At 67.0% G+C, this 42,621-nt stretch carries 39 protein-coding genes and 1 tRNA gene (1 of these 40 running past the window's edge); 17 read left to right on the top strand and 23 right to left on the bottom strand.

Features of this window, described 5'->3' with window-relative positions:
• Window positions 1-279: 279 nt before the first annotated feature.
• A complete protein-coding gene (locus tag ACWEFV_RS10785) occupies window positions 280-1,089 on the top strand; it encodes a serine hydrolase (RefSeq protein WP_450070174.1) in 810 nt (269 codons plus the stop codon).
• An 18-nt stretch (window positions 1,090-1,107) separates the two neighbouring features.
• On the opposite strand, the gene ACWEFV_RS10780 is transcribed toward ACWEFV_RS10785, so the two are convergent.
• From ACWEFV_RS10780 to efeU, 4 genes are read right to left on the bottom strand one after another with little or no spacing between them, the layout of a single operon-like run.
• The gene (locus ACWEFV_RS10780; protein WP_135457806.1) at window positions 1,108-1,761 is read right to left on the bottom strand and encodes a DsbA family protein; all 654 of its coding nucleotides are present in this window, start codon (window positions 1,759-1,761) and stop codon (window positions 1,108-1,110) included.
• A gap of 12 nt (window positions 1,762-1,773) precedes the next feature.
• Window positions 1,774-3,093 carry an iron uptake transporter deferrochelatase/peroxidase subunit gene (efeB, locus tag ACWEFV_RS10775; protein ID WP_450070147.1) on the bottom strand — a complete coding sequence of 440 codons (1,320 nt, stop codon included), beginning with the start codon at window positions 3,091-3,093 and terminating at the stop codon, window positions 1,774-1,776.
• Complete coding sequence (gene efeO / locus ACWEFV_RS10770) at window positions 3,074-4,246, bottom strand: iron uptake system protein EfeO (protein ID WP_135457802.1); 1,173 nt, start codon at window positions 4,244-4,246, stop codon at window positions 3,074-3,076. Before efeO ends, efeB begins: the two co-directional genes overlap by 20 nt.
• Complete coding sequence (gene efeU / locus ACWEFV_RS10765) at window positions 4,243-5,181, bottom strand: iron uptake transporter permease EfeU (protein WP_135457800.1); 939 nt, start codon at window positions 5,179-5,181, stop codon at window positions 4,243-4,245. Before efeU ends, efeO begins: the two co-directional genes overlap by 4 nt.
• A gap of 208 nt (window positions 5,182-5,389) precedes the next feature.
• On the opposite strand from efeU, the gene ACWEFV_RS10760 reads away from it, so the two are divergent.
• From ACWEFV_RS10760 to ACWEFV_RS10740, 5 genes are all read left to right on the top strand, one after another.
• Window positions 5,390-6,121 (top strand): lytic transglycosylase domain-containing protein, encoded by a 732-nt coding sequence (locus ACWEFV_RS10760; protein ID WP_167857964.1) that lies wholly within the window; start codon window positions 5,390-5,392, stop codon window positions 6,119-6,121.
• An 84-nt stretch (window positions 6,122-6,205) separates the two neighbouring features.
• Window positions 6,206-7,489 (top strand): phosphopyruvate hydratase, encoded by a 1,284-nt coding sequence (gene eno, locus ACWEFV_RS10755; protein WP_135457796.1) that lies wholly within the window; start codon window positions 6,206-6,208, stop codon window positions 7,487-7,489.
• A 27-nt stretch (window positions 7,490-7,516) separates the two neighbouring features.
• Window positions 7,517-8,218, top strand: coding sequence for an FtsB family cell division protein (locus ACWEFV_RS10750; RefSeq protein ID WP_135457794.1), 702 nt, complete (start codon window positions 7,517-7,519; stop codon window positions 8,216-8,218).
• The gene (locus tag ACWEFV_RS10745) at window positions 8,211-8,702 is read left to right on the top strand and encodes a DUF501 domain-containing protein (protein WP_450070146.1); all 492 of its coding nucleotides are present in this window, start codon (window positions 8,211-8,213) and stop codon (window positions 8,700-8,702) included. The genes ACWEFV_RS10750 and ACWEFV_RS10745 overlap by 8 nt, the downstream gene beginning before the upstream one ends.
• Window positions 8,699-9,646, top strand: coding sequence for a Ppx/GppA phosphatase family protein (locus ACWEFV_RS10740; protein ID WP_450070145.1), 948 nt, complete (start codon window positions 8,699-8,701; stop codon window positions 9,644-9,646). The genes ACWEFV_RS10745 and ACWEFV_RS10740 overlap by 4 nt, the downstream gene beginning before the upstream one ends.
• A 252-nt stretch (window positions 9,647-9,898) precedes the next feature.
• On the opposite strand, the gene ACWEFV_RS10735 is transcribed toward ACWEFV_RS10740, so the two are convergent.
• From ACWEFV_RS10735 to ACWEFV_RS10705, 7 genes are all read right to left on the bottom strand, one after another.
• Window positions 9,899-10,954: an MPT63 family protein gene (locus tag ACWEFV_RS10735; protein WP_450070144.1), complete on the bottom strand. Its 1,056-nt coding sequence runs from the start codon at window positions 10,952-10,954 to the stop codon at window positions 9,899-9,901.
• A 195-nt stretch (window positions 10,955-11,149) separates the two neighbouring features.
• Window positions 11,150-12,709 carry a radical SAM protein gene (locus ACWEFV_RS10730; protein ID WP_450070173.1) on the bottom strand — a complete coding sequence of 520 codons (1,560 nt, stop codon included), beginning with the start codon at window positions 12,707-12,709 and terminating at the stop codon, window positions 11,150-11,152.
• A gap of 8 nt (window positions 12,710-12,717) precedes the next feature.
• Window positions 12,718-13,245, bottom strand: coding sequence for a hypothetical protein (locus ACWEFV_RS10725; protein ID WP_450070143.1), 528 nt, complete (start codon window positions 13,243-13,245; stop codon window positions 12,718-12,720).
• A complete protein-coding gene (locus ACWEFV_RS10720; protein ID WP_450070142.1) occupies window positions 13,242-14,027 on the bottom strand; it encodes a prolipoprotein diacylglyceryl transferase in 786 nt (261 codons plus the stop codon). The genes ACWEFV_RS10725 and ACWEFV_RS10720 overlap by 4 nt, the downstream gene beginning before the upstream one ends.
• Before the next feature lie 25 nt (window positions 14,028-14,052).
• Complete coding sequence (locus ACWEFV_RS10715) at window positions 14,053-14,757, bottom strand: ZIP family metal transporter (RefSeq protein ID WP_450070141.1); 705 nt, start codon at window positions 14,755-14,757, stop codon at window positions 14,053-14,055.
• 131 nt (window positions 14,758-14,888) lie between these two features.
• Window positions 14,889-15,065, bottom strand: coding sequence for a hypothetical protein (locus tag ACWEFV_RS10710; protein WP_167857647.1), 177 nt, complete (start codon window positions 15,063-15,065; stop codon window positions 14,889-14,891).
• 209 nt (window positions 15,066-15,274) lie between these two features.
• Window positions 15,275-15,628: an ArsR/SmtB family transcription factor gene (locus ACWEFV_RS10705; RefSeq protein ID WP_135457780.1), complete on the bottom strand. Its 354-nt coding sequence runs from the start codon at window positions 15,626-15,628 to the stop codon at window positions 15,275-15,277.
• A gap of 105 nt (window positions 15,629-15,733) precedes the next feature.
• Here ACWEFV_RS10705 and ACWEFV_RS10700 point away from each other — a divergent pair, with 105 nt between their 5' ends.
• Window positions 15,734-17,680, top strand: coding sequence for a heavy metal translocating P-type ATPase (locus tag ACWEFV_RS10700; RefSeq protein WP_450070140.1), 1,947 nt, complete (start codon window positions 15,734-15,736; stop codon window positions 17,678-17,680).
• A gap of 69 nt (window positions 17,681-17,749) precedes the next feature.
• On the opposite strand, the gene ACWEFV_RS10695 is transcribed toward ACWEFV_RS10700, so the two are convergent.
• Entirely contained in the window at window positions 17,750-19,630 is a 1,881-nt protein-coding gene (locus ACWEFV_RS10695) for a propionyl-CoA synthetase (RefSeq protein WP_450070139.1), read from the bottom strand.
• A 180-nt stretch (window positions 19,631-19,810) separates the two neighbouring features.
• Here ACWEFV_RS10695 and ACWEFV_RS10690 point away from each other — a divergent pair, with 180 nt between their 5' ends.
• Window positions 19,811-21,001 (top strand): cytochrome P450, encoded by a 1,191-nt coding sequence (locus ACWEFV_RS10690; protein ID WP_450070138.1) that lies wholly within the window; start codon window positions 19,811-19,813, stop codon window positions 20,999-21,001.
• Window positions 21,002-21,071: 70 nt separating this feature from the next.
• On the opposite strand, the gene ACWEFV_RS10685 is transcribed toward ACWEFV_RS10690, so the two are convergent.
• From ACWEFV_RS10685 to ACWEFV_RS10660, 6 genes are read right to left on the bottom strand one after another with little or no spacing between them, the layout of a single operon-like run.
• Window positions 21,072-21,773 (bottom strand): response regulator, encoded by a 702-nt coding sequence (locus ACWEFV_RS10685; RefSeq protein ID WP_135457772.1) that lies wholly within the window; start codon window positions 21,771-21,773, stop codon window positions 21,072-21,074.
• Complete coding sequence (locus ACWEFV_RS10680) at window positions 21,770-24,307, bottom strand: ATP-binding protein (RefSeq protein ID WP_450070137.1); 2,538 nt, start codon at window positions 24,305-24,307, stop codon at window positions 21,770-21,772. The genes ACWEFV_RS10685 and ACWEFV_RS10680 overlap by 4 nt, the downstream gene beginning before the upstream one ends.
• Before the next feature lie 19 nt (window positions 24,308-24,326).
• Window positions 24,327-25,187 (bottom strand): potassium-transporting ATPase subunit C, encoded by an 861-nt coding sequence (locus ACWEFV_RS10675; RefSeq protein WP_450070136.1) that lies wholly within the window; start codon window positions 25,185-25,187, stop codon window positions 24,327-24,329.
• A 1-nt stretch (window position 25,188) separates the two neighbouring features.
• Window positions 25,189-27,336, bottom strand: a complete 2,148-nt coding sequence (gene kdpB / locus ACWEFV_RS10670) for a potassium-transporting ATPase subunit KdpB (protein WP_450070135.1) — start codon at window positions 27,334-27,336, stop codon at window positions 25,189-25,191.
• Window positions 27,336-29,006 carry a potassium-transporting ATPase subunit KdpA gene (gene kdpA, locus ACWEFV_RS10665; protein ID WP_450070134.1) on the bottom strand — a complete coding sequence of 557 codons (1,671 nt, stop codon included), beginning with the start codon at window positions 29,004-29,006 and terminating at the stop codon, window positions 27,336-27,338. The genes kdpB and kdpA (ACWEFV_RS10665) overlap by 1 nt, the downstream gene beginning before the upstream one ends.
• Entirely contained in the window at window positions 29,006-29,095 is a 90-nt protein-coding gene (locus tag ACWEFV_RS10660) for a potassium-transporting ATPase subunit F (RefSeq protein WP_019347277.1), read from the bottom strand. Before ACWEFV_RS10660 ends, kdpA (ACWEFV_RS10665) begins: the two co-directional genes overlap by 1 nt.
• A gap of 359 nt (window positions 29,096-29,454) precedes the next feature.
• On the opposite strand from ACWEFV_RS10660, the gene kdpA (ACWEFV_RS10655) reads away from it, so the two are divergent.
• From kdpA (ACWEFV_RS10655) to ACWEFV_RS10625, 7 genes are all read left to right on the top strand, one after another.
• The gene (kdpA, locus tag ACWEFV_RS10655) at window positions 29,455-31,128 is read left to right on the top strand and encodes a potassium-transporting ATPase subunit KdpA (RefSeq protein ID WP_450070172.1); all 1,674 of its coding nucleotides are present in this window, start codon (window positions 29,455-29,457) and stop codon (window positions 31,126-31,128) included.
• 139 nt (window positions 31,129-31,267) lie between these two features.
• Entirely contained in the window at window positions 31,268-32,125 is an 858-nt protein-coding gene (locus tag ACWEFV_RS10650; protein WP_450070133.1) for a LysA protein, read from the top strand.
• Window positions 32,122-32,850: a hypothetical protein gene (locus ACWEFV_RS10645; protein WP_450070132.1), complete on the top strand. Its 729-nt coding sequence runs from the start codon at window positions 32,122-32,124 to the stop codon at window positions 32,848-32,850. Before ACWEFV_RS10650 ends, ACWEFV_RS10645 begins: the two co-directional genes overlap by 4 nt.
• Before the next feature lie 119 nt (window positions 32,851-32,969).
• On the top strand, window positions 32,970-33,704 hold the full coding sequence (locus ACWEFV_RS10640; protein ID WP_450070131.1) for a LysA protein: 735 nt from the start codon (window positions 32,970-32,972) through the stop codon (window positions 33,702-33,704).
• A 116-nt stretch (window positions 33,705-33,820) separates the two neighbouring features.
• Window positions 33,821-35,011, top strand: a complete 1,191-nt coding sequence (locus ACWEFV_RS10635) for an FAD-dependent oxidoreductase (protein ID WP_450070171.1) — start codon at window positions 33,821-33,823, stop codon at window positions 35,009-35,011.
• 10 nt (window positions 35,012-35,021) lie between these two features.
• Window positions 35,022-35,594, top strand: coding sequence for a DUF4389 domain-containing protein (locus tag ACWEFV_RS10630; protein WP_450070170.1), 573 nt, complete (start codon window positions 35,022-35,024; stop codon window positions 35,592-35,594).
• Window positions 35,591-36,214, top strand: a complete 624-nt coding sequence (locus tag ACWEFV_RS10625; RefSeq protein ID WP_450070130.1) for a class I SAM-dependent methyltransferase — start codon at window positions 35,591-35,593, stop codon at window positions 36,212-36,214. Before ACWEFV_RS10630 ends, ACWEFV_RS10625 begins: the two co-directional genes overlap by 4 nt.
• On the opposite strand, the gene ACWEFV_RS10620 is transcribed toward ACWEFV_RS10625, so the two are convergent.
• The 4 genes from ACWEFV_RS10620 to ACWEFV_RS10605 form a co-directional block, all read right to left on the bottom strand.
• Window positions 36,201-38,600: an ABC transporter permease gene (locus ACWEFV_RS10620; RefSeq protein WP_450070169.1), complete on the bottom strand. Its 2,400-nt coding sequence runs from the start codon at window positions 38,598-38,600 to the stop codon at window positions 36,201-36,203. The genes ACWEFV_RS10625 and ACWEFV_RS10620 overlap by 14 nt on opposite strands.
• 128 nt (window positions 38,601-38,728) lie before the next feature.
• Entirely contained in the window at window positions 38,729-39,436 is a 708-nt protein-coding gene (locus ACWEFV_RS10615) for an ABC transporter ATP-binding protein (RefSeq protein ID WP_450070129.1), read from the bottom strand.
• Window positions 39,437-39,602: 166 nt separating this feature from the next.
• Window positions 39,603-40,016, bottom strand: coding sequence for a nitroreductase family deazaflavin-dependent oxidoreductase (locus tag ACWEFV_RS10610; protein WP_450070128.1), 414 nt, complete (start codon window positions 40,014-40,016; stop codon window positions 39,603-39,605).
• A gap of 113 nt (window positions 40,017-40,129) precedes the next feature.
• The gene (locus ACWEFV_RS10605; RefSeq protein ID WP_450070127.1) at window positions 40,130-40,828 is read right to left on the bottom strand and encodes a hemerythrin domain-containing protein; all 699 of its coding nucleotides are present in this window, start codon (window positions 40,826-40,828) and stop codon (window positions 40,130-40,132) included.
• A gap of 117 nt (window positions 40,829-40,945) precedes the next feature.
• Between ACWEFV_RS10605 and ACWEFV_RS10600 the strand changes: the two genes are divergently transcribed.
• A tRNA-Leu gene (locus ACWEFV_RS10600) sits at window positions 40,946-41,019 on the top strand.
• A gap of 38 nt (window positions 41,020-41,057) precedes the next feature.
• Here the strand turns inward: ACWEFV_RS10600 and ACWEFV_RS10595 are convergent.
• Window positions 41,058-42,029, bottom strand: a complete 972-nt coding sequence (locus ACWEFV_RS10595; protein ID WP_450070126.1) for a zinc-dependent alcohol dehydrogenase family protein — start codon at window positions 42,027-42,029, stop codon at window positions 41,058-41,060.
• A 237-nt stretch (window positions 42,030-42,266) separates the two neighbouring features.
• Here ACWEFV_RS10595 and ACWEFV_RS10590 point away from each other — a divergent pair, with 237 nt between their 5' ends.
• A protein-coding gene (locus ACWEFV_RS10590) for a hypothetical protein (protein WP_450070125.1) crosses the window boundary here: on the top strand, window positions 42,267-42,621 show its 5' portion. Its footprint extends 764 nt past the window's final position; 355 of the gene's 1,119 nt are visible here — the first part of the coding sequence; it begins with the start codon at window positions 42,267-42,269; its stop codon lies beyond the right edge, outside the window.

Below are 42,621 nucleotides of genomic sequence, written 5' to 3'. Positions count from 1 at the left end.
GCCGACCTCCAACGGGTCCAAGACAAACTCAACAGCCGGCCCCGACCCACCCTGGACCTCGACACCCCAGCCCAACGCCTCGCCACCCTCCTCAATCAAGCTGCGTAGCCACGTTGCACTAGCCACTTGACTTTGAGGCCGGTTTTTCCGCCACCACGTTACGAGCGCGGGCCAGGTCTCAGCCCTACCCCGTCACGAACTGACAACGGCACGGTTTCGGCTCGGGATGGCCCCGCTGTGCGGACGCTGGATCGGGCCGGGGCGCTCTACGGTGAGGCGATGCGGGTACTGCGGATCGCTGCCGTCGTCCTGGTTCTCAGTCTGGGAATGGTTGCACCGCAGGCCGTCGCGGAATGTGCAGCCACAGGCTGTGACCTGCGCTCGCGCATCGCGGCAGCGGATGCCTATCTGGCGTCTCGGCCCGGCACTGTCGGCTACGTGCTGCGCGACCGCGCCGGCGGCATGCGGTACGCCAATGCCAACGCGAACACGATGATCTGGACCGCCTCCACCATCAAGCTGGCGATGGTGGTCGACCTGCTGACCCGGGAACGCGCCGGAGCAGTGCGGCTGTCGGGCAACGACCGGCAACTCATGGTGAAGATGCTGCGGAACTCCGACAACGACGCGGCCGATTCACTGTGGACCCGCTATGGCGGAGCCGACCACCAGGCGTTCAACGCCGGCTTCCCCCGCTACGGCATGACGGACACGCGGCCGCAACCGGGTTTCGGTGACATGTTCCCGTACTGGGGTTTTCAGAAATCCACCACCAACGATCTCGACCGGTTGATGAACTACACGCTGACCCAACTGAATCCGGCCGACGCCTCCGCCGTGGTCGCCGAGATGCAGCGGGTCGGCGGGGAACAGCAGTGGGGCGTGTGGGGCGCCGGGCCTTCGATGAGCCCCGGCAACAAGAACGGGTGGTCGCAGGAACAGGGTGGCTGGGTCGTCAACTCGGTCGGCTTCGCCGGGCCCAACCAGCGCTACACGCTGGCAATCATGAACGGGCTCAACGGGCAGGGCGGCTACGACGACGGAGTCGCCACCACCACCCGGCTCAGTCAGATCCTGCTCGGTGGATGACTGCGCCGCGCGGCCGCTCTACTCGGCCAGCGCCTTATCGAAGGCCGTGGCCAGGTCTTCATAGCTGTGTGGCTGGATGCGCTCGCCGTTGAGAAAGAACGTCGGCGTTCCCTGCACGCCCAGGGCGCGGCCGTCGGCCACATCGAGTTGGACTCGGGCGGCGGTGGCGGGGTCGCTGTAAGCCTTGTCGAATGCCGCCATGTCAAGGCCGAGTTCTCCTGCGAAGCCACGGAATACGTCGTCCGCCGGATCCTGCTTTTCGCCCCACTGGTCCTGGGCGTCGTACATCTTCTTGTACATCGCCTCGAGCTTGTCCTGTTGGGCGGCAGCCTCGACGGCGCGTGCCGCTCGTTCGGCGTTGTAGTGCGCGCCGAGCGGGAAGTACCGGATGACGAAGTTCACCCGGTCGCCGTACTCGGACCGCAGTTGCTCGATGGAGGGATACACCGCGCGACAACCTTCGCACTCGAAGTCGAGGAACTCCACGAAGGTCACGTCACTGTCGGGGACGGAGTTCAGCCGATGACTGTTCTCGCGTACCACCTGGCCGGTTTCGACGGATGCCACCGGTGGCGGCCCGGCGCGATGGCGAACGGACTGGTACACGAAAACGCCGATGGCCAGCACCGCGATTGCCAATGCGGTGAGCAGTATTCGAGTATTACGCGTCATCGGATCAGTGCCTCACTCGAACAGAGTCGAACCCCAGTAGCCGTTGGTGTCGTCGTCACGTAGCCCCGGCGGACACGCGAAGACGGCTGTCCCGGTGTGGGTGATGTATTCGTTGAGCGCATCCTTGCGGGCCAGTTCGCGCTGCATCGGGATGAACTGCTTCTCAGGGCTGCGCACGAACGCGATGAAGAACAGGCCCGCATCGAGGTGACCGAATCCGTCGGAGCCGTCGGTGAAGTTGTAACCGCGGCGCAGGATCTCGATACCGCCCAGGTGCTCGGCCGAGGCCAGTCGCACATGTGCGTCCACGTCGATCTTCGGATTGCCCTTGCCGTCGGTGATCTCGAAATTGAGCTCGTCGAATTCCTGCTGCAGTCCGTTGGGCGCACCACTGCCCTTTTGTCGTCCGATCACCCGCTCCTGCTCCAGAAGCGTGGTGCGGTCCCAGCTTTCGATGAGCATCCGGATCCGCCGGGTGATCAGGTAGCTGCCGCCGGTGAGCCAAGCCGGTCCGTCACCCTCGGCCACCCAGACGTTCTTGTCCAGCAGGTCCGTCTCATCGGATTTGAGGTTGTTCGTTCCGTCCTTGAACCCGAACAGGTTTCGCGGGGTGGCCTGGTCCCGGGTGGTCGAGGACGTGCGGCCGAATCCCAGCTGTGAGTACCGCACCGCGACCGTGCCGAACCCGACGCGGGCCAGGTTACGGATCGCATGCACCGCGACCTGCGGATCGTTGGCGCAGGCCTGCACGCAGATGTCGCCCCCGCAACGGGCCGCGTCCATGGTCTCGTTGGGGAACTTCGGCAGATCCTTGAGCTCGGCCGGCTGTTTGTCGGCGATGCCGAAGCGGTCCTTGCCGTCCTTGCGGAAGAACGACGGCCCGAACCCGATCGTCAGCGTCAGCTGTGAGGCAGGCAGATCCAGCGCCTCTCCGGTATCCGACGGCGGCGCATACGGATTGCCGTCCACGGCGCCGCCGGCTTCGGTCTCCTCACCGCGCGTCATCCGCTCGGCCATCTTGGTCCACTGCTTGAGCAGGGCGATGACGTCCTCACGGTTGTCGGTGGTGACGTCGAACGAGCAGAAGTGCATCCGGTCCTGCGCCTCGGTGATGATGCCCGCCTGCCGGTCACCGCGAAACGGGACCGGCCCCTGCAGGGCACCGTGCGGGGCGCTGGCCGCGGAAGCGCGGCCGGCCAGCGCACCCGCGCTGGCCGCACCGACTACCGCGGCGGTGACCCCGGCAGCGCCGAACAACTTCCGCCGGGAGAATCCGGTGGACTGCTCGGCATCCGGGGTGGCTTCGGGCGAATCACTGCTTTGCGATGACACCCTGCACCTGGCTCACCTCGTTGCTCAGCGCATCGATGGCGCGTGACAGTTCCTGGCGTTGCGGTTCGGTCACCTTGTCGTAAGTGATGAATCCGTCGCCCTGGCGATACTTGTCCAGCAGCTTCTCGACATCGGCGAACCGCTGATCGACGCGCTTGCCGAGGTCGGCGTTGCGCTCGTCGAGGATCGGCCGCACCGAGGCCACCGCGGTCTGTGAACCTTCGACGTTGGCGTTGAAGTCCCACAGGTCGGTGTGGCTGAAGATGTCTTCTTCACCGCTGATCTTGCTCTTGGAGATCTCGTCGAGCAGGCCCTGGGCGCCCCCGGCGATCTGGGTGGAGTCGATGGTCCAGTCCGGAGCCTTGACGCCGGCCTGGAGTTCCTTCACGTCGGCGACCAGCTGGTCGCCGAGTGCGTTGGCGTCCGGCTGCAGCCCGGTCACCCACAGTTGCTTTTCCAGTGCGTGGAAGCCGGTCCACTTCTGCCCGGGCTCGAGGTCGGCCTCGCGCAGGTCGACTCGCGGGTCGAGGTCGTTGGGGAAGGACTCGGCGACCGGCTCGATGCGCTCCCAGTAGACGCGCGAGGTCGGGTAGAGCGCCTTGGCTTTGGCGACGTCCTTGGCCTTGACGGCGGCGGCGAACTCCTCGACCGCCGGCACCAGGGCGTCGACCTGGCTGTTCACGTACCGCTTGTAGTTGTCGGCGGCTTCCTTGAACTTGCCCTCGGTGTCGATCTGCACGGCTTCGCCGGTCACCTCGAAATTGCCGCGGATGCCTTCACCGACCATGCCGGGGCGGCATGACGTCTGGTACGTGCCCGGCTGGGTGAGCTGAACGATCAGCTGACGCTTGAGCCCGGGGGAGATGTTCTCCACCTCGCCCATGACCCGCTCGCCCTCGCCGTAGACGTAGAACTCGGTGACCTTGTCGCCGTTGTTGGTGACGACAAACGTGCTGGCGCCCGTCGTCGCGGTGGTCCCGGAGAGCTTGCACTCGGTGTCGGAGGCATCGACGGTGATCTGGGCGCCCTTGGCGCCGTCACCGTTCGCACTGCCGCCGTCGGCCTCTTTGGCCTGGCAGGCGCTCAGCGAGAGGCCGGCCAGCACCGCGGCGGTGGCCGCGATTCCGGTCTTGACGGCGGGGGTCATCTTCACTTGGTCGACCTTTCGGATGCGGTGGAGGTCTCCGGCTCGACGGTCGGCTCGGAGGAAGTCGAGGCACTGGATGCCGCCCCGGCGGAGCGCAACGGCTTCAGGAACAGCGCCAGCACCACGACGATGTAGGCCAGCCATGCGCCGAACTGCAGAACGGTCGGCGTGGGGTCGATGTTGAAGACGCCCTGGATGATCTCGCCGTACCAGGCCGACCAGTCGAACGCACCGCTCATGTCGAAGGCCTTGGCGCCCAGCCCGGGGATCCAGCCGACGGTCTGCAGCGCCTTGATGCCGTAGGCGAGGATTCCGGCCGCCACCACGATGAGGAAGATCCCGGTGTATTTGAAGAACTTGGCGAGGTTGATCCGGACTGCGCCGGCGTACATGCCGTAGGCGATCGCCGCGGCGATGAGCACGCCGATGATGAGGCCGGTCAGCGGCCACAGTGTCTCGGCCTCGGCGTAGCCGACCATGAACAGCGCGGTTTCCACACCTTCGCGGCCCACCGCCAGGAAGGCCAGCAGCGCCACCGCCAGACCACCGGTCTGCAGTGCCTGCGACATCTCGCCGCGCAGTTCGCCGGACATCGACGCGGACGCCCGTTTCATCCACAGCACCATGGTGGTGACGATGACGACGGCGATCAGTGAGGCGATACCTGCGATGGCTTCGGCGCCCAGACCGCTGATGGTGTTCTCGCCGAACTGGATCGCCAGGAAGACGGTGACGGTCACGGCGATTGCGGCACCGACACCCAGCCACACCCATTTGAGGGCGTCCCGGCGTTCGGATTTGACCAGAAACGCGACCAGGATCGACACGACGATGGCGGCTTCGAGGCCTTCCCGCAAACCGATCAGGCCACTGCCGAACACCTGCGACGTGACGTTGGAGGCGGCCAGCGTGCTGGTCGGACCGTCCGAGATGGCAGTCATCAAAGCGTCCTCGTTCGACCGGGGTGAAAACACCGTAAGCAACGTAGCCTTGCCTTGCCATAGCAAGGCGTGGCTCACCTTAGCAGGGGGGTCTGTGGGTCCGGCCGACTTCACCTGCCGTTCTCCCGGCATGGACCCGTCGCTCGTCGCGTTCATAGCCGCGCATGCGACGATGGCGAATCAGATAGAGCGGGGTTGAGGGAGTCCGGTGTCGCCAGTGCGTTGGCTGCGGGCTGTCGCCGTAATTGCTGCGACAGCGCTGCTGTTGGCATCCAGCTGTTCGTGGCATCTGGGGACCCCAATTCCCGAGGGCGTGCCGCCACCGGCCGGGGACCCGGTGCCCGCGATCGACACCTACGCCAAGGGCAGGCCCGCCGATCAGCTGCACGAGTGGGCCGCACAGCGGGCACCCGCGCTGGGCATGCCCGTCAACGCCCTTGAGGCCTACTCCTACGCCGCGCGCGTGGCCCAGGTGGAGAACCCGAACTGCCAGCTGGCCTGGACCACGCTGGCCGGCATCGGCATGGTCGAGAGCCACCACGGCACCTACCGCGGCGCGATGATCGCGCGCAACGGGGACGTGACCCCGCCGATCCGTGGCGTGCAATTGGACGGGACCGCCGGCAACCTGCGCATTCCTGACACCGACCAGGGCAAGCTCGACGGGGATCCGCTGATGGACCGTGCCATGGGGCCGATGCAGTTCATCCCGGAGACGTGGGGGCATTTCGGGGTCGACGCCAACAATGACGGGGTGGTCAGCCCGGACAACTTCGACGACGCGGCGCTCTCGGCGGCCGGCCTGCTGTGCTGGTACGGCAAGGACCTGTCCACCCCGAGAGGCTGGATGAAGGCGCTGAAGGCCTACAACAACTCCGAGCAGTACGCCCGGATGGTCCGGGACTGGGCGACGGCGTACGCGAGCGGCCACGGCTTGTGACACGTGTGACAAGCCCAAACACGCCGTCGGGCGGACCACGATCTAGTCTCATCCCTACACGCAGGACTCAATAAGGAGAAGCCAGTGCCCATCATCGAGCAGGTTGGAGCCCGCGAGATCCTCGACTCCCGTGGCAACCCGACGGTCGAGGTCGAGGTGGCCCTGACTGACGGCACGTTCGCCCGGGCAGCGGTACCGTCGGGCGCATCGACCGGCGAGCACGAAGCGGTGGAGCTGCGCGACGGCGGTTCCCGCTACGGCGGCAAGGGCGTCGAGAAGGCCGTGGAGGCCGTCCTCGACGAGATCGCCCCGGCGATCATCGGCCTGGCCGCCGACGATCAGCGTCTCGTCGACCAGGCGCTGCTGGATCTCGACGGCACTCCGGACAAGTCCCGACTGGGCGCCAACGCGATCCTCGGCGTCTCGCTGGCGGTGGCCAAGGCCGCTGCCGACAGCGCCGCGCTGCCGCTGTTCCGCTACCTCGGTGGCCCGAACGCACACATCCTTCCGGTGCCGATGATGAACATCCTCAACGGTGGCGCCCACGCCGACACCGGGGTGGACGTCCAGGAGTTCATGGTCGCCCCGATCGGCGCACCCTCCTTCAAGGAGTCGCTGCGCTGGGGTACCGAGGTCTACCACTCGCTCAAGTCCGTGCTCAAGAAGCAGGGGCTGTCGACCGGTCTCGGCGATGAGGGCGGCTTCGCCCCCGACGTCGCGGGCACCAAGGCCGCCCTGGACCTGATCGCGACGGCCATCGAGGCCACCGGGTTCAAGCTCGGCAGTGACGTGGCCCTGGCGCTGGACGTCGCCGCCACCGAGTTCTACACGGAGGGTTCGGGTTACGCCTTCGAGAAGGAGACCCGTACGGCCGAGCAGATGGCCGAGTTCTACGCCGGCCTGATCGACGCCTACCCGCTGGTGTCGATCGAGGATCCGCTGTCCGAGGACGACTGGGACGGCTGGGTCGCGCTGACCTCGGCGATCGGAGACCGGATCCAGCTGGTGGGCGACGATCTGTTCGTCACCAACCCGGAGCGGCTGGAGGACGGCATCGAGCGTGGCGCCGCCAACGCGCTGCTGGTGAAGGTCAACCAGATCGGCACGCTCACCGAGACCCTGGATGCCGTTGCGCTGGCGCACAACAGCGGCTACCGCACCATGATGAGCCACCGGTCCGGTGAGACCGAGGACACCACCATCGCCGATCTCGCGGTAGCGGTCGGCAGCGGTCAGATCAAGACCGGTGCCCCGGCCCGCAGCGAGCGGGTGGCCAAGTACAACCAGTTGCTGCGCATCGAAGAGGCGCTCGGCGACGCCGCGCGCTACGCGGGCGATCTCGCATTCCCGCGGTTCGAGGCCAAGTAACGCAGGCGCCTGCGCACCTACACGTCGATGCCCGAAGCGAAGCGGCCTGATCCGAAGCGACGGTCCCCGGCCTCCCGACCCGGTAAGCCGGGCAAGGCCGGGGAGTCGAATCGGCCGCGCGCTTCACAGCCCCGCCGCCGGGCGGGCGAGTCCCGTCCGGCGCAGGGTGAGCCGGTGGCCGATGAAAAGGTCTCCAAAGCCATTGCGGTGCAAGCTCAGGAACAGGCCGAGCTGCAGTCCGAGCAGCGGTTCGGGTCGACCGCCCGCCGGGCGGCCATCCTGGCCGCGGTGGTGTGTGTGCTGACCCTGACCATCGCCGGGCCGGTGCGCACCTACTTCGCCCAGCGCACCGAGATGCAGCAAAACAAGACTCTCGAGAAGCAGTTGCGGGCTCAGATCGCAGATCTGGAACTGCAAAAGGTCAAGCTGGCCGATGAGGCGTACATCAAGGCCGAGGCCAGGAAGCGCCTCGGCTTCGTGATGCCCGGCGAAACCCCGTACCAGGTGCAGTTGCCGCCCGGGGCCATTGCGTCGGGCGAGCCGGGAACGTCTGTGCTGCCCGGGTCGACGGTGCCCGCAGGCCAGCCCTGGTACACCTCGTTGTGGCACACGATTGCCGATGAGCCGCACGGGGTTTCCCCCACGATCGGCGGGCCTCCGCCTGCGCCGGTCGGTCCGCCCGCACCGCCTGTTCCGCCACCTGCCGAGCCCAGAGGTCCCAATGGTTGATCCTGACGACATCGAGGCCGTGACACGGCAATTGGGCCGGGAACCGCGCGGTGTCCTCGAGGTCGCGTACCGCTGCCCCAACGGTGAGCCCGGGGTGGTGAAGACCGCACCCAGACTTCCCGATGGCACGCCGTTCCCGACGCTGTACTACCTGACGCATCCGGCGCTCACGGCGGCCGCCAGTCGGTTGGAATCCTCGGGGCTGATGCGAGAGATGTCCGAGCGGCTGCAGCAGGACGAGGAACTGGCTGCGACCTACCTGCGGGCACATGAGTCGTATCTGGCCGAGCGGGACGCGATCGAGCCGCTGGGTACGACGTTCACCGGGGGTGGCATGCCCGACCGGGTCAAATGTCTGCACGTGGTGATGGCCCACTCGCTGGCGAAGGGCCGCGGGGTCAATCCCTTTGGTGATGAGGCGCTGGCGGTGCTGGCCCTCGAGCCGGCGATGGCCGGGATTCTGGATCGTGAGGTGTGGGTTTGAGGCGAGTCGGCGCGATCGATTGCGGCACCAACTCGATTCGTCTGCTGATCGCCGACGTGATGGACGGCAAGCTGCGTGACGTGCACCGCGAGATGCGGGTGGTACGGCTGGGGCAGGGCGTCGACGCCACGGGTCAGTTCGCACCGGAAGCGTTGGCGCGCACCGAATCCGCACTGGCTGACTATGCGGCCCTGATGAGCGAGCATTCGGTCACCGCGGTGCGGATGGTGGCGACTTCGGCGGCGCGCGATGCCGGAAACCGCGACGAGTTCTTTGCGATGACCGCCCGGCTGCTGGGCAAGGTGGTGCCCGGTTCTCCGGACATTCAGGCCGAGGTGATCACCGGGACCGAGGAGGCCGAGCTGTCGTTCCGCGGTGCGGTCGGTGAACTCGACCCTGCCGCAGGCCCTTTCGTGGTCGTCGACCTGGGTGGCGGCTCGACCGAACTGGTGCTCGGCGACACGGCCGTGCAGGCCAGCTTCTCCGCCGACATCGGGTGTGTGCGGCTGACCGAACGGTGCCTGCACTCCGACCCGCCCACCGCCGCCGAGGTGGCGCAGGCGCGGGCGGCGGCCCGTGACGGCCTGGCCGAGGCGCTGCGGGTGGTGCCGGTCGAAGGGGCGCACACCTGGGTCGGCGTGGCCGGGACGATGACGACCCTCTCGGCGCTGGCGCAGCGCATGACCGAATACGATCCTGAGGCAATTCATTTGTCCCGCATCGGATTTGATGATCTGCTCGCGGTGTGTGAGCAGCTGATCGGGATGACCAAGGCCGAACGCCTGGCGCTCGGGCCTATGCATGCCGGCCGTGCCGATGTGATCGGCGGCGGCGCCATCATCGTCGAGGAGTTGGCGGCCGTACTCACACAGCGCGCCGGCATCGGCGAACTGGTGGTCAGCGAGCACGACATTCTCGACGGCATCGCGCTGTCGATCGCCTGACCGGTGCTCGGAATCGCTTCTGCGCGCGCCGATTTCTACCGTGGGGTCGTGATCCCAGCGTGGTAGCAGCCGAGGTGTAGAAACGGCGCACGTACCTGTGGCAGCGGCTCACCGTTTTCTACCGTGGGGTTGCTAACCCACGCGATCCACAGCCCAGGTGTAGAAAACGGCGCCAGGCGATCGAGAGCTCCACATAAAAACAACGGCCGAACGCGGTTGCCCGCGTCCGGCCGTTGCCGTGAACTACCTAGATCAGGACACGGTCCCGTGGTTGCTCGCCGGGGCGACCGCAGGGGCCGGGGCGGGCGTGGTGACCGCCGGCTGTGTGCCGGCAGGAACCAGCGCCGGCTCGGTGGCCGGAGCGGCAGGAGCAGCCGGAGCGCCCGGTGCCGGAGCGGCCGGGGCAGCCGGAGCGCCCGGAGCGGCGGCGGGGACACCCTCAGCAGGCACACCCTCGGCCGGCGGAACCGCGGTGGCGGCGTTGCCCGCACCTGCGGCGGCCGGTGCCGGGACACCCTCGGCGACCGGCGTGCCGTGAGCGACCGGGGTCCCCTCGGCAGCCGGAGCGCCCGGGGCCGGAGCGGCCGGAACCGTTTCGGTGCCGGCCGGGGTTGCGGCCGGAGCGCCCGGGGCCGGGGTGGCGGCGGGCAGGTCCGTCGCGCGGCTACCTGCGCCGGTGCCGGCCGGAGCGGCCGGAGCGGCGGCGGGGGCGGCCGGGGTCAGAGCGGCCGGTGCGGCCGGGGTGGCGGCAGGAGCGGCGGGAGTCGCAGCCGGGGCCGCGGCGGGAGCCGGACGCTTCGGCGCGCCGGCGGCCGGGGCTGCGGCGGGCGCAGCGGTCTTGTTCCACACCAGGACGTCGTTGCCGCCTGCGTTGTAGACGACGGAGGTCGGCTGGTCACCGGTCACGTCGAAGTAGATCTTGCCGCTGGTCTTCTGCCCCTGGGCGAGGGTGGCGGGGTTGACGCCCTGGGTGCTGGGCACCTGGAAGAGGGCGCGGTAGTTCTGCCCGTCTGCTGCCCGGATGTTGAAGTTGGAGACGATCGGCGTGACCGAGCCCTCGAGAGCCTCGTTGGTCGCCGTGACCTCCCACAGGGTGCCGTGCGGCGCGTAGTTGATGGTGTCGGTGCTGGGCTTGAGGTCGGTCACGGTCCAGACCTGGGTGCCGCCGTCCAGCTTGCCCTGGCCGCCGAGCGAAGCGGTGGTGACGGCACTGGTGTCGGCGTCGGCAAGCGCCATCGGGGCGCCGGCGACGATCGCCGCAGCGGCAATGGCCGCTCCGGCAAAGGCCGTACTGATATTCGTCTTCAAGGCATTCACTCCTGACTGGTCCAAAAGAGTTGGCAGGCCCCCCGGCAGTGGGACACCCACTTCATGGCAAGTTAGCAGCTTAAGAGGACGGTTAGGAACACCAGTTCGCAGTTTCTGCCATCGGCGCCTGGCAGAAAACCCGTTTGACCTGCTCGTCGAGCTCGATGTGCGCCACGACCTGGTTTTTCGCCATCCCTATCGAATCTCGATGAGCGGTAATGCCTGTCCGGCCGACAGGGACAGCCGTTGACGCCCCAGGGCGGGCCAGGCCTGTACGGCACAGAATGGCGCACACTGGTGCTGGGCCGAGTCGAGCTGCCCGGACCGGGTGCCGACATGTACACAGCACTGAATCAGGCGCTCCTCGATCATCGTCGACATGTCCATGAACGGCTTGACGGTCAGTCGCACCACGCGCTCGCCCAGCAGCGTGCGGATCTTGCGGCGACGCCCCGGCAGGGCCGAGGAAGCCAGCGTCAGCAGTGTTCCCATACCCAGGTCGCAGCTTTCACAGATCGCGCGCCACACGTCGCCGATCTGTGGATGCGACAGGGAGGACTGCTCCGAGAGCAGCCCGAGCAGTGATTCCTGCACCGCCAGGCGCAGCTGGCGGGGGATCTCGGTGTCGGCGATCCGATTGGAGACCAGGCCCAGCTTGTCCTTGAGACTCTCGGTGCCGATCAGTGACACCAGTGAGCGCCACTGGTCGCCGTCGTCGCGAACCAGGTAGCCGACCGAACAGCAGTGCGGGTGCGAGCACGGCAGTGCGGTCAGGTCGCGCCACGTGACGGCGCCGCCGGTCTGCGGGCCCAGCCGCTTGAGCACCCCGGTGTGGGTGAGCCGGTTCATCGGGTCGATCTCACCGGAGCGGCCGGAGCCGAACTGCGGCTGAATGGTGAGCCCGCCGACGTACGGGGTGTCCAGGGCCAGCCGGACCATGTCGCCGATCTCGTCGTCGTTGACTCCCAGCGCGCATGTCATCACCAGGGTGGTGAAGATTTCCCGCTCGGAGAGCCGTTGTAGGGCTTGGCTTTTGGTTCTCCTGAGATCGCCGCCGCGGTGGTGGCGGTGCGCCTGCTCAGACAACCCGTCGTACTGCAGGTAGACCTCGACGCGTTCCCGGTGCGTGGTGAGCAGATCGAGCAGCCGGTCGTCGTTGGCGATGCGGACCCCGTTGCTGTTGATCAGGATTCGGGTGATCGGCCGGGCGACCAGCTGCGCGAGTAGCTCGGGCAGGTCGGGGTGCAGGGTAGGTTCGCCCCCGCTGAGCATCAGGACGTCGATACGGCCGTTCTCGCGGGCCAACCGCTGGTCGACGTTGGCCAGCACGTCGGCGGTGGGCACCACATGGCGCAAATCGGGTGAGCTGTCGGTGAAACAGGTCGGGCAGCGCAGGTTGCAGGTCTCGGCGATGTCCGCCAGCAGGATGCAGGTGTGCTGCGTCTGCATCTCGGGCAGGCCACGCAGGTAGGCCGACGGAATCGGATCGAAGTTCCCGGCCACATCGGGGATGTGTGCCTTGGTCGGGGCGGTCCACTCCTCCAGATAGGACAGGATCTCGGGATCCTCGTCATACAGGGTGCGGACCAATCCATGTGTGCGGCAGCCGCGTTCGAGCCAGACGTGTCCGTCGCGTTCGACCAGGATGCCGGCCAGGCGCGTGACGTCGGTCAGCGGGCGCTCGGGCGCCTCGTCGTGGCAGTGCGGGCAGAACGCGGTGACGTAGCGGTGCAGCCGGTCGCCACGCAACCCCATTCCGGTGCTCACAGGGCGTACAACTCGGGGTTGATGCCGGTGCAGAACCCGGCGGTGAACAGCGAGACCAGGGCCCAGCCGACCATCAGTCCGATGCCGAGGCCCTTGGTCGTCGGGTTCTTCGACAACAACATCAACGTGCCGCCGCCGAAGGCGATCAGGGCCAACAGCACCGCGGTGCCGCCCAGGACCAGGTTGGTGTTGCCGCCGCTGCTGTCGGCGGCCCCGGCGCCCATGAAACCGGCGAACCCGATGACCAGGTTGAGCGCGGCGTAGATGACCGGGCCGAGGACCACCATGAGGACCGAGATGCGTCGCTCGGGTTGCGGCGGTGGGCCGTACGGATTGCCCGGCGGGTACTGATAGTCCGGCGGGTACGGATAGGCGGGGTAGCCCGGTGGCGGGGGCGGCGGTGCGGATGGGTCGCCGTGGTAGGCGGGTGGGATCCCCTGTGGCTCAAAGCTTTGTGGGCCGAACTCTGGTGGGTTCTCGTCGGGTGGGGGCGTGTCGTCAGGCGGGCCGGGCGGTGTCGTCATGCGGGCACCTCCTGAGAATGGGTTGGGTTGCGATAGTACCCGCGGCGGTAGCCGTACCACAGCCGAAACCCGACGATCAGTAACGACGGCAGCAGGAACCATTGCGGGCGGGTCAGATCCAGCCACACGGTCTCGTTGGCCCGGACGAACTCGACGAGGAATCGGAACACCGCGTAACCGGCGACGTAGAGCACGAACAGCTCCCCGGGTTTGCCGATGCGGGGGCGCAGCCATAGCAACACGGCGAATGCGGTGAGCTGGAAGGCGATCTCGTAGAGAAACGACGGGTGCATCGCGGCTCCGGCGAGGCAGCCCGGGCATTCGGGGGTGTCGGCCGGCGCGTGGATGCCCCACGGCAGGGTTGTCGGCCGGCCGGGGGCTTCGGTGAGGTGGCAGCCGATCCGGCCGATCGCCATGCCGAGTGCGACTGCGGGGGCGAACAGGTCGCCGGTCTTTCCGCGGTAACCGCCCAGCCGCTTGGCGATGAGCACCCCGAGGTAGGCGCCGAGCAGCCCACCGAGAATGCTGCGCGAGCCGAACTGCCAGGCCTGGGCCAGGCTCGGATTGGCGCTGAAGTCCAGGTGACGTACCAACCCGGTCAACCTCATCCCGATCGCGCCACCGATCAGCGCCCCGGCCGCGGCGACGACCGACTGCTCGTTGACCGCACCGCGCCGGCGGGCCTCGGCGACGAACACCATCAGTGCGGCGGACACCCCGAGGGCGACGAACAGGTTGTGCACCCCGACGCTGATGGGCCCGAGGTGCCACTGAACAGTCACCCGCCGAACCTATCCCGCGGCCGGTTCACCCGGCCAGCGACAATCCCGCGGCGACGGCGAAACCCAGCACGGCCGCCAGGCCGGCGTTCTCCTTGGCTTTCTCGGTGGCCTCCGGGATCATCGAGCCCACCAGCATGACCAGCAGCGCTCCGGCGGCGAATCCGTTGATGCCGCCCCGGAATTCGGCGCCGGCCACGTTCTGCAGCTGATAGCCGCCGACTGTGGCCAGCGCGCACAGTGCGGCGATCACGGCCCAGCTGCCGACAATCCGGCGGGCAGGTTCACCCGCGGATTTCATGTCGCTGGCCGATCCGATCGATTCGGGCAGGTTCGACACGAAGATGGACACCACGAGGGCCAGGCTGACGCCGGCTCCGGCTGCGATGCCGATGCCGAGTGCGGCCTGTTCGGGAATGCCGTCGAGCAGGGCGCCGAGTAGCAGGGGCAGCCCGGCGGTCTGAGTTCCATTGCGGCCCAGTCGATCTACTGCCTTGTCCGCGAGATAGAACACCACGGCCCCGATGGCCAGGCCGAGTGCCACGGCCCAGGCGCCGCTGGCCCGGAAGCCTTCCTCGGCGAGTTCGAAGGAGATGCTGGAGATGAGCGCCCCCGCGCCGAAACCGAGGACGAGGCCGACGAGGCGTTGATTCCAGTCCCGGACCACGCCGGCGACCGCGCCGATGAGCAGCGAGGATGCGGCGACCAGACCCCAGGTCAGCGCAGCGAGCACAGCCGCAGCATAAGGCCGCACAGGCTCAGAACCGGGGAGGCGGGAGCGGCGGGGAGAAAGTAGAAAGAGAAGTGAGACAGCGCAAGATCGCACGACCGATCGGTGCGATCGATGAGGTTATGGCCCGATGGTCAGGCGGCGTAGCGGTTAGGGGTGGTGACCTGTCGCCGGTTGCCCGGGCGACAGGCCACCGACGGCGTCAGCGCCGCGCGTTGCAGTTCGGGGGGTTTCCGCAGTGGTGGCCACCATCGCAGGCATTGCAGCGACAGGTGCAGGATCCCTTGGTTGCGATGCGCATCGTTGTTCAACTCCTCACTGTTCGGGTGCCGCCGGTATGGCCGACAGCAAACTCCCGAGGATGGGCGGATATCAACATATAACGACTTCACAATAGTTCGGGTCACCGCGAAAATAAAGGATTCCGGCAATGGTGCGAGTTTTGCCACGCGGCCTGTTCCGGGTCGGCGTTCTCGGGTGAACAATCCGTGAAACTCTTTGGCTGCAGCGGACTTAAGGGCTAGGCAGAGGTTTCGCGGGCGCCGAGCCGGAGATGTTCGATGTGGTAGATGGCTTCATCGAGCAGTTGCGCGACATGGCTGTCGTACAGCCGGTACACGATATTGCGGCCGGACCTGTCGCCGGTCACCAGGCCCAGTGCCCGCAATAACCGGAGTTGGTTGGAGACTGCGGGCTGCTCCATGCCTACCGCGGCGGACAGTTCGGTGACCGAGCATGGCGATTCCCGCAGCCGGGTCAGGATCAGCAATCGGTTGGGGGAGGCGAGGGCCTGTAGGGTCTCGGCGACTTTGGCCGCTGAGGCCGCGTCGAGGGACGCTGCCGGCGTCGCGCGCCCCTCAACTCCGTGGCCCATGGCATTCATTCAAGCATGCGGGCAAAACATCGGTGATACATTTCAATCTCTACATGTATAAATATCTACGATGTGTGTGTCGACGATGAAGGGGAGGCGCGATCCATGACCGCTGTGTCGATCGACCGGCCGTCAGTGCGTGACGGCGACGCCCGGCCCACCGGTGCGCGCGGTCTCGGCAGGTGGATCTGGTCCCTGGACTCCGTCCGCTGGGCCGTCGCCGCCCTGGTGTTGATGCTCTGCGGCGTGGTTGCGCAGTTGGCCGATGCGCCACAACCGCTGTGGTGGACGTTGTATCTCGCGTGCTACCTCGCCGGCGGTTGGCAATCCGCGGTGTCCGGCGTGCAGGCGCTGCGCGACCGCACGCTCGATGTCGACCTGCTGATGATCGTCGCGGCGATCGGTGCGGCGGCCATCGGGCAGGTGTTCGACGGCGCACTGTTGATCGTCATCTTCGCGACGTCAGGCGCGTTGGAGGATGTGGCCACCGCACGCACCGAACGGTCGGTGCGCGGTCTGCTCGACCTGGCCCCAGCCGATGCGACCCTTCTCGAGGAGGACGGCACCCAGCGCGTCGTCGCCGCAGAGGCGTTGCGACCCGGCGATCGCATCCTCATCCGGCCCGGCGAACGGATCTCGGCGGACGGCACCGTGATCGGTGGGTCGTCGGACGTCGACCAGTCCTCGATCACCGGTGAGCCGTTGCCGGTCGCCAAACACGTGGGCGACGACGTATTCGCCGGAACGCTCAACACCTCTGGCGCGCTGCAGGTCACGGTCACGCAGGACCCCTCGAGCACGGTGATGGCGCGCATCGTCGCAGCCGTCGCCGCGGCCTCGGCGACCAAGGCGACCACGCAGCTGTTCATCGAGAAGGTCGAGCAGCGCTATTCGGTAGTCGTTGTGGTCGCGACCCTGGCGCTGTTCGCGGTACCGCTGGCGCTGGGCGCCGACGTGCGCTCAACTCTGTTGCGCGCCATGACGTTCATGATCGTGGCCTCGCCATGCGCGGTCGTGCTCGCCACGATGCCGCCCCTGCTGTGCGCGATCGCCAACGCCAGCCGTCGCGGCGTCTTGGTGAAATCCGCGATCGGCATGGAGCGGCTGGCCGATACGGACGTCGTCGTACTCGACAAGACCGGAACACTGACCACAGGCGCGCCCCGGGTATCGCAGGTTGTGACGGTCGCCGGTACACCGGCTGATCGGGTGCTCGCAACCGCAGCTGCCGCAGAACAATTCAGCGAACACCCGATCGGGCGGGCCATCGTCGCCGAGGCTGCATCCCGCGCCATCACAGTGCCGGAAGCCGGCGGCTTCATCGCCTGGCCGGGCCGCGGAGTGCGGGTGATCGTCGACGGACTCCCGGTCGAGGTATCCAGCCCCGCAGCGTATTCGGGCCCGGCGATCCCGGCTGTGACCGAGATCGAGGCCACCGGGGCGACCGCCGTCGTCGTGGCCGTCGACGGTCTCGCGATCGGGGTACTGGGGCTGCATGATCAGGCTCGCCCGGGCGCGGCCGCTGCCGTGCGGGCACTGCGTACCGTCACCGGACGCTCGCCGGTGCTGCTCACCGGTGACAACCACGTGGCGGCCGCGCATCTGGCCGGGCAGTTGGGAATCGAGGACGTGCGGGCCGGGCTGCTGCCCGAGGACAAGGCTGCTGCGGTCCGGGAACTGGAATCCGGTGGGCGGCGGGTTCTCATGGTGGGCGACGGGGTCAACGACGCGCCGGCCATGGCGTCCGCCCATACTTCGATGGCGATGGGGCGCAGCGGTGCCGATCTCACGGTCGACACCGCTGACGTCGTCACCGTCGGCGACGATCTGTCGGCGATCGCCTCGGTGGTCGCGTTGTCCGAGCGGGCCCGGCGGCTGGTCATCGCCAACCTGGTCATCGCGGCCACCGTCATCACCGTCCTGGTTACCTGGGACCTGTTCGGGCACTTGCCGTTACCACTGGGCGTGGCCGGTCATGAGGGCTCGACCATTCTGGTCGCCCTCAACGGGCTGCGGCTGTTGCGCAACCGCGCCTGGCCCCGACTTTCCTAGCGCGAGCAGACGCAAAACTGCCCAAAATTAGTGGATTGGGGCAGCTTTACGTCTGCTCGGCGGAAGGCCTCAGGGGCGCAGGACGTCCTTGAGCGCGTCGAGCACCGCGGGATCCTCGATGGTGGAGGGCACCGGCTCGTCCAGGCCGTCGGCGATACCCCGCATGGTCTTGCGCAGGATCTTGCCCGAACGGGTCTTCGGCAGCGCCGCGACCACGTCGACCTTCTTGAAAACCGCCACCGCGCCGATGTTTTCCCGCACCCGGTCGACGAGCTCCTGGGTGATCCCCTCGGTCGAGGCCCCGGTCTTGAGCACCACGAAGCCGCGCGGCACCTGTCCCTTGAGTTCGTCGGCGACACCGATCACCGCGCATTCGGCCACCGAGGGATGGTCGGCCAGCACGGCCTCGATCGATCCGGTCGACAACCGGTGTCCGGCAACGTTGATCACGTCGTCGGTGCGGCCCATCACGAAGAGGTAGCCGTCGGAGTCCACGTAGCCGCCGTCGCCCGTGAGATAGTACCCGGTGAACGCCGACAGATAGGCCGCGACGTAGCGGTGGTCGTCGCCCCACAGCGTGGGTAGTGTGCCCGGTGGCAGGGGCAGCTTGATGCAGATGGCGCCTTCCTCACCGGCCTCGCACCGGGTGCCGTCGGAACGAAGGATCTGCACGTCGTAGCCGGGCATCGGCACCGTGGCCGAGCCGGCCTTGATCGGCAGAGGCTCGACGCCCATCGGATCTGCCGCTATCGCCCAACCGGTTTCGGTCTGCCACCAGTGGTCGACCACTGGGATGCCGAGTTTGTCGGCGGCCCAGTGATAGGTGTCGGGGTCGAGGCGCTCGCCGGCCTGGAACAGGTACTTGAGCCCGGACAGGTCGTAATCGGCCAGACGTGTGGCGTCGGGATCTTCCTTTTTGATCGCGCGGATCGCGGTCGGGGCGGTGAACAGCGCCTTGACGCCATACTCGGCGGCCACTCGCCAGAACGCCCCGGCGTCGGGGGTGCCGATCGGTTTGCCTTCGTAGAGAACGGTTGTCGCGCCCAAAAGCAATGGCGCGTACACGATGTAGGAGTGGCCGACCACCCAGCCGACGTCGGAGGCGGCCCAGAACACATCGCCCGGCGCCACGTCGTAGATGTGGCGCATGCTCCACAGCAGGGCCACCGCGTGCCCGCCGTTGTCGCGGACGATGCCCTTGGGTTTACCGGTGGTGCCCGACGTGTAGAGCACGTACAGCGGGTCGGTCGCGGCCACCGGCACCGGATCGGCCGGTGCGGCGTCGGCCACCAGCTGCCGCCAGTCGTGATCACGCCCGTCGACCAGCTCGCACGGACACTGCTCGCGTTGCAGGATGACGCAGGCCCGGGGCTTGTGCTCGGCGATCTCCAGTGCCGCGTCCAGCATGGGCTTGTACTCGACGATGCGCGTCGGCTCGATGCCGCAGGACGCGCTCACGACGACCACCGGGCGGGCATCGTCGATCCGGGCGGCCAGTTCGTGCGCGGCGAACCCGCCGAACACCACCGAGTGCACCGCGCCGAGCCGGGCGCAGGCCAGCATTGCGATGACGGCCTCGGGCACCATCGGCATGTAGATCACCACCAGATCGCCCTTGTTCACCCCGAGCCCGCGCAAGGCCCCGGCGAACCGGGCGGTGGTGTCGCGCAACTCGCGGTAGGTGTACGTGGCTTTGGTGCCGGTGACGGGGGAGTCGTAGATCAGCGCGGTCTGATCGCCGCGCTCGGCGACGTGCCGGTCCAGGGCATTGGCGCAGGTGTTGAGCTCACCGTCAGGGAACCAGCGGTAGAACGGCGGGTTGGCGTCGTCGAGTATGCGCTGCGGCTCGGACGTCCAGGTCACCGCCTTGGCGGCGTCGGCCCAGAAGGTGGCCGGGTCGTTGAGGCTGGCCTCGAAGAGACCACGATAAAGGGCACGATCACCTGACATACCGGCACCGTAGCGTGTCCGGCCAGTCGAAATCGGTGATTGTCGCTGGTCGGTGGCCTGCCCGCGCCCGGTGGTCGCTCACGCGCGGTCACCGGTCGTTGCGCGGCAATTCGGGTAGCGCGGTACTCACGCCGATGCGGGTGGCCGGGGTCAGGATTGCCGGGACTACGAGGAGCCGGCATGACTGTCGACATCGATTACGACCCGTACAACGTCGAGATCGCGCGCGACCCTTATCCGACCTACCGCCGGTTGCGGGACGAGGCGCCGCTGTATTACAACGCAACGCACGATTTCTTCGCGGTCAGTCGCTACGGGGATGTCGAGCGGGCTCTGATCGACCGCGACACCTTCATCTCCGGGCGGGGCAATGTCCTGGAATTCATCAAGTCCGGTGTCGAGATGCCGCCCGGCATCGTCGTCGCCGAGGATCCGCCCAGCCACACCATCCACCGCACCCTGATGTCGCGGGTGTTCACCCCGCGCAAGGTGGCCGCACTGGAACCGGCGATCCGGGCGTACTGCGCCGAGTACCTCGATCCGCTGATCGGCGCCGGGCGGTTCGATGTGATCAGTGAGTTCGCCGCGCAGATGCCGATGCGGGTGATCAGCATGCTGATGGGCATTCCCGACGCCGACCAGATCGCGATCCGCGAGATGAGCAATGCCAACATGCGCACCAAGGCCGGACGCGGTATGCGGATCAGCGAACAGAACATGGCGCTGGGTGGGGCTTTCGCCGACTACATCGACTGGCGCGTCGAGCATCCGTCGGACGACATCATGACCGACCTGCTCAATGTCGAGTTCGAAGACCAGACCGGCACCCGGCGCCGGCTGACCCGGCGCGAACTGCTGACCTATGTGCACGTCATCGCCGGGGCGGGCAACGAAACCAGTGCCCGGCTGATCGGATGGACGGTCAAGGTGCTCGCCGAGCATCCGGATCAGCGCCGGGAACTGGTGCGCGACCGGTCATTGGTGCCCAACGCAATTGAGGAGATCCTGCGGTTCGAGAACCCGGCGCCGCATGCGGCCCGCTCCCTGGCCGTCGATGCCGAGTGGCACGGGCACACGGTTCCCGCCGGCAGCGCATTGTTGATCGTGATGGCCGCGGCCAACCGCGACGAGCGCCGCTACGCCGAACCGGACCGTTTCGACATCCACCGCGACATCGGTATGCACCTGGCGTTCGGGCACGGAGCGCATTTCTGCCTGGGTGCCGCGCTGGCCCGCATCGAGGCCCGCATCGCGCTCGACGAGATACTCACTCGATTCCCGGACTGGGACGTGAATCTCGACGATGCGGCGTTGTCACCCACGTCGACGGTGCGTGGGTGGGAGCGGTTACCGATGCTGGTCACCACTTAGCGCGAGCAGACGTAAAACTGCCCCTTTTCACGTGAAAAGGGGCAGTTTTACGTCTGCTCGGCGGAAGAAGCTACTCCTGGAAGCGGTACCCCATCCCCGCCTCGGTCAGCAGGTGCACCGGATGCGACGGATCATTCTCGAGCTTGCGACGCAGCTGCGCCAGATAGACCCGCAGATAGTGGGTTTCCTTCGCGTAGGCCGGTCCCCACACTTCACGTAGCAGTTCTTCACGGCCCACCAACTTGCCGCGGTTGCGCACCAGCATCTCCAGCATGCCCCACTCGGTGGGGGTCAGGTGCACCTCGTGGTTGTTCTTGGTCACCTTCTTGGACGCGAGATCGACGGTGAACGAGGAGGTTTCGATGACGGGCTCATCGGTTTCGGACGCCGCCGCGCCGCGGCGCACCGCGGCGCGCAGCCGGGCCAGGAACTCGTCCATACCAAAGGGTTTGGTGACGTAGTCATCGGCGCCGGCATCGAGCGCCTCGACCTTGTCGGACGAGTCGGTGCGGGCCGAGAGCACGATCACCGGTGCCGACAGCCAACCGCGAAGGCCGGCCAGCACCTCGATGCCCGACATGTCGGGCAGGCCGAGATCGAGCACGATCACATCGGGCCGGTGATCGGCGGCGGAGCGCAGGCCCTGCCCGCCGTTGGTGGCGGTGTCGACCTCGTAGCCGCGCACCGACAGGTTGATCCGCAGCGCACGGAGGATCTGCGGTTCGTCGTCGATCACCAGGACGCGGGTCTTGGCGGGATTGGTGGATGTCATGCTGATTCGTCCTTCGGCGGTGCAGCAAGGTCGATTTCGACGGTCAGGCCACCGCCGGGGGTATCGGTCGCAGAGATGGTCCCGCCCATGGCTTCGACGAAGCCGCGGGCAACGGACAGGCCCAGCCCGACGCCGATGCTGGTGTTGTGATCGCCGAGGCGCTGGAACGGCGCGAACAGTTGTTCCTCGGCCCCGCGCGGCATTCCGGGCCCCTCGTCGATCACCGCGATCAGTACCCGGTCGGCCACCTGCCCGGCGCTGACCCGGATCGGCCCGTCAGGGGCGTACCGCAGGGCGTTGTCGATCAGATTGGCCAGCACCCGCTCCAGCAGCCCGGCGTCGGCCATCGCGACGGCATCACCGACCTCGACCTTCACCCGGTCCAGACCCTCACGGGTGAATCCGGTGGCACCCTTGCTGATTCCCAGCAGCGCGCGCTGCGTCGTCTCCTCCAGGTACACCCGGCGCAGCTCGGGGCGGACCACTCCGGCAGACAGCCGCGAGGAGTCCAGCAGGTTGCCGACGAGCGCGGTGAGTGCGTCGACGGATTCCTCGATGGTGGCCAGTAGTTCAGCGGTGTCCTCGTCCGAGAAGTCGATGTCCTCGCTGCGCAGGCTGCTGGCCGCCGCCTTGGCCGCGGCCAGCGGGGTGCGCAGGTCATGGCTGACCGCGGAGAGCAGCGAGCGGCGCAGTTCATCGGCCTGCGCGATGGCCTCGGCCTTGCCGGCCTCCTCGGTGAGCTCGCGCTGTTTGACCAGTCCGGCAGCCTGTTTGGCGACGGCGCTCAGCACGCGGCGATCCCGCGCGGCCAGTTTGCGTCCCGACATCAGCAGCCAGAACTCGTCGTCCCCGACTTCGATCGCGGTGTCGGCGGTGTCCACGTCGGCACACGGCTTGGTGCCGACGCAGGCCACGATCTCTGCGGTCCCATTGTGTTCCCGCAGCAGGCTCACCGCCCGTTGGGAGTACGTCTCCTGCAGCCGTTCCAGCAGGGTGGTCAGGTCGGCACCGCGCAGCACCGACCCGGCGAACAGCGTCAACAGCTCGGCTTCCTGCGAGGCCTTCCTGGCTTCGCGGGCCCGGCTCGCGGCGCCGTCGACCAGCGCCGCGACCGCCACCGCGACCAACAGCAGCACGACGACGGTGACCGCGCTGTCGGGTTCGGAGATGGTGAACGTGTGACGCGGGTCGACCAGGAAGTAGTTCAGCAGCAGCCCGGACAGCAGGGCTGACAGTCCGGCAGGTGCGACGCCGCCGAGGAGTGCGACGATCAGCACGCCGATGAAGAACAGGGCGCTTTCGCCGCTGACCCCGAGGTAGGGGTCCAGCAGGGTCACGATCGCCACGCAGATGGCCGACGGAACCACAAGGCTGGCAAGCCAGGACGCGATGTGGCGCTGCCGTGGGGTGGCCGTCGACCAGCCGAAGCCGCGGCGGGCCTGCTCATGGGTCACCATGTGCACGTCGATCTTGCCGGAGTGCTGCACCACGGCGGCACCGATGCCCTCGTCGAACATCCGGGCCCACCGGGACCGCCTCGACGTGCCGAGCACCAACTGGGTGGCGTTGCGTTCGCGCGCGAAATCCAGTAGCGCCGTGGGTACGTCGTCTCCGACGACGGTGTGCAGGGTGGCACCCAGGCTCAGGGCCAGCTCTCGCACCTTGCCCATCTGGGGGGCCGAGACACCCGACAGTCCGTCCCCGCGAACGACGTGCACCACCATGAGTTCGGCACTTGATTTCGAGGCGATGCGGGATGCCCTGCGCACCAGCGTTTCCGACTCGCTGCCGCCGGTGACGGCGACCACCACGCGTTCGCGGGCTTCCCAGGTGTCGGTGATCTTGTTGTCGGCGCGGTACTTGGCCAGTGCGGCGTCGACCTGGTCGGCCAGCCACAGCAGAGCCAGTTCTCGCAGCGCGGTGAGGTTTCCGCGCCGGAAGTAGTTCGACAGGGCCGCGTCGACACGTTCGGGTGCGTACACGTTGCCGTGGGACAGCCTGCGGCGCAGCGCCTCCGGGGTGATGTCGACCAGCTCGATCTGGTCGGCTGCCCGGACCACCTCGTCGGGAACCTTCTCCTGCTGCTCGATTCCGGTGATCTGGGTGACCACATCGTTGAGGCTTTCCAGGTGCTGGACGTTGACGGTCGTGATCACGGTGATCCCGGCGTCGAGCAGTTCCTCGACGTCTTGCCAGCGCTTGGGGTTCTTGCTGCCCGGGGTGTTGGTGTGGGCGAGCTCGTCGACCAACACCACCTGCGGATGGCGGGCCAGCACCGCAGCTACGTCGAGTTCGGGGAACTGGCCTCCCCGGTACTCGACGTAGCGCGGCGGAATGGTCTCGATGCCGTCGAGCAGATCGGCGGTTTTCTTGCGCCCGTGCGTTTCGACCACCGCGGCAACCACGTCGGTGCCGCGTTCGAGCCTGCGGTGCGCCTCGCCGAGCATCGCGTAGGTCTTGCCCACGCCGGGAGCTGCACCCAGATATATGCGCAGCTCTCCGCGTTTGGCGGGGCCGGACGACGGCGTATTCACAAGACCATCATCCTCGTGCCTACAGGGAGTCGAGGGCGATGTTGAGTTCCAGCACGTTGACCCGCGGTTCGCCGAAGAAGCCCAGGGTGCGACCGTCGGTGTGCTGGGCCACCATGGAGCGCACCAGCTCGGGGTTGAGACCGCGGGCCTTGGCCACTCGGTTGACCTGCAGATCCGCGTAGGAAACCGAGATGTGCGGGTCCAGTCCGCTACCGCTCGCGGTCACCGCATCGGCCGGCACCGCGGGGTCAGCAGGCGCGCTGCCGCGGATCGGCACGATCAGACCGGCGCTGTAGTCCTCGCCCACCTTTGCGCACTCGACGCGGACGCCCTCATAGGTGTTGAGGAACGGCGTCTTCGTGGTGTCGCACGGTTCGTTGACGCTGACCACCTGAGTCGGGTGCAGGACGTTTCCGCGGGCGTCTCGCGGCCCGATCACCGACAGCACCGCGCCGACGCCGCCTCCGGTGCAGAACGGGCGGGCGCCGTCGACGCCGTCGAGCTCGCCGACGGCGGCGCTGCGTGAGCACACCTGGGTGAGCAGGCTCGGCTTGTCCGGCGCATCGACGACGCTTTCCGGGCCGAGGTTGCTCGCGCTGGTGGCCATGGGGTCATACCCGTCACCGGCCATCGACGGACGGCTCTGGAAGTAGCGGGGCAGGGGATTGCCGTCGGCATCGGTGAAGGACTGACCGATCAGGCTGCTGCCCACCGGCTTTCCGCTCATCTCGATCAGCGATCCGTCGGCCCGGTCGCGCAGTCCCGGGATCTGGGCCACCAGCCAGATGAAGACCGGATAGCCGATACCCAGGATCACCGTGAGCACTAGCAGGGCCCGCAGGGCGGCTGCATGTTGGCGAAGCAGGTTGGAGAATTTCATGTCACATTCCCGGGAAGAGTTGGACCACCAAGTCGATCAACTTGATGCCGATGAACGGTGCGATGATGCCGCCGAGGCCGTACACGTAGAGATTGCGGCTCAACAGCTTGGACGCACTGCTGGGGGTGTACCGAACACCCTTGAGTGCCAACGGGATCAGCGCCACGATGATGATCGCGTTGAAGATCACCGCGGACAGGATCGCCGATTGCGGGCTGTGCAGCCGCATGATGTTCAGCAGATCCAGGCCGGGGAACAGCGCCACGAACAACGCCGGGATGATCGCGAAGTACTTCGCGATGTCGTTGGCGATCGAGAAGGTGGTCAGTGCCCCGCGGGTAATCAGCAACTGCTTGCCGATCTCGACGATCTCGATGAGCTTGGTCGGGTCGGAGTCGAGATCGACCATGTTTCCGGCCTCTTTGGCCGCCGAGGTGCCGCTGTTCATCGCGACGCCGACGTCGGCCTGGGCCAGGGCGGGCGCGTCGTTGGTGCCGTCACCGGTCATGGCGACGAGCTTGCCGCCGGCCTGCTCCTTCTTGATCAGCGCCATCTTGTCCTCGGGCGTGGCCTCGGCGAGGAAGTCGTCCACACCGGCCTCGTCGGCGATGGCCTTGGCAGTCAACGGATTGTCTCCGGTGATCATCACGGTGCGGATGCCCATGCGGCGCATCTCGTCGAACCGTTCCCGCATGCCCTGCTTGACGACATCCTTGAGGTGGATGACGCCGAGCACTTCGGCCTTGCCGTCGACCACATGACCGACCGCCAGTGGTGTGCCGCCGGCGGCGGAGATCCCGTCGACGATATCGCCGAGTTCGGTTGGTACCCGGCCGCCTTCGGAGCGGATCCACTCGGCGACCGCGCCCGTGGCGCCCTTGCGCAGGCGATGGTCACCGGACAGGTCGACACCGGACATCCTGGTGTTGGCGCTGAACTCCACCCAGTGCGCGTGGTCGAGTTCACCGGGTGTGCGGCCGCGTAATCCGTACTCCTGCTTGGCGAACACGACGATCGATCGGCCCTCGGGGGTCTCGTCGGCCAGGCTGGACAGTTGCGCGGCGTCGGCGAGCTGCTCGGGCGTCACGCCGGTCAGCGGGACGAACGCGGCGGCCTGGCGGTTGCCGAGGGTGATGGTGCCGGTCTTGTCGAGCAGCAGGGTGTTGACGTCGCCGGCGGCCTCGACGGCGCGGCCGGACATGGCCAGCACGTTGCGCTGCACCAGCCGGTCCATGCCGGCGATGCCGATCGCCGAGAGCAGGGCGCCGATGGTGGTGGGGATCAGGCACACCAGCAGCGACACCATGACGATGCCCGAGATGCCGTTTCCGTTGAGCGCCAGGGTGTCTGCGACGCCCGGGTTGTTGACCTTGGAGAAGATGGCCAGCGGCTGCAGGGTCGCGACGGCGAAGACGAAGATGATCGTCAACGAGGCCAGCAGGATGTTGAGCGCGATCTCGTTGGGGGTCTTCTGCCGGTTGGCGCCCTCGACGAGGTTGATCATCCGGTCGATGAAGCTCTCGCCGGGCTTCTGGGTGATCTGCACGACGATGCGGTCACTCAACACCGTGGTGCCGCCGGTGACGGCGCTCCGGTCGCCACCGGACTCCCGGATGACGGGGGCCGATTCACCGGTGATCGCCGATTCATCCACCGAGGCAATGCCTTCCACGACATCGCCGTCTCCGGGGATGACCTGGCCGGCCTCGACCACGACGACATCGCCCTGCTGCAGCAGCGGCGCGGCGACCTCCTCTTCGCGGCCGGGATTACCCGGGGCCCAGCCCGTCAGCCGGCGGGCCATGGTGGACGTCTTGGTCTTCCGGAGCGACTCGGCCTGGGCCTTGCCGCGCCCCTCGGCGACGGCCTCGGCCAGGTTGGCGAAGATGACCGTCAGCCACAGCCAGATGACGATCAGCCCGGAGAACCAGGATGGGTTGAGGACGGCCAGGATGGTGCTCCAGACCGCGCCGATCTCGACGATGAACATGACGGGGTTGCGCCACAGCGTGCGTGGGTTGAGCTTGCGCAGCGCATCGGGCGTCGACTTCCACAGCATCTTCGGGTCCAGCAGGCCGCCCTTGATTCGCGTGGAACCAGTGGGTTTCGACTGAGCGGCGGACGGTGAATCGAGGGTAGGTACTGACATCAGTGAATTCCTTCAGCAAGGGGCCCGAGCGCAAGCATGGGCAAGAAGGTGAGGGCGACCAGGATCAGCGTGACGCCGGCGACCATGCCGACGAACTGGGGTCGATGGGTGGGCAACGTGCCGATGGATTCGGGCGTCTTGCCCTGTTTGGCCAGTGATCCGGCCAGTGCCAGCACGAAGATGATCGGCAGGAATCGGCCGAACACCATCGCGAGGCCGAGGGCGGTGTTGTACCACTCGGTGTTGACGCTGATACCGGCGAAGGCGGAACCGTTGTTGTTGGAGGCTGAAGTGAAGGCGTACAGCACTTCCGACAGACCGTGTGGTCCGGTGTTGAGCATGCCTGCCCGTTGACCGGGCATGGCCATCGCCACCGCAGTGCCGGTCAGCACGAGCAACGGTGTGATCAGGAAATACGTTGCGGCTAGCTTGATCTCCCGCGGGGTGATCTTCTTGCCCAGGTATTCCGGGGTGCGGCCGACCATCAGCCCAGCGACGAACACCGTGATGATCGCCAGCACCAACATGCCGTAGAGGCCGGAGCCCACACCGCCGGGAGCCACCTCACCGAGCTGCATGTTGAACATCGTGATCATGCCGCCGAGGCTGGTGTACGAATCGTGGAACGAGTCCACCGCACCGGTCGACGTCAGCGTGGTCGCATCCGCGAACACCGCCGAGTTGGCGATGCCGAACCGCTGTTCGACGCCTTCCATCGCGGCGCCGGTGGCGGTGGGGACGGTGCCATGGGCCTGCAACTGGAACAGCATCATCAGGCTGACGCTGACAGTGGCGATGACCGCCATCGCGGCGGCGATGGCGTAACCCTGCTTCGGGCTGCCGACCATGCGGCCGAAGGTCCGCGGCAACGAGAACGGGATCATCAGGATCAGGAAGATCTCCACCCAGTTGGTCCAGGTGGTGGGGTTCTCGAACGGGTGCGCGGAGTTGGCGTTGTAGAAGCCGCCGCCGTTGGTACCGAGCAGCTTGATGACTTCCTGGCTGGCGACCGGGCCACCCGGGATGGTCTGGGTGCCGCCGACGAGCGTGTTGACGACCTCACTGTGCAGGGCGAAGTTCTGGATGGCGCCTCCGCCGACCAGGATCAGCGCGCCGACGACCGAAATCGGCAGCAGGATACGCAGGTTGCCGCGCACCAGGTCGACCCAGAAGTTGCCGAGCTCACCGGTGTTGCGCCGGACCAGGCCACGAACGAAGGCCATCGCCACGGCCATGCCGACTGCGGCTGAGACGAAGTTTTGCACCGCCAGGCCGGCCATCTGCACCAGGTGGCCCTGGGTGGATTCACCCGAATATGCCTGCCAGTTCGTGTTGGTGACGAAGCTGATGGCGGTGTTCCAGGCCAGCGCCGGTGTCATCGGGGTGCCTGGATCGTTCAGGTGCAGCGGCAGCTTGCCTTGCACCAGCTGCAAGATGAACAGGAACAGGACGCTGATGGCCGAGAAGGCCAGCACGCTGCGGGCGTAGGCGCCCCAGGTCTGTTCGGCCTTCGGATCGGCGCCGATCAGCCGGTAGATGACGCGTTCGGCACGTGAGTGCTTTTCGGTCGTGTAGACGCGGTACATGTAGTCGCCGAGCGGCACATGGACAGCCGCGACCGCGACGATGAGAACGACGAGGAAAACGATCCCCGCGGTTGTAGTAGTCACTAGAACCTCTCCGGAAACAGCAGCGCCGCGAAGAGAAACAGCGCGATCAGGATCGCCAGGCCCAGGCCGACGACGTTTTCGTAGCTCACAGTCCCTCGACCAACTTCTGCACCAGGCCCAGCAGCGCAAAGATCGCCACTGTCAGCACGATGAACACCACTACGGACATGGGTTCTCCAACACGTTTTTGGGGCCGCCGGATCTCGGCGACTGATCAAGCGTCCGTCTGTTGCGGTCGGCCGGCGACGATCTTTATGTCTTTTTTACGCTCGGCTGCCGGACCTTTACGGGTTCTTTCCCGGGGACCGTCCAGGCCCTCGTCAACGGCGTAAAGATGGCGTCAACAGCGCCGGGTTGCGGCGTAGGAAATGCGTAATCGCCGTCGAATTCCCGCGGCGCAGGTTCCTACCGTGTGCCGAGAGTGTCGCCGCGTGAAGGAGCTGGAGCCATCGACAATCCATCGTTGTGGGGAACGGCGGCCTGGGGCCAGCTGATTGCGATCGCTGTCCTCGTCGTATTTCTGCATGTCCCGCTGGGTAACTACATCGCGGCGGTGTACACCGCACGCACCGATTGGCGGGTGGAGCGGCTGATCTACCGTCTGGTCGGGGTGCAGCCGGACGGTCAGCAACGTTGGACGGGCTACCTGAGCGCGGTCCTGGCATTTTCAGCGGTCAGTGTTCTGCTGCTGTACGGGCTGTTGCTTTTTCAGGTGCATTTGCCCGAACCGTGGGGCCATAAAGGGATGACGCCGGCATTAGCGTTCAATACGGCAATTTCATTTACGACCAATACCAGTTGGCAGAACTACCCGGGCGAGGCGACTCTCGGTCACGTCGGTCTGGTGGCGGGCCTCGGTGTTCAGGCCTTTGCGAGCCTCGCGGTCGGCATGTGCGTTGCGGTGGTATTGATCCGCGGGCTGGGACAGTATCAGAACCAGGAGATCGGCAACTTCTGGGTGGATCTGGTGCGCACTGTGGTCCGGATCCTGCTGCCGCTGTCGGTGATCGTCACGCTGATCCTGCTGGCCCTCGGTGTCGTCAACAACATCCATGGCGCCCAGGACGTTTCGACCATCGCCGGCGGCAGCCAGACGTTGCTCGGTGGTCCGGTGGCCACGTGGGAGTCGATCAAGTTGATGTCGGGTGACGGTGGTGGCGCCTTCAACGTCAACAGTGCGCATCCCTTCGAAAACCCGACACCGTTGACCAACGTCGTGGAAATCGTTGCGATGCTGCTGATCCCGGTGGCGTTCCTGCGGACCTTCGGGGTGATGGTCGGGGACCGCAGGCAGGGTTGGGCGCTCTTCGCCGTCGTCGCATCGCTGTACGTGCTGGCGACGGTGGCACTGGTCGCGGCGACGTCGGTGCCGCACGGCACCGTCGTAGATGCGGTGGGTGCGCCGGTGGAGGGCACCGAGATGCGGTTCGGTGTGCCCGGGAGCGCGACATTCGGCCAGGCGGCCACGGCGACCGGGGACGGCGCCGCGAACTCGTCGTACGACAGTTTCGCCAGCCTCGGGGGCGCGGTGCTGATGCTGAACATGATGCTCGGCGAGGTGGCCCCCGGTGGTGCCGGCAGCGGCCTGTACGGCCTGGTGATGATGGTGCTGCTGGCGGTGTTCCTCGGCGGGCTGATGGTCGGTACGACGCCCGAATACCTCAAACAGCGCCTGCAGGCCAGGCACATGAAGCTCGTCAGCCTGTACCTCCTGGCCCTGCCGATCGCGGTCCTGGTCGGCACCGCGATCGCCATGGCGCTGCCCGGCCAGCGCGCGGCGATGCTCAACTCCGGGCCGCACGGGCTCTCCGAGGTGCTGTACGCCTTCACCAGTTCGGCGGCCAACAACGGCAGTGGCTTCGCCGGGTTCAGCGGGAACACCACCTGGTTCAACGTCGCGCTGGCGATCGCGATGGTGATCGGCCGCTTTCTGCCGATCATCGCGGTCCTGGCCATCGCCGGGACTTTCGCCGCGCAACGTCCCGGTGTCGTCACCGCCGGCACGTTGCGGACCCACACGCCGACCTTCGTCGTGCTGACCCTGGCCACCACCCTGCTGCTCGTCGGATTGGAGTTCCTGCCGGCGCTCGTGGTCGGTCCGGTCGCCGACGCGCTGCAGTGATCAAGGCCGCGTCAAGGTTGGGCCCCAAGGTGTCAAGAGATCGCAAAGAGCCTGGTGGCCGGTGCTCCGATTGCGAGATCGTCGGAGGATGGCCACTGGCAGCGGGCCAGGGCCGCGTTTGAGGAAGAACAAGTTCCCGGTGACTCTCTCGGATTTCCTGATGCACGTGTGGTCCGCACAGACACCCCGCGCCCGCGCGGCCGTGAGCGGAGCCGATGTCTTCCGAACTCCCGCGGCCGATCGTCGGGGCGAGGACCTGGTGCGCTACCAGAACTACCGCAGAGCATTCCGCACGGCGGAGGTGCCCCTGCCTGCCGCGGTTCTGGGCAATAGCGCGATGGCCAAGTGGGCGAGGGATCAGCAGGTGAGTATCGATGTGCGTTCAGGAGCCGACATAGCGGGCGTGGTCGCGGCAAGCATTCCGCTCTCGCATGTCACGGTCTTCGCCGATGGACTCCGTGAGCCGGAGTTGCGTGCGGCGGCCAACCTCGGGTTCGGCCACATCGTGGTCGGCACGGTTCAGCAGATTGAGATCCTGAGATCGGTTGTCGTGCAAAAGCAGGACGTAGTCATCCGGATGTCCGACGCGAGCGTGACCATGCGCGCGCTGACCGGTGCCGTACCGTGCGGCTTCAGATTCGACAGCAACGAGTCAGACGCCGCGATGGCGGCAGTCGTCGGGCACGACAGGCTGAATCTGGTTGGGCTGCATTGTGACATCGGTACCGGTGACGACGATTTCATCAGCTACCCGGCCGCGATCGGGCAGATGATCGCCGAGATGACCCAGGTCCGTCACGACCACGGTGTCCTGCTCACCCGTCTCGGGCTCGGCTGCGGCCGGATCATCCCACCCGTGACATGGGCGGCTGAATTGCAGCGGATCGCCACAGAGATCGACGAGTCGCTCGACGATGCCTGCGGAACGCTGAGATTCCCGAGGCCGTTGGTGGTTCTTTCCACCTCCGTCGCGATCGGGGGACTGAGCGCAGCGTGACCACCTATTACGTCGAGCAGCCCCAGGCGTTGCTCGACGAGTCCGTGGTACTGAGGCGTTGTGCGTTGTGGCGCAGCGCTTTCAAAGGATCGTCGGTAAGCTACCCCGCTGGGCTGCTCAGCTTCGAACCGGTCGCGGAGTGGATACGCCGCCACCGTGTCACCGTCGATGTCCTGACCGCAGCGGAGCTCAACCTGGCCCTCGCATCGGGTATCCGGTCGTCGCAACTCGTGATGCACCCGCGCAACGCGGCCGCGATAGCGAGCGCCGGGATGGGGCAGGCCGCGCGGCTTGTCGTGGACTCCGATCAGCAGGCCGCAGCCCTCGCCCGCGGCGCGCAGCGGCGTGAGCACGTGCTCGTGTGTGCGGGCCCTGGAATACCTGCTGTGGTCGCCGAGGTGCTGAAGCACCGTCAGCTTGACCTCGTGGGTCTGCACTGCACGCCGGACCCGGCGCATGATCCGATCGGGCTCGGGGCATTGCGATCGGCGCTTGCCGACATGGCCGTGATCAGGCGCAGCCATTCGGTACTGCTGAGCCGGATCAGCCTGGCGGGCATGGACGGTGGCCTGTTCGGTCTGCATCCGTGGGCGCTGCGCCGGGTCGCCGATGCGCTCGGTGAGGTGCTTGAAGAGCAATGTGCGCGCTACCGCTTCCCGCGGCCGGCGCTGACCGTGGCCCCGTCCGTTCACGCATTGTTGCCGCGGGATATCAACGCCGCGTGAATGTTTCGTCCAGTCGCGTCAAGACCCCGCAAATATCCTGGCCCAGCCATGGTGGCAGCGGAAGGCTCGAAGCAGGCGCCTGCGGCACTCGGCCGCGGCGCGGTGAAGAAGAGGTTCTGGTGACACTGACGACAGGGTTGTGGTCCACATCGACGGCGATGCCGCCGCGCTCGCCCGAGCACGAGGCGATGCACCGGTGCGCCACGTGGTGTCGCTCGCTTGATCCCGTTGAGCTGGCCCTGCCGGCCGGGGCGCTGCGGGACAACAGCGTGGCCAGATGGGCTCGCGATCACGGTCTGGCCGTCGAGGTGCGCAGCAGCGGAGATCTGGCGGCGGCGATCGGGACGGGTATCCATCCGATGCGCCTGGTGGTGCACGCCGACGGGTTCGACGGTGACGAACTGGTGTTCTGTAGCGCCAACCTCGGGGTGGGCCGGGTGGTGGCCAACAGCGTCGAGCAGGTTCATCTGCTGGTCTCCTGTGCCGTGCGGCACCGTCGGCAGCGGGTGATCCTCGGTGCGACGGCTGCCGACACCGTGAGCGCGGTCCTGAACGGGCCTCGGCTCGACCTTGTCGGTGTATATCGCGAAATCGGTTCGGGTGAGGACTGTTTCACCGGTTTTCCGGATGCGGTCGGTGAACTGATCGCGCAGATGGCTGACATTCGCCGGACACACGCTGTCGTGCTCACTCGGGTGTGGATCGGCGGCGGTGGGTTCGACTTCACCACGGGCCCCGATGACCTGTCCGAGCTGGGGCGATCCATTGAGATGACACTCGATGATGCCTGCGCGACGCTGCGTTTCCCGCGGCCGGTGGTGGTCATCTCGGCTGGGCTGGGCGGATCTCGCTAGGCCGGAACCGAACAAACCTGTACAGCGGCCCTGCACCGGACATAAATTGAGCCGTGGGCTCCAATCGGCCCCAGGGTCGGCACCACGTCCAGTCAGCGCCGCAAGGGCCGCTGCGGATCCTCGTTGTCGGCGCCGGGGTGGGTGGCATCTCCATCGCTCGCGGATTGTTGCGGGACGGTCATGACGTCGCGGTGTTCGAGCAGCGCCCTGAGGTGCGGGCCGGTGGCGGCGCCGTCACCATCTGGTCCAACGGCGAAACTGTGCTACGCCAGCTCGGCGTCGGGATGAAGGGCGCCGGTCAGGAGCTGTCCACCGTGCGGGTGATGACGTCGACGGGACGCCCGATGACCACCCTGGACGTGACCGCGATCGTGAATCGGATGGGCGCGCCGGTTCGAATGGTTCCACGCCGGGTGCTCCTCGAACGCCTGCTGGAAGGTTTTCCGGCCCAACGGATTCGGTGCAATTCCCAGGTGGTCGGGGTCGCAAACGGTAGCCGTGGGGTGCGGGTCGATTTCGCCGACGGCAGTTGTGCCGAAGGAGATCTGGTGATCGGCGCCGACGGCCTGCACTCCAAGGTTCGCGAGATCGTCGGCGCACGGCACGCGGAGCCGACGGGCTGGTGCAGTTGGCAAGGACTGGCCACGCTCCCGGACGGCGCGGATCGGCGCGTCGCCTTCGTCATCGTCGGGGAGCGCGGGAACCTCGGCCTGTGGCCGGCCGGAGGCACCGAGGTGCAGTGGTGGTTCGATCTGCCGTGGTCGCCGGACTTTGTCAGGCCGGAACGCCCGATCGAGGTGATCCGCGCCAATTTCACCGGGTGGTCCGATTTGGTCGATCGCGTGCTCGCGACGTTGACCGACGCTGATCTGGCCCGCTCGCCCTATCCGCATTTCCGCCATCCCATCCCCGGGCCGGGCCACGGCGCGTTGACGTTGTTGGGCGATGCGGCCCACACGATGCCGCCGACGCTGGCGCAGGGAACCAACCAGGCGTTGCTCGACACGATGGTGTTGTGCAAGGCCATTTCGGATTTCCGCCGGGGTGCCAACGGCGATCTGCTCGGCGCGCTGCGCTGGTACGAGAAGACGCGCCACCGCCGGGTCGCAGCGGTGTCCCGGGTGGCCTCGTTGCAGGTGTCGCACGGTGAGGCCGTGCTGCGGCCGGCGGCGATGGTGCCGGACCGGGCCATGACCTGGGTGTTGGCGACGTTCCTGCGGGCGGTGAGCCACCGCCGGATGGCTGCGGAGATCAACCGGGGCCTCGCCGCCGCGACCACCGCCGGCAGTGATGAACATGCCCGCTGAGGCCGTACGGGTGCGGGGTGCGATCGATGCGCCGTCGAACCGGCTGTGGCTCGTCAAGTGGTGCGTGCTGGCCTTTCCGCACTATCCGATACTGATCGGTCTCTACCTGGTGTACCCGTTGGCGGTGTTCGCCGCGGGTATCGCGATCCTGTTCACCGGCCGGTATCCGCGGCCTCTGTTCGATTTCAACGTCGGAGTGTTGCGCTGGTCGTGGCGGGTGATGAATTACCGGTTCCCGATGAACACCACCGACCAGTACCCCCCATTTACCCTCAAACCCCGGGCCGACTATCCGGGCGATCTCGAGGTCGACTATCCCGAGGAACTCTCCAGGTGGGCGGTGCTGGTGAAGTGGTGGCTGTTGGGGCTGCCGCAGATCATCGTGTGCTGGGCGATGGAGCCGCTGCTGCAGGTGATCTGTGTCATCTCCGCGGTGCGGTTGCTGGCCCGGGGGAAGGTCTCGCAGAGCATGTTCGACCTCCTGATGGGAATCGTGCGATGGCGTTACCGGGTCGCCGTGTACGTGTCGCTGATGAGGGACGAATACCCACCGTTTCGAATGGATCTGGGGGGCCTGGATTGAGGCGTCGTAATCCGTTGTTCCCGTACGTGTATCGGTTCGGCATGCCGGTGTTCGACCGGCTGTTCTATCGCCGGTACCGTCGGGAGGCGATGAGCCATGCCACGGGCCGCTTGCTGTTGGTGGGGCTCGGTCCGGGAACCGATCTGCTGTTCCTGCCTGCCGCGGTGACCTCAGTGGCAGCGGTGGAGCCGGATGCGGCGATGCGGCGGATGGCGTGTGCCCTGGCCCGGCGCCACGGTGTCGACGCCGATGTCGTAGACGGATCGGGTGAATCGATTCCTTTTCCGGACAACAGTTTCGACTCGGTCCACGTCGGTCTGGTGTTGTGTTCGGTTGACGATGTGGCGGCCACGCTCGCCGAGATCCGGCGCGTGCTGGCGCCCGATGGCCGGTTGGTGGTGCTCGAGCATGTGCGTGGTGAAGGCTTGATGGGGCGGTTCCAGGACCTGATCGCGGGACCGTGGTCGTGGTTGTCGTCGGGCTGCGAGCCGAACCGCCGCACCGTCGACGCCATCGCCGCAGCGGGATTCGACACCAGCGGCCTGCGCAGCACCCGCCGGACGTTGGTGCCGCCGCCGTGCACGCCCCATCTGCGGGGAGTCGCGACTATTCGACGCTGACGGCCTCGATGATGTTGAGCCGCGCGGCCCGTCGCGCCGGCGGCAACGACCCCAGCAGGCTGATCGCCAGTGCGCCGAGAGTGAAGACCAGCGCCATCGGACTCGGCCGGAACGTGACGTTGAAATTCATGATGTCCCCGCTGACCAGGCTGAACAGCCATTGATCGACGAGCCCGATCAGCAACCCCAGGACTCCGCCCACGATGCCGATGGCCGCTGCCTCGGCCAGCACCATGGCCAACGTGTAGCGGCGGCTGGATCCCATCGCCCGCAGGACCCCGATCTCACGGCGCCGCTCGAGCACCGACAGTGTCAGTGTGTTCAGCAGCGCGACGGCGGCGACGAACACCACGATGATCCACACGGCATTGGCGATCAGCATGCTCTGGTGCAGCGGCGCCTCGAGGCCGGCCAGCGCGGTCCGGCCGTCGTAGGTGTAGTTCGGCGCGGGCACCACAGCTCGGACGTCGGCCAGGAGCCGGTCGCGATTGGTGCCCTCGGCCGCGGTGACCTGCAGTGTCGTCGCGCCCGGCCGGTCGAACCACGCGCGCATCTGATCGAGGCTCATCCCGACGGTGCCGATCACCGTCGAGAAGTAGGGCACCAGGGCCAGCACCGTCGTGCGCTGCGGGCCGTGCGGGGTCTGCAACTCCAGTTCGTCACCCACCCGGACGTCGAGCGTCTTCCCCAGGTTCTGCGAGAGCACCACGCCGCGGCCGGCCAGCGCGTCGGTGCGGACCCGGTCATCGAGGGCGCGGAAGAGGGCGTCGTGGCTGCCGGCGGCGAATCCGTCGAGCATGACGCGGGTGCCGCCGACGACGGCGAAACCCAGGGCCCCTTCGGTGACCGTCGCGACCCCGGGCACCCCGGCCACCTTCTCGGAAAGACCTTGCGGCAGTAGGCCGGTGGGGTACTGGTCTGGCGAATTGGCACTCACCCAGACATCGACGTCGGCGACCGGCGCGAAGACGTCACGCGCCGACCGGATCATGTCGTTGTTCGTCCCGGTGATCACCACGGTCGTGACGACGGCGATCAGCACGGTCATCACGGTCGCCCACACGCGCCGAGGGGCACGTTCGACCGTCGCCGCGGCCAGGGCGCCGGCCGAGCCGAACAGGCGTGCCACGGCGGCGGTGGCCTTGACGATGGGCCCGGCGAGCGCGAAACCGAGCGCGATCTGCGCGGTGAACAACGCGGCGATGGCCACGAACGCCAGGGATCCCGGTTGGTAGAACACGATCAGGATTGACGCGGCCAGCGCCGCCACGGCCGCGATTCCGACGGTGACGCGCAGCCAGCGCGGAACGTTGTCCGCGGCCGAAACCCCGACCGGGGCCAGCGCCTCGATGGGCGAGACCTTGTACACCTGCCGGGCCGCCATCGCCGACGCCGCCACACTGGTCAATGCGGTGGCGGCGATGGCCACCGGGATCGCGTAGCTGGGCAGCCAGTACTCGATGCGGGCTTCGAGGCCCTGCGTCACCGTCGGTGGAAGCCGGCCGATCGCCATGCGGCCCAGTGCTATTCCGAGCAGGGAGCCGACGGTGCCGCCGATCAGCCCGAGGATCGTCGCCTCGGCGAGCATGTCGCGGACGATGGTCGCGCGCCGGCCTCCGATGGCGCGCAGCATCGAGATGACCGGGCGGCGTTGAGCGATCGCCATGGTCATCGTCGTGTAGATCAGGAACGCGCCGACCACCAGCGCGACCGCCGCGCCCATCAACGCCATGTAGTTCATCAACTTGACGCCGTCTCCGGCCCGGGCGGCCCGCAGGCTCGGCGCGGCGACGATGGCCCGGCCGTTCACGGCCGCGGTGACCTGGTCGCGAACCGTGTTGAGGTCGGCACCCGGTGTGGTGGTGATCAGGATCGAGTCGAGCTGCCCTTGTCGGCCAGTGACGTTCTGCGCCAACGGAAGTGGAGCCAGCACGTAGTGGCCGCCGTTGAGGTCTGCGAGTTGCTTGCCCTCAAGGACCTCGGCGACGGTCACCGATCCCGAGCCGAGTTGGAACGTCTCGCCTTTCGCGTGACCGACGGCGGGTCCGACGCGGACACCCTCGGCTGTGCCGGACGGCGCGGCAACCTGCACCCCGACCGCATCTTTGAGGGCGCCTTCCAGTGCGCGGCTGCGGTCGTCGGCGCCGAACAGCAGCACCGGCTCGGTCGCGGTGGGCGCGGACATCCGGATCATCGGTGCGGCGGTGGCGACGCCCGGAACCTTGGCGACGTCGGCCAGGACGGAGTCGGGGAATCCCGCGTCGGTGACGCCCGATACTTCGAGCGCAGCGATGCCGGCGACTCCGTCGGCGAGCCGGTTCACCGACCCGGTGATCGACCCGAAGATGCCGAGGATCGCGACGAGATACATTGCCGACACTGCCATTACGGCGATCGAGGCGATTGTGCGCCGCCGGTGCACGGTGAGTTCGCGCAGGCTGAACACCCGGAGCCGACTCGCTGCGGCAGCTATCGCGGAGGGGTGTCTGGGATGCTCCTCGCGTGCGCGGTGCGTCACCCCGGAACCACTGACATCTCGTCGGAGCCGAGCCGGCCGTCCTGCAGGGTGATCACCCGATCAGTGGCCGCCGCCGCGTCGGCGTTGTGGGTCACCATCACCACCAACCGACCCCGGCCCTCCTCGTGGGAGACCTCGCCCAGCAGGCTCAAGATCGCCGCGCCGGTGGTCGAATCGAGATTGCCGGTGGGTTCGTCGGCGAGGATCAGCGGCGGGTCCATCATCATGGCCCGGGCCACCGCGACACGTTGCATCTGGCCGCCGGACAGTTCGGACGGCCGGTGCTCGGTCCGATTGCCGAGGCCGACGCGGTCCAGCAGTTCCACGGCCTGCGGTTTGACCTTGCCCAGCCGGACCCCGTCGAGCAGCTTCGGGACGGCCACGTTCTCCCAGGCCGACAGGGTCGGCAACAGGTTGAAGAACTGGAAGACGAAGCCCACCCGGTGGTGACGGAACGCCGACTGCTGCTCGTCGCCCAGCCGGCCGATCTCCTCGCCGTCGAAGGTGATCGAGCCGGAATCGGGGGAGTCCAGCGCGCCCAGCAGATGCAGCAACGTGCTCTTACCTGCGCCTGACGGGCCGATGATCGACACGAATTGCCCGCCGGCCAGGCGCAAGCTGATCTCATCGAGAGCGCGCACTGTCTGACCGCCGACCTTGTACTCGCGCACCACATCGCGCAGTTCGATGGCCAGTTCGGGCATCGCAGCCTCCCGGGCGTCGGGATATGCGCAGCCTACGCCGGGTGGTGTCCCTCATCTGGCCTTATCTGGCCACTCATCTGCGCGAGCGTGCGCATCTGCTGCCGGACACACCTCATTCGACGGCCACGACGTCGCTTTCGACACCAGGGTCGCGTTGTCACGATTTTCACGACCCCGGCGTCGAAACCGGCGTCACCGTGGCGACGAACCGCGCTTTCTGGTCGGTGGCCGGGATGATGCGGGGATTGGTGAGCTGGTACTGGCGGCCGCGGTGCGTCATCCGGGCCGAACGGGCGGACCGCACATTGCGCACCCAATCGGAGTGCTCGCCGTAATTCAGCACGACCGAGACCGACTTGCTGTCGACGAAGGCCATCACCGGGGTCCGGTACGGCTTGCCGGACTTCCGGCCGGTGTGCTCGATGATCGCCATGTACGGCACCCGGGCTGCCCACAATCGCTGCAGCGGGTTGGTGACGTACTTGTTGATGTGGGCGATCACCCGCATCGCCCGTGGTCCAAGTGCTGCCGCGATCCGTTCGGCAACTACGGCAATCGAATTGGCGATACTGCTTGGCATATGCGGCCCCCGTCGCTGTCCCACCCCTGGGACACATTCAACCAAGCTCACCCCCAAGCGCGCGAATGCGGCACCTCCGCGCGGACGTTGCCCCGGCTGATCCTCTGAGCCGTTCAGCCGAACACCCGGCGCTCGAATCGCCGGTGCCGCACCGCCATCAGCTTGATCAGAGCCAGTAGCACCGGGCTGACTTCGTCGGTCAGCGCGGCCCGCTCGTCATCGGTCATCACCGCCAGGGTGCGCGGCCCGTCGAAGGACAACCGACCGCCCCGTTGCGCGGCCTTCTCGACCATGGCCCAGTTGGCGACGGAGACGTGCCGCCGGATCACCGGGAACAACTCACGCTCCTCGTCGGCGATGTGCTCGCGCAGCATGGTGTGCAGCTCTCGGAGTGCGGCCTTCAGCGGGATCGCGGCAATGTTGTGGCCGCCCGACAGCCCAAACGACTTGGCCAAGGCACGTATCCCGTCCAGACGAGGATCCAGCGCCGTGTGGTCTTCGGTCAGTTCGGTCAGGTCCACATCGGTCCCGGCGGAGGCGTTGATCACCGGCCACAACACCTGGTCCTCGAGCCTGTGATGGTGATGGATGGAGTCGCACAGCAGATCGACATATCGCGCCACTGCCTGCGCGCGGTTGGGCGCGCACAGGATGCGGCCCTCGGCGATTTCCTCGGTCAACTCTGCGACGCGGCCGACATCGGTGATCATTGCGCGGTGGGCCAGGGTGATGCCCAGAAGATCAGGAGCGGGGTCGCCGTCGTGGCGTGGCGTGACCCGAATGGAAGTCGTCGGCTGCGTGGGGCTGTTCATACGCCTACCGTGCCGGGTGGCACTTGCGGCGGACTTGGCTTCGGCTTGTGATGTGGGGGCAGTCCCGCTCAGGGGTGGCCGGTGACGACCCGGCGGCCAGGTACGGTGCTACCGATCGCCCCCATAGCCCAATTGGCAGAGGCAGCGGACTTAAAATCCGCACAGTGTCGGTTCGAGTCCGACTGGGGGCACCGTAAAAGTGCTGGTAGCAACGTTATCGACGCGCCAGCTAACCGTCACCCGCCACATTCAGCAGGATCTTGCCGCCACGGAGGAGATGCTGCACCGCGTCCTGGATGCGGTCCAGGGGATACACGGCCGCCACGGGGACAACGAGGGTGCCGTCGGCCACCAGTGGTGCCGCCTCACGAATGACGGGCACCACCTTGTCGCGGTAGTCGAAGTCGCCGACGAAGAACCCGCGGACGGTGAGGTGCTTGCCGACCAGTGTCGAGGTGTCGACCCACATGGGTTCGTCCCTGGCCCACGAATAGCTGACCAACAATCCACCGTCGGAAAGCAATTCGAGCAGCCGCGCCACTCCCGGACCGCCGACGGCTTCGACTGCCAGCGCCACCCGGGCGTCGCCTATCACTGCTCGAACATCGCCGACCGCATCGGGGTCATCGACGTGGACCACGTCGGCCCCGGCTGCGGTGAGCTCGGCGAACGTTGTGTCGTCACGGACCAGGTTGATCGTCTTCAATCCACGAAGTTTGGCCAGCGCGATCAATGACCGTCCCACACCGGAGTTCGCGGCGTTCTGAACCACCCAGTCACCGGGCTGCAGGGGGGTGCATTCACTGAGCATCAACCCTGCTGTCGGGGGATTGCTGCCCAGCATCGAGTACTGCTCGATGCTGCCGCCGGCGGGGAGTGCGAACAGGCCATCGGCGGGTACGACGAGCCGCTCACGCCACGCACCGGCATACAGGGGTAGCACGACCAGGTCGCCGACTTGAAGTCCATCGACCTCGGCGCCGGTGGCAAGCACGCGGGCGACCCCCTCTGCGCCCGGTATGTGGGGCAGGGGTGGTCGCGCCAGCGCGCCGGCGACAACCAGTAGATCGTGTTTGTTCAACGGCGAGACCTCAACGCTCAACAGAACCTCATGCGGACCCGGTGGCGGCGGCTCCTCGATGTCGACAAGGCGCAGCATCTGCGCGGGGTCGCCGAACTGCTCCATCCGGATGGCACGCATGTCGGTTCCTCTCCATCGGAGATCAGGCCGTTGTGTGAGCCTGCCTAATGGATACGCTCTCGGCGGCCCCGCCGGAAGCAATCGGCTTGAACAAGGCGGCAGGTCTGTCGATTTCCCTATTTGGCGCGTCAACGTGTCACGGCCCGCCCAGCGGACTAGTGTTCGGGGCTGTCTCAGTCAATTCTCAGGTTCTCAGGATCGGGGTTGCGCATGGATGTTTCGGTACGCCCGTGGCTCATGACAGGAGTGGCGCTCGTCGGCGCAAGTGCGGTGGCGATGGCACCGATCTCGCCGTCGTGGCCGGCGAAGGACATTCCCGTCGCGCCCGCGGCAATCTCGTCTTCGTCGGAGGTGGCGCTCAACGCCATCGAGATTCCCTACATCCTGACGCTGCCGATCGTCCGGCAGCAGATCCGCAACTGGGCTGAAAACTGGGCGGTCTACCTGCGCGGGCTCGGTCAGGCCGGCATCGGGCTGGCTCAGTCCGTGCTGGCCATCCCCGGCGTCACCGTGGAAATCGTCCAGCAGATCTTCGCCCTCGATTTCGTCGGCGCCTTCGACACTTTCGCCCAGGCGGTCCGTGACTCGGTGA

Source organism: Mycobacterium sp. NPDC004974, from assembly GCF_053600815.1.
This window is presented reverse-complemented; position numbering and strand designations above follow the sequence as displayed.

What these genes read in the sequence shown, in the direction of transcription:
- ACWEFV_RS10610 (WP_450070128.1), bottom strand. Translation starts at nt 40,016, where the DNA reads ATGCCAAGCAGTATCGCCAATTCGATTGCCGTAGTTGCCGAACGGATC.
- ACWEFV_RS10725 (WP_450070143.1), bottom strand. Translation starts at nt 13,245, where the DNA reads ATGACGACACCGCCCGGCCCGCCTGACGACACGCCCCCACCCGACGAG.
- ACWEFV_RS10730 (WP_450070173.1), bottom strand. Translation starts at nt 12,709, where the DNA reads ATGGGGTTGCGTGGCGACCGGCTGCACCGCTACGTCACCGCGTTCTGC.
- ACWEFV_RS10615 (WP_450070129.1), bottom strand. Translation starts at nt 39,436, where the DNA reads ATGCCCGAACTGGCCATCGAACTGCGCGATGTGGTGCGCGAGTACAAG.
- ACWEFV_RS10695 (WP_450070139.1), bottom strand. Translation starts at nt 19,630, where the DNA reads ATGTCAGGTGATCGTGCCCTTTATCGTGGTCTCTTCGAGGCCAGCCTC.
- ACWEFV_RS10750 (WP_135457794.1), top strand. Translation starts at nt 7,517, where the DNA reads ATGCCCGAAGCGAAGCGGCCTGATCCGAAGCGACGGTCCCCGGCCTCC.
- ACWEFV_RS10745 (WP_450070146.1), top strand. Translation starts at nt 8,211, where the DNA reads ATGGTTGATCCTGACGACATCGAGGCCGTGACACGGCAATTGGGCCGG.
- ACWEFV_RS10785 (WP_450070174.1), top strand. Translation starts at nt 280, where the DNA reads ATGCGGGTACTGCGGATCGCTGCCGTCGTCCTGGTTCTCAGTCTGGGA.
- ACWEFV_RS10685 (WP_135457772.1), bottom strand. Translation starts at nt 21,773, where the DNA reads ATGACATCCACCAATCCCGCCAAGACCCGCGTCCTGGTGATCGACGAC.
- ACWEFV_RS10705 (WP_135457780.1), bottom strand. Translation starts at nt 15,628, where the DNA reads ATGGGCCACGGAGTTGAGGGGCGCGCGACGCCGGCAGCGTCCCTCGAC.
- ACWEFV_RS10675 (WP_450070136.1), bottom strand. Translation starts at nt 25,187, where the DNA reads ATGAAATTCTCCAACCTGCTTCGCCAACATGCAGCCGCCCTGCGGGCC.
- ACWEFV_RS10605 (WP_450070127.1), bottom strand. Translation starts at nt 40,828, where the DNA reads ATGAACAGCCCCACGCAGCCGACGACTTCCATTCGGGTCACGCCACGC.
- ACWEFV_RS10595 (WP_450070126.1), bottom strand. Translation starts at nt 42,029, where the DNA reads ATGCGTGCCATCCGGATGGAGCAGTTCGGCGACCCCGCGCAGATGCTG.
- ACWEFV_RS10620 (WP_450070169.1), bottom strand. Translation starts at nt 38,600, where the DNA reads ATGGCAGTGTCGGCAATGTATCTCGTCGCGATCCTCGGCATCTTCGGG.
- ACWEFV_RS10690 (WP_450070138.1), top strand. Translation starts at nt 19,811, where the DNA reads ATGACTGTCGACATCGATTACGACCCGTACAACGTCGAGATCGCGCGC.
- efeU (WP_135457800.1), bottom strand. Translation starts at nt 5,181, where the DNA reads ATGACTGCCATCTCGGACGGTCCGACCAGCACGCTGGCCGCCTCCAAC.
- ACWEFV_RS10700 (WP_450070140.1), top strand. Translation starts at nt 15,734, where the DNA reads ATGACCGCTGTGTCGATCGACCGGCCGTCAGTGCGTGACGGCGACGCC.
- ACWEFV_RS10780 (WP_135457806.1), bottom strand. Translation starts at nt 1,761, where the DNA reads ATGACGCGTAATACTCGAATACTGCTCACCGCATTGGCAATCGCGGTG.
- kdpB (WP_450070135.1), bottom strand. Translation starts at nt 27,336, where the DNA reads ATGTCAGTACCTACCCTCGATTCACCGTCCGCCGCTCAGTCGAAACCC.